Raw genomic sequence first — 56270 nt, 5'->3', positions numbered from 1 at the left:
AGGGATAGATGAAAGTATGGCTAGCAATAAAAAGAAAAATTCCCCTCGTATTAAAGAAGAGCGTGTTTCTGAATAAGTAAGGTAGAACCTAGAACCTTGCTAAAAGCATACAACATAGCTAGAAATAGTAGAGGTTGGGACATAACCCGAAAAAACCATTTTCCTCGAGTAGGAAAATGGTTTTTTCTTGATGTAGCTTAAATTGATTTCCATTGCGGGGACGCGCAGCCTCGGGCACGGCTCGACACGAGCGTCTCTCCCTCGTGCTGTTCCCCCAGGAGTCGCCCCTCCACTCCAATCAATTTATAAAGTGTCAATTTCTTAAATATAGAATCTTCCATCATCTAAAAATTTTCTACTTCTGTACCAGCCTCTATTTTTTTGCTCTCGATTTGATTCAAGGTAGTTTCCTTATTTATTAGCTATAGCCAAAAGCTATAGCGAGGAATAGATTTTATGTGTTACGTTATATTAATTTCCCTATGCTACACTAATCTTACATCAAGGGCAGAGGCTTTTAAAAAACACAAAGGGGAGAAAAATTATGACAAAAACACTTATTAAGGCGCCATTTAGAGCAGATCATGTAGGAAGTTTATTACGACCAGAGAGCATTCATCAGGCAAGAAAGGCTTTTCAAGCAGGCGATATTACGAGACATGAACTATATGCCATTGAAACAGAAGAAATTAAAAAAGTGGTGGATAAGCAAATCGAAGTCGGACTTCAAGCTGTGACAGATGGCGAGTTTCGCCGACGTTTCTGGCATACGGATTTCCTTGAACATCTAAATGGGGTAGAGGGATACGTTCCGGAAAAAGGCTATGCATTCAAAGGGGAAGAAACAGAAAGATACAATGTACGAGTAATCGGCAAAGTTTCATTTAACCAAGATCACCCACATGTTAAAGAATTTATCGAGTTCAAGGAAATTGTTGGGGACCGTGCTGTTGCCAAGCAAACAATTCCAAGTCCAAACCAATTATTTAACGCGGGTATTCGTAATCTTGAGATCTATCCAGACATTGAAGAATATACAAAGGATGTCATCCAAACATACCGCGATGCAATCAAGGCCTTCTATGATGCGGGTTGCCGTTACTTGCAGCTGGATGATGTCTATATTGCGGGTCTGAATGCACCGGATATTCCATTCAATGATAGCGGTTATTCTCGTGAACAATTAATCGACTTGGCTCTTCGTGTTGCCAATGGAGTTCTGGAAGATAAACCGGAAGATTTAATTATCACGACTCACCTTTGCCGTGGGAACTACCGCTCGAAGTGGGCGTTTGAAGGCAGTTATGCTAAAATTGCGCCAACACTATTCGCAAAAGAAAAAGTAGACGGTTTCTTCCTGGAATATGATGATGATCGTTCAGGTGATTTCGGACCACTAGAACATATCCCGAATGGTGGAGCACAAGTAGTACTAGGAGTATTCACTTCAAAACATGGGGAATTAGAAGATAAAGAAAACATCAAAGCGCGTATTGAAGAGGCAACAAAATATGTACCATTAGAGCAACTATGCATCAGTCCGCAATGCGGATTTGCTTCAACTCACCACGGCAATATCCTGACTGAGGAAGAGCAATGGGAGAAGCTGAAGTATATCGTGGATATTTCGAAAGAGATTTGGGGATAAGTTTTTAGCGAATACGGTAAGTTAACATTGAAACGCAATTTCAGATATGAGATTGCGTTTTTTTAATTGTATCCGACCGATTCTATAGAATAGTATTGGAGTATGCGTTTCGAAAAAATGTACATATAGAAAAATTCCGGATTGCATGGTTAAGGTAGTCTAGTTTTGACCAAGAACAGAGGTGATGGAATGTCGATAAAAGGAATTAATCATTTATTATTTTCCGTTTCTAATTTAGCTGTTTCCATTGAGTTTTATAAGAATGTTTTTGAAGCGAAGTTGCTAGTAAAAGGAAGGAAAACGGCCTACTTTGATCTAAATGGCATGTGGCTGGCACTGAATGTAGAAGAAGATATACCGCGGAATGAGATTCACCAATCCTATACACATATCGCTTTTTCGATTGAAGAGGAAAAGTTTGATGAAATGTATGAAAAGCTAGAGAGGCTGAATGTGAACATTTTATCCGGACGCTCCAGAGATGCAAGAGATAAAAAATCAATTTATTTTACAGATCCAGACGGCCATAAATTTGAATTCCATACAGGGACCTTACAAAATCGGTTGGATTACTACAAGCAAGAGAAAACGCATATGGAGTTTTTTTAACAAACAATGGCGCTTAACCACAAGCAAGGTTAAGCGCCAAGTTTAGTTAGCAAAAAAGCTGTTCAAAAATTAAGGCCTTACCACTTTATTCGTCAAGACTTTTAAAGCTTCTTTTACATCTTTTGCAAAGTTTACTGGTTGATCAATCTTCACGAAATGAATGTACATCAACCTTGGATCCTCAAATAACCAGTGATTATGGAACCCTGTTACCAATATATTGTTTTTGCGAAGCTGACTGATGAATGGATTGATTTCTCCTTGCAGAATGACAGTCTCTCCACTGCAAAGTGCGTTTCCATCTGGCGTCAGTGATTCAAAATTGAACATTTGTGGGAGGGTAAGGAAGGATCGGCTTCTTCGATTCATGATTGTCGTTTGAATATTTAAACGGGAATCCATTACCATGCAAACGCCATCTTCAAACGTTTCCATGCCGCCAAGAACTCTGTTGAATTCACTGCAAAGTTCCATAGCATTGCCCGTACTTGCACTCGGACGACTTGGACCTACTACACTTTGATTATTCAGCACTTTATTTGCATTTCGAACCTTGCGAGCAAATTCCAGCGGCTCATCGATGGATTGGTAATGAATATACATAAGCCTCGGTTTTTCAAATATCCAGTGATTATGAAAAGCCGTTACGATAATTCCCTGTTCTCTTAATCTCGAAATATACGGGTTTGCCTCTTCCTCAAGAACTACCGTTTCACCTAGGCATAACGCTCTGCCTCGAGCATCCATACTTTCAAATGACCATGCTTGCGGCACAAACATAAACGATTCTGCTGGGCGACCCAAGACAGTTGGACGAATATTTGTGCGCGAACGTGTAGCAGTACAGACACCATTAATCACAGCAGGAGTGGCATCCAAAATCTTGGCGAACTTCTGGCAAAGTTCACTAGGCTGGATTGCATCATGATGATTCATTGAATTCATATTCATATCATGCATCGGAACATTTCCCTTTCTATACTTATTCCATCTATGATATTCAATGAATTTTATTTTGATGGGGCTTTGGGTTTTTACATAGTAGTACTTTATTTATAACTGGCCCATTTTTGTTTTGTGATGTAATCGACAACTTTAATTTTTTAATACATATATTGAATTCTTTAATTATTCTTTTGATTATAATAAATAATTTTAAAAATAGGTTTAAAGTTTTTCTCAGATGGTTTAAAATGGAAATAACTAAAAAGAAAGGAGAACAATATGGCGTATCCTTTACTCACGAATTGTCCTGTTTGCAGCAAGGCGCTCCAAATAACGAAGCTGCAGTGCAACCATTGCCAGACAACGATAGAAAATGAATTTGAAGTTTCAAAACTGGCGGCTCTTGGGAAGGAACAGCTGCACTTTATTGAAATCTTTCTTAAATGTCGGGGGAATATCAAAGAGGTCGAAAAAGAACTTGGCATTTCCTATCCGACAGTCAGGGGAAAATTGGATGAAATTATCTCTAACCTGGGATACTCCACTCAAAAGAAACCCGAAGTGGATAAGAAGAGAATTGTATCGTTATTGGAAAAAGGCGAGATTACGGCAGAGAAAGCCATTCAATTATTAAAAGAGGGGGAAGTAGAATGAAGGACGAAATTTCTAGAGTCTTAACGCTGGTGGAGGAAGGAAAGATTGATAAGGAAAAAGCAAGTGAATTAATTGCGATCCTGCAAGGTCAAGATCATCCAGGGCAAGTGGCGCTAAAGAAAGACTTCCCTTATGGAAATAAAATCTTAAAGGTTCGGATAGCCTCGGAAAACGGCGATAATGTAAATGTGAACCTACCAATCAACCTCGTCAAGGCCGTTTTAAAGGTAGGAACTAATATTGCTGAAAAAATACCTGATGCCGAAAAATACGTAAAAGATATTAACGTTGACTTGCTGATCGAAGCCATTGAAAATGAATTAGTCGGACAGATTGTTGACATCACTTCGGCCAATGGCGATAAAGTTGCTGTGGTAATCGAGTAGATGTTAAAAGTTATTATACAAGCAAAGGACAAACGATTGCTTATCCCCATTCCTTATCTGTTCTTAAATTTTGCTACTTTTATTATTACATCCAAATGGGTGAATCGTTCCATAAATAAAGCAATCACGAAGGATGGAAGCAAATTCTTCTTACCTGAAATTGAAAGAAGCAATTTGAAGCCATTACTGAAGGAAATTTCGAGGCATAGCGGATTAATCCTTATTGACACAAAGTTGAAGGATGGCACTGGGGTAAAAGTAAAACTTTAAATCAACTACAAATGAGGCGCTTTCTTTTTAAAAAGAATGCGCTTGTTTTCATTTTAAGGCCATATAGGATTGTCGCACCTTTAAAGGAAAAGATCACCTTGCCAAATTTTTAAAGGAATCCTAAAATGATATACTTAAAGTAATCCGAGCTTAACAAAACAGGGGGGCTGCTCATGAATATTTTAATTTTAGGTGGAACTGGACGAGTTGGGAGTCAAATAGTAACTCATGCCCTTCATGATGGACATCATGTTACGGCATTGGTCCGTTCTCCGGAGAAAATCGAATACAATCACGAAAATTTATCGATTATAAAAGGAAATGTCTTAAATAAAGAGGATATCGAACAGGTGATGCAGGGAAATGATGTTGTGATCAGTGCGCTGGGTACAGATGGAGCAACCACTTTAACGGAAAGTATGCTGCTTATTATCGAGGCCATGGAAAATGAAGGGATAAAAAGAATTATCACGATAGGAACTGCCGGAATCTTGCAAAGCAGGATTACTCCGGAGTTATTGCGTTATCAATCAAGTGAATCGAAGCGCAAGTTAACCCGTGCAGCTGAAGAACATCACAAAGCCTACGATATGCTAAAGGCATCGGAGCTTGATTGGACGATTGTCTGTCCTACTTATCTGCCGGATGGAGAAAGGCTAGCTACATATCGAACTGAAGGTAACTTTTTGCCTGAGGGTGGTACTCAAATTTCAGTGCCGGATACAGCCGAATTTGCATATAGCCAAATAAATAGTTGTGATTACTTAAAAATGCGTGTAGGGATCGCTTACTAATAGGATTTTCATTTCAGGGCAGTGCAAGAGTGGAATGGGTGAAGTAGTCAGGGAGGTTGATCTTTATGAAGAGTAATAAGAAAAAGTTCTATATGATACTAGTTTCCAGTTTTCTATTATTTGTAATGCTTGCTGCACTTAACTATAACTCACTTGAAAATGCGAAAAATAGCTGCGTGGAAAATAATAAAACACCTGAAGTTGAACAAGATTTCTTGGCTATTAATTGGACAGTTTCCTGTAAATAAAAGATATAAGCAAAAATTCGGAAAAGGTCGATTTGACGCAAGGATATTGGAACAAAAGGAGGGGCTCCTTTGATTAAAAGTATTGACATTAGTAATGGAAAAAACGCGGAAGCTGTTTTAAACATACAAATACCATCTTATAGGATTGAGGCCGAACTAATTGGCTCATTTGATATCCCTCCATTGAAGGATACTGTTCAAACTTTACAAATTTGCGGTGAAATGTTTTTTGGTTATTACGAAAATGATGAACTATGCGGAGTAATATCCATAAAAGCAGATGGTGTGGAAGTCGATATACATCGATTAATCGTACATCCCGACCATTTTCGAAAAGGAATCGCACAGTCGCTTCTAAATTTCATTGAAAAAGAATACAAGGTTGAAACAATAAAGGTCGCAACAGGTTCCCAAAATACCCCGGCAGTACATCTTTATAAAAAGAACGGATTTCAGAAGCTAAAAGAAATCATCGTAAATGAGCGGCTGTCGTTAACCTTGTTTGAGAAGAAATTATAGTTTCCTTTTTAAGCTTGCCGTAGCAAAATGCAGCGAACAGGGAACGTATCACTACATGCTTCTTAAGATTGAAAATCGATAGGGGAATGTTTCTTGTCGGAAGTAAGCCAATCGTCTGTTTATTGTTTTTTAGAATTTCTTATCTTTTTATCTCTGTAGGCATTGATGCTTGTTTTTAAAGAAGCGAAACTACCGATAGCCGAGTACCCATAGAACCATCCCATAAATAAACCTGCCAAAAAGTTGTGCCTGTGACTAATAAAAATCGATATCAGTAAACCGACCAGTAATGCTACTGTTGGAACCCAAAAGGGCTTAATATGGAGAGATTTCTTTAATAATTGAGTGATGATCATTACTACAGGAACAGCTATTACTGCATCCCAGAAATTTGTATGTATAGTCGGAAAATGTTCCATAGTTACACCTCTATTTTGATTTGTGAATTTTTATCAGGAGATATCTACTTCGGAGATAAATCAAGAGTATTATTCACGCTCTCACATTATTATGCTGGAAAAAAATCTAAGCTGATATCCATCACTAAATCTCTTTTCTTTAATTTATCTGTTGTATATTATCTGTCTGGATGATCATTTTATACTTTTGGGTGATGAATTCAGCAAAACCTTGGGGGAATTTGTATGAACAAAAGGATCTATATTGTGAGACATTGTGAAGCACAGGGGCAAGCTCACGACGCATCACTAACAGAAAAAGGATTTACACAAGCAAAATATTTATCCAACTTTCTATTAACTGCTGAAATTGACCGAATAGTTTCGAGTCCTTTTTTACGTGCTATTCAATCAGTGGAACCTTTAAGTAAGGAAACGAATATAAAAATAGAGCTTGATAACCGTTTGTCGGAACGCATACTCAGTACACAGGATTTACCTGATTGGCTTGAGAAACTTAGAGCCACTTTCGATGATCTGGAATTGAAATTTGAAGGTGGAGAGTCGAGCAAAGAAGCCATGAAACGAATCGTAAATGTTGTGGATGAAGTGTTTAAAAGTGAATCTGAAAACACAATCATTGTTACCCACGGAAATTTAATGTCGCTACTGCTGAAGAATTATGATCACGGTTTTGATTTTGAGCATTGGAAACGTCTTAGTAATCCGGATGTGTTTGTATTAACTTGCAAAAACAATGTGGTGCAAATGGAACGTTTATGGCAAGAGGGGTATTCCTCGTAGTAAAGAATCTCCAACAGATTGCAGGAGATTCTTATGATGATTATTTAAATTTATCCGGAAACTGCTTTACAACTGCCTCGGAAATAGTATCTGCGAATAGGGTGATATGTGTAACACCTTCATCAATTGAAGTAATTCTCGCGTCCCAATCTTTATTCAAGCTTGCAGATAGGTCATTCGCCACCAATTCCAGATGCCTATGGAGCAGATTTTTCAATTCTTCATTCTTTAGATTCGGGTTGGCACCACTGAGAAAAGCTGCTATTTCATCAGCATTTTCATACCATTCTTTGTTTAGTTGATCTACGGAGGCTTCATCTCCGTTTTTAGCCGCATCAACGATTTTTCCCGCCAGAACAATATGCTCCTTAAGCAACTCCGTCAGTTTGTTCCCGGCTTTTTCTCCGTAAACCGGCTTAATGGCATTCCCGATATCCTCCTGATTTTTCAGCAGCCTGGCCAGTACCTGTTCTTGATCCTCGGCATCTGCTGTTGTGGCACTTGTAATATAATTACTTGTCCACAATACATGGTCAAACCAAAGCCTCCTGAAGTCATTTTCGAACTTTACCTCAGCCTGACTAATGGCCGGAACCTGTGGTGAGGCAGAGGCACTGGATGTTCCTATCGCGAAAATTGGGAAAACGAGCAAAATGAGACCCGTCAGCAATAATCTATTCATCGAAATTCCCCTTCCTAAATTGAAATTACTCCTTATTATTGAAATATTGGCTTTTTTCATTCCTCATATGCTTCATTTTTTTCTAAGCACCATCTATCAAGAGTGTTCTTTTTGATAGGCGCCGTGAGTGGAGTAATCAATCTCGAATTGGTTATTTATGTTAAAATATGGGGTGGTTAGAGAAAATGATAGGGAGTGTTTTTTTTGGACTCGAGAATTCTTATACACCTAATAGGAAAGAGGTAAGGGATGAAAAACCAATTGATACGTGTAATCGCCATACTTCTGCTTGGTATGCTGGTATATATAAATACTTACGAAGAAAGTGGGATAGGGTTAGCTGCTTTTTTTGCTTATGTCGAATTACTGATCGTTACTTTCCTTATAGGAATTCCGATCATATTTCTTTTTAACAAAATTAGTTTAGGCAATAAAGTCGGATTACTCATTTTAACCATGATAATTGCAGCAATCATTCCGCAGTTGGGTTTTGGAAAATTAAAATATGTCCTTGAAGATCATCTAATAAATAAGGAGATGGAAATTGTTGAAAATGATTATAGCGTGGAGTTGCAAAGAGATAATGTGTTTTTAACATTTGATAATCATCTTTTAGTTGGAAATATTGACGATTTAATGGGGAATATGGACAAAACGCTGTTGATCTATAATAAATCAGGCAAAGAAATTAATAGAATAAAGGTTACCCAATTGGCAAAAGCAGCGGTTCCTTATCTGCCCCTTACCAATAAACAAAAAGTAACGACCTACTTCGATGGTATGGATACGCAAGAAATCAAATATGACCTTTTCAAGAAAGTAAAAGACAATGACATCCAATTTGCTTTTAGATACGTCACAACGGATGCTCCGGAGGATTACAACCCTGAACCGGATATGCCAAGCGATGCCAGGGACATAAAATACCATTATATGATTACCTATTCACCGGTTTTGGATGAGAGCGGAGAATTCGTTTTTAGTTCGGATACATTCCATCTGGCCAGAAACAACCAATCAATTCTCGTTAGTTACATAGCAGAGGGAATTGAAGCAATTGTTGCTCCAAGTAGTGCGGTGTTAGTAAACGAAATCGATTAGAAAAGTTGTAGAGCCAACAAATAGACTAATTCGATAATAAACTTAATATTTTTATGACTAAAAATAATAACAGTGGGAAATGAATACTTTCCCACTGTATAAAGCGTTATTCATGCAAAGGCTTGTATAAATCAAAACTTCCCTGTAGGCATCTTTAACGGGGTTTGTTTTTGAGTAAGAAGGAAATACTTAAGATGAAAAACCCTTATTTCTAAGTGTTACTGTTGCTGATTTTGTCCCTGCGTCCCAGTTCCCATTCCCAGCATATTAGAGACAACTGGCATCATATTAGTCGATTTGCCGCCATTTCCACTTAACATCTGATAAGCAGCGATTCCAACTCCCACTGAAGCAAAAATCGGTAAAATTTTACTCATGTTTGCCTTCATCTACATCACCTTCTCTTTCAAGTTTTTGTTCACTGCCTTAATATTTTGGCTAAAATGAACTTAAAAATTCAGGTACTTGTTGCCATAGCAATAATCGGTAATGGTTTAATTTTGTTTCTTTATTAGCATTATCCTTAATAGTGTGTTGAGAAAACCGGGACACACTAGTAGGAGCACTTTTTTATGACCGCTCATCTTGTTAAACTGGGTAGTACAATGAAAAATCAGTAGGGGGAATAGGATGTTGAGGATAAACAAAAAATCCGAAAAATTAGTACTTGTCCTCCATGAAATATATGGAATCAACCAACATATGGTGTATGTTTGTGAATTATTGGCAGAACAAGACTTTGATGTCATTTGTCCCGATCTATTAGAACAAGGTAACCCCTATGATTATGCCCAAGAGCAAGAGGCTTACCATAATTTTGTGAAGAGTGTGGGTTTCACAAATGCATTACATAAAGTAAAAACATTATTATTAACTCTGCAAAAGCAATATACAAAAATTTATATCATGGGATTCAGTATAGGGGCAACGGTTGCTTGGTTGTGTAGTCAGGAAGATGGGATTGATGGCATTGTTGGCTACTATGGATCGCGGATTCGGGACTTTGCCGATTTAAAGCCAAAATGCCCAGTATTGCTGTTTTTTCCGAAAGTGGAAAATTCATTTAATGTAGATGAATTAGTTTACAATTTAAATAAACCAAATATAAAAGTTCATACCTGTGAAGGGGAACACGGATTTAGTGATCCATACTCTTCTAAATACAATGAAGAATCAGCTCGGCATACATTTGGAGAAACACTATCATTCCTTAAGTGTAAATAGATTCAAACGAAATGAAGGGGGGATGCTAATTTGAAGGATCTTGCAGGCATTCTATTTTTTCTTGTATTTATACTAACAGGTTGTTCGGAAACAACTTCAATATACGGAGAGCTTACAAAAATCGAAGAAAATATATTCTTTGTTGAATGTTCGGATGCCGTTAGGGAAAATGGGGATTACTCCACGGATGTTGGTTATTTATGCATAGTCCAAATTACAGAGAATACTACTCTGAGAAACCAAAGTAGAGAAAATTTAAGTGTTGAAGACTTCCGCGAAGGCAATACTATCCAGGTAACACTTAAAGAACCCAAAACAATGGAGCCTAGTGAAATTAGTAGAAAAGTAGAAGCTAAACAGATTATTTTATATGAGTAGAAGTTTAAAATGAACATAAAAAACGATTAAAAAAAAGTTAGTTTAAATCCCGTGTGAATAGACGGGGTTTTTTTGTTTTAAGGTTGGACCAGTTTATTAATAAGTAATAGCGGTCTATAAAGTAAACTTATGTCTATTTATAATTATTTAAAAATTTACTTATGGAACTATTGATGTAGAATTGGAAATAAAAGGTAATTCGAATAGGTGAATGCAAGTGTAATTAAACCTTCCTGCTGTAACAAATTGAAGTTGAAATGGGGGAATTTTAGATGGGAATTGATTTTCACAATGCAAAAAACCGCAAGACTTTTTCAACTCGAAAAGCTGATAGTTCGTGGGTGAACGCTATAAAGGATTTGATACAGTTCAACAATATTTCCAAAGCATTGGATATAGGATGTGGTGGAGGAATTTATTCAAAGGCACTATCTGATATGGGAGCAATATCTGTTACTGGCGTCGATTTTTCAGAAGAAATTCTGAAAGCCGCAAGAGAGAACTGTAAGGAATATCAAAACATATCATTTAAACAAGGCGATGCTCTTCATACAGGCTTAAAAAGCAACGATTACAATTTACTTCTTGAAAGAGCCCTAATACATCATATACAAGATTTGCAAAAATGCTTTGAAGAGGCCTATAGACTGTTGGAGGACAAGGGAATTTATATTGTTCAAGACCGTACACCAGAAGATTGCCTATTAAAAGGGAATGATCGGCATATTAGGGGTTATTTTTTTGAGCTGTTCCCGAAATTAATTGAGAAAGAGATCGGTCGCAGATATAACAGCCAATTTGTATTAAAAACACTGTCGGAAGTTGGGTTTAGGGAAATTCAAGAAGTTAAGTTGTGGGAAACAAGAAAAGTGTATGAAAATAAGCAAGAATTACTAAACGACCTGAGTGAGAGAACAGGCAGAAGTATTTTACACGAATTGAACGACTCGGAATTAAACGTATTAATTAACTATATAGATGAAGCAATCTCGACAGAAGCTAACATAGTGGAAAGAGATAGATGGACAATTTGGAAAGCAGTTAAATAAATGGGTGGGGAGAAAGCAGTTATGAATACGACTATTTATATGATAAGACACGCAAAATCGCCATTTGTTATTGGGCAGGAGCGAACAAGAAAACTGTCCCGACAAGGTGAGCTGGATGCAGAAAAAATTACTGATCTTATGAATAATAAGGATATTGATTTAATTGTTTCCAGCCCTTATACAAGAGCGCTGCAAACCATTGAAGGAATTGCGAATAGTAAGGGTTTAGATATAAAGATATTTGAAGAATTGAGGGAAAGACAGTTAAAAGGTGCTTTTAAATTGTCGGAAGAAGAAATACAACAAGCAATAAAAACATCCTATGAAGATATTGATTTTCATTTGGAAGAAGGAGAGTCAATTAAAGATGTGCAAGATCGAGCTATCCCTGTTATCAATGATCTTTTGAACCACTACCAGGGAAAAACGATTCTTATAGGTACTCACGGAAATGTAATGACCAGTATTATGAATCATTTCAATAAGGATTATGGATACGAGTTCTGGAAGAGCACTTCTAAACCCGATATATATAAGTTGGAACTTTTAGGGAAAAAGCTTCTAACAGTACATAGAATTTGGGAATAACTCAATAAACTAGTGCACGCATTTCTTATGGAGATGTGTTTTTTTATTTAAGGTTTAAATAGTCAAATTTTATAAAAAGGCGCTTCTTGCATCGCAGATTACGGCCTTTGAAATCCCAAAGCAAATTACAGCAAGATTTGGAAAGTCCATTTGAACCTATGGTGGTATCCTTTCTTTAACAGTAAAGAATATTACTTTTGCGAATTGGAGGTGTATTAAAAGGCAAAAGGGATCAACAATCTGAATCAATGGGCTGTTTTTTGATTGGTACGTATATGTGATAAGCGGAATCAAGATGGTGAATATCCTCAAAAGCTTGAATAAGCTCGATATCGGAATTCTCCGATTCCTGTTTTGAAATTTTCAAGAACCTAGCAAAGTCAGTAATAAGAACATTTCCTATGTCGAGTAGATCGCCAAAATATTTGAACCTGGCACAAAAGATTTGCGGAACATCCACAGTAAAGTAATAGGGTTTGTCGATTTGGATATCATATGGAACTCCAAACAAAACCTTGAATCGAGTTGAGTTCGGTTGACAGTTTGAATAGACGACATAGCAGGAGCCATTGATATCTTTATCTATATGGTTTAAAAGCATTTTGGAATGAGAGCGAATTTTCGCCTTGTAATCTTCAGTTGCCAAATCAACTTCAAATGCAATCCCGCATAATCGAACAGCTTCGAATTCTTTAAGAGTAAAATCGGAAACAATATCACCATTGATGTTTTTTATCGGTCTCTTAACCACTGATGGAACTGGTGCTAGAGGGAGTGTTTCATTTTTATCCCTAATCATGCTTGGGGCAATACCGTATTGCCGTTTAAATGCGCGGGTGAAGGACGATGGAGTGCCAAAGTTAAGTTGATAGGCAATATCGGTCAAGGATAGGTTTTCGTCTTGAACTAATTTTAGGGATGCATTTAATCTTCTGGATAGTATGTATTGGTTTAAAGAACAATTCATCATTGCAGAAAAAAGTCTATGAAAATAGTATTTTGAAAGGTTGAATCTACTTGCAACAGAATCCAATGTCAGCGATTCCTCTAAATGATCATCAATATAGAGCAATGCCTTTTCAATGACTTCATAATGTTCCATCTTATCACCTTATACCAAGTATTTTCTATAAATTTCCTATAGTTTAACATATGCAGGCTGGAAAGTTTTAATTATTTTGAAGGAGGTTCACACATGAACATCAATCACACAAAAGAGGAAGAGTGGAAAGTTACGGGAACCGGAGTTATCCGTTGGTTAGGCGTATTTGCAATAATGGCTGGGATTCTATACATCCTTATTCAGTTCATCCATCCAGCAGACAACCTATCATCAGTCAACTCAAGCAAATGGGTAATGGTTGCGTGCTTGACCATGGTTATGTCCCTCTTCAGCCTGATGGGGATTACCGGAATATATGCGAAACAAGTGAAAGAAAGCGGTTGGCTTGGTCTAATTGGATTTGCCATCTTTAGTCTGTTTTGGTTAACTTCAATGATTTTCAGTTTCAATGAAGCATTTGTTTTGCCGTTAATCACAAATGATGCTCCTAAATTTGTCGAGGGTATAGTAGGGATCTTTGGTGGAAACAAAAGTGAGGTGAATCTGGGGATTTTCACAGTATTGGCTCCGGTGGCCGGGGTGCTCTATATGCTTGGCGGTCTCTTGCTTGGCGTTTCAACATTTCGTGCAAGAGTGTTGCCACGTTCGGCAGGTGCATTGCTTTCCTTTGGTGCAGTAGTGACGCTCGCGGCTGCAATCATTCCACACCCGTTTGATCGAATACTTGCGGTACCAATGGGAGTAGCATTAATTTGGCTAGGATATATGGTTTGGTCGGACACCGGAAAAATCTCGAAAAGAGCCTCATAACGACATTAGTGGGTTGAGTTTAATGCCGTGCAAAGAAGGTTGACGCATTTCTTTCTCTGATTAGAAATGCGCTTTTTTATACAGGGATCATTTGTGAAATAAATCAATAGAAAGAAGTACTGCACTAAGTTTATAGGCAAAAGAGGAAAGGTTAGATGAAAGAAGGAATCTTCTTTTCTTTAGAGAATAATTTTATAGAAAAAGAGAACTGGGAGATGGAGACTTGAATCAATTGTTTACTATAGATTGCGGAGACATTTTACTGCGGGAGTATAGAGTGGAGGATGCAAATGCGATTTATGAAATTACCTCCCAACCGGAAGTTTATGAATATCTGCCTGATTTTAAATCGACAAGAGAGCAGCGACTTGACTGGGTAACAAATTACGAAATACCATTGAACCAGAAATTTTTAACTGCGGTGCCCAATATAGAGGAACAAACTTACCTGAGGTTAGGAATCGTATTAAAGGAAACAGGTGAATTTATTGGGTTTTGCAATACAGGCATCAAAGAAGAACTACCAGCCCCCAATAGAGAAATTGCTTATGCCATCTCAAAACATTACAGAAATAAAGGGTACACAACAAAGGCGGCCAAGGGGTTGATCAAGTATTTATTCGAGAATACAAATGTCGAACTTTTAAATGCGGTTGCGCTAAAGCGAAATCTAGGTTCGAATAGAGTCATTCAAAAATGCGGTTTCAGGTTTTTAGGTGAGGTGGAAATTGAAGATGAAGCACATTATCACTACACTCTTCATAAGAATGAGTGGCAAAGAATAGAGTGATAAGGTGATGGATAAATGGCTACCTTTCTTTTTTGAACACACTTGAATGCTTACTTCTATTCCTGATTCTGTGGCAACTATCCAAATGGAGAATGCAAAACAATCTATTGGTGATTTAATTAATCAAGCTTCTAGGAACGGTTTCCTAAAAATATCAGTAATACAGTTGTTTGGTCCAAGGACGTAAGTAAAAGGACGATCAAATCATCAGTATATGATGCTAGGAAAGGGTGCATTTCTTTATTTAGGAAGTGTACCTATTTTATTTTTTATGAGTAGCAACACTTTGGAAAAATAAAACAAGTTAACCCGCATTAGGCTAACTTGTTTCGTATATATAAGTTCGATAAGTGCTAATCATTCTGTTTTTGGAAAGTACTTGGCATAACGACTAGATCAACTGTACCTCGAGCACAAAGTGTCTCCTCGGCATAAACCTCGGTAGCAACCTTCCATCGTTTCGGATGAATTTCTTCTACTGTCCCGACTGCTTTTAAGGTAACATGTTGGGGCGTTGGTTTCAGGAATTCTACATTGAGGCTTGCCGTTACGAAGCGGGGCGGCACTGACCCATCACCAATTTCGTTTCCATTTTTCCGGTGCAATGCAAGTGAAGCAGACCCGGTTCCATGGCAATCGATTAAAGAGGCAATGGCGCCGCCATACAAAAATCCTGGAATCCCCATGTATTTTGAATGGGGTTCAAAGAACGTCACAGTCTGTTCTCCTTGCCAACCAGTTCGAATGTGATGACCATCTTTATTCAATCTGCCGCATCCATAACACCAAGCAAAGTCATCTGGATAAATATCCTGAATAGCCTTTTCCACTACGTATTCGTCCATCTTTCTTCCTCCTCACAATTCTATTCTATAGATATATATTATATTTTCTAAGCTAGTATTCTCACATTAGTGATTTAATTTAATATACCATTTTCTTCTAACTGAATGGATGCCGACTCTACTTTTCAATTGGAAGAACCCTTATTCGCTTGTGATTGGTTATGAAGAAAATAATAAATCTAATACAACTTGAACAATTAAGAGTAAAAAGATGATCGGCAGTAAAACCTGAAGCCATTTTCCTTTTAAATAAGGGACGATTTTCAATCCGATATGCGAACCAATGATTGAGCCAGCTGTTACTGGAATGGCAATGCCCCAATCCACAATTCCATAGAAGAAATAAAATAAAAACGCGCTCATGCAGCTTCCAAACATCATAAATCGAGTCATCTCGGCAGCATTTACATAACTGAATTGTTTTTTCAAAAAGTATGTAATGTTCAAAAGCGCGGAACCTGGCCCAAATCCACCATCATAGATCCCGATAAAAAATGGGGCCAACAAGGTGGAGCGTTGTTCTTTGACGGGTTGTTCTTGGTCTTGCTGTTCACTAACCAAACCCGTTTTATTGCTTTTTAGAACAACAATAAACATGGCGATTAGCACAATACAGGCAACGGCATTCATTGTCAGTTCCGATAATCGTGTTGCGAGAAATGCGCCACTTATTCCACCAAGGCTGGCGAAGAACATAAGTGGAAGCATTCTTTTAAGTTGCACTTTCTTTTTTAATACAAGTACAAGGACTGTCGTAAATGAAGATACACCAGTTGCAAATTTATTCACTGCAACCGTGGCATGAATCGGGATACCTACTAATAACAATGACGGGAGTAATACGAAGCCTGCCGCACCAAACATAACACCAATAATTGCGGCAAGCACGCCAATCCCGAATAATACAAGACCATTGATTGATAGCCACTCCAACAGCAAGTTTGCCAAACGTATCCCCCCTACACCTAAAGTACTGCTATACTATTCATAAAACAAATATATATTTTTAGGTGATTCATAAATTCTAGTTATGAATGGGTGAAGAAATGAATTTACATACTTTACGTATTTTTACGAATGTTGCAAAGCTGGGGAGTATTACAGAAGCGGCAAACTTGCTGCATATTAGTCAGCCAGCCGTCACAGCTCAGATTCGAAAACTGGAACGGGAGATTGGGGTTAAATTGATTACAGGCAAGGGAAGAGGGATAGAGCTTACATCTGAAGGTGAATTTCTTTATGAGCAAGGATTACGCTTGTTTCAACTAGAAGAACAGATTGATGAAAAGTTTAAGACATTTTTGGAGAAGAAGGAGAAGGTCAAGATTGCTTCATCGTATATTTCAACGAATTATATTTTACCGCCGATAATCGCTGGTTATAAACTTGAACATCCAGATGTAGATGTGTACGTATCGTTGGGAAATGTGCAGTCGGTTGAGCGCCGTGTCCTAAATTATGAAGTCGATTTTGGTTTTGTTGTACAGAGCAAGATTGGTCATGAAGATTTGCACTTTGAGAAGATAGCAGATCTCCCATTTTGGTTTGTTGTGCATCCAACACATCCCTTAGCGAATAAAGAGGTTTCGATTTTTGAGTTGTGTGAGCATGATTTTATCTATAGGGAAAAAGGCAGCTCAACGCTTGATTTGCTGGAAGCAATTTTCTATACCCATAATTGCCCATTGCCGAAATTTGGATTGCAAATAGAAGGTGTACTCGAATCGATCAAGGTTGTTGAGGCAGGTTATGGGATGGCACTCGCGCCAGCCTGCAGTGTAAAGGAAACATTAGCACAAGGAAGGCTTGCTCGAGTTTTCGTGAAGCAGGCAGAAATCAATCAAAGTCTGTTTATATGTACAAGGAAAGCCGATGAAAATGAGCATCCTTTTATCTACTATTTGAAAAGCAAATTAATCGAGTCATAAGCTTAACGCTGTATGGTTTCGGGAATGGAATACCATTCGACAATCTCCCGCAAAGGAGCATCGTTTTTACTATCATGAATGAATTTTATAAGAATTTTTTATCTGCCCAAGGATTTTAATCAAATTGAAAATTGCCAAGCCAATTATATTTCATGCTATTGTACAATACACATATGACTAAGAAATAAATTTTGCAAATAAACTATCTCATTATAGAGGGTAAATATAAATGATAACGATGAAAAAAATAAAAAGCATACTATTTTTCATACTTGGGATTATCTTTCTGGGCCTTGGGATTATAGGGACGGTGATTCCTCTTTTGCCAGGAGGGCCATTTTACTTGCTCGCTGCGTTTTGCTTTGCCAAAAGTTCCAAACGCATTGAAGCCTGGTTTAAAAGTACCCCTATATATGAAAAATATGTGGAAGCCTTTCTTCAAAAAAGGGGTATGACGAAAAGAGAGAAAATTCGAATCAACCTAATTGCGGATTTCTTTATCGTCCTCTCAATTATTTATGTGGATATTCTTTTTATTAAAATTCTCTTAGCCTTATTAGCATTCTACAAGCATTATTATTTTATTAAAAAGATTAAAACAATAAAGGTTCGTAATTGAAAACTTCCTGGCAGTCTTTAAAGAAAGGAGGGAGCACATGGCGATGCAAATAAAGGAAATCCTTTCAAAGAAAATTCTCACCGAAGCAAAAGGCTATCTGGATGTAGGTTTTACCCATTCCCTAAACCCTTATAGTGGTTGTGCGTTTGCTTGTCGCTATTGTTATGTAAGAGAAATGCCGATCCAGAGATTCAAGGAAATTCCTTGGGGAGAATGGCTGGATATAAAACTAAATGCAGCAGAAAATTACCGCAATGAGATGATAAAACTTCGGAAGAAAAATAAGCCTGTGGTTATTTTTATGTCTTCTGCTACCGATCCTTATCAGCCAATCGAACGTAAAGCGAAAATTGTACGCGGGATATTAGAAGAAATGCTGGAGAACCCGCCTGATTATCTTCAAATACAAACTCGAAGTCCACTGATTACAAGAGACATCGATTTGTTAACAAAGTTAAAAGAAAAATGTAAAGTTCTCGTGTCGATGACCATTGAAACAGACCGGGAAGATATCAAGCGGATTTTTGCTCCCTATGCACCTGGAATCAAGTTAAGGTTAAAAGCGCTAAAGGAAGTTCATGATACAGGCATAACTACACAGGCTTCAATTTCGCCTGTTTTACCATTTACGCCGGATTTCCCTAATGTACTTAACGGAATAGTGGATCATATTTGGATAGACACGTTGACGATCGGGGACGGGTCAAATGGCAAGCGTTCTGAAAGATTAGGAATGCCTACCGTTTTTGAGGAAAATGACCTGTCGAAGTGGTATCGAAAGAATATCCATGCAGCAGTGGAAAAGTATTTTAAAAAGTATTATCCAAGTGAAATGGTACGTGTCTCTAAAGAGGAAGCCTTCCCAAGATAATCTGGAATTTTGTAAGAGAACATTCTATAAATAGGACGCGATTCGGTACTGCAGCAGAATGTCGCGTCCTTTCTTTCGGTTAACAAGCTCTTACTTATACAATAAAATAAGTTAAAATGGAGAGGAAAATCGATGTAATCCCCATCGCGATTAAAGGTTTTAATGCTTTTGTGCGCAAATCTCGAAGATTCACATTCAACCCAAGCCCGACCATCGCTGCCGTTAGTAACCAGGTTGTTAAACTGGAAATGCCATCTAGAATTTCACCTGATACTGGAATAATTGATCCTATAACAAAACTACCCACCAGGCTCATCAAGATGAATCCAATTAAAAACCAGGGGAATTCAATCTTCGCATCAGCGTTTTCTTCCCCAGTCGCCTTCTTCTTCATGATGTACATGAAAAGGAAACAAAGTGGGACAAGTAAAAACACCCGACCTAATTTTGCAAGTAAACCCATAGCGAGAGCTTCCTGGCCACCTGGTGCCGCGGCCAACGCAACATGGGCAATTTCGTGCAAGCTTGTTCCGGTCCAAATGCCATACTCTTCGTCTGATAATGGCAGGAAGGGCCGTAAAATTGTATAAGTTATGGCAAAAACCGTACCAACTAATGCAATAATACCAACGCTTAAAGCTGTATCTTCATCTTTTGACCTCACGATTGGTGCAACAGCAGCAATTGCGGCAGCGCCACAAACTCCTGTCCCTACGCCAAGAAGCAGCGATATATTTTTATCCGCTTTCAATAATTTAGCCAGCCATACTGTAACGATGATAGCAAAGACTAAGACTCCGATATCTCGAGCAAGCAAGCCTAGGCCATCCTGTAAGACTGTACCTATATTAAGCTTGAGTCCATACAAAATAATCGCAAATCGCAGCAGTTTTTTTGAGGAAAAGGCTATGCCTGAACGGAGAATTTCAGGGTAACCAAAGAATTGCCGATACAAGACGGCTATCACAATGGCGGATGCCAGCTGACCAACATGATCAAATCCAGGAGTTTTTGCCAACAAAAAGCCTAAAAGAGCAATAAAAAAAGTAAAGCCAATGCCGCCGATCCATTTCATATAAGATGAGGATTTCTTTTGATGTTGAGTAAATTCCTCATTTTCCTGAGTGAATTCCGTGCTCATCTTATCACCACCTTTATTTCAGACTAATCCTTCTATAGCTATAAGGAAAATTATTATTTGTTATACTTATTATAAGTAAATTAATATAGTAAAAAATGGTCGATAAGGGGGAGAGAGGGAATGGACCAACAATTACGTGTTTTTGTTACGGTAGCAGAGATGGAAAACTTCTCGCGTGCAGCAGAAAAATTACATATGACGCAACCTGCAGTAAGCCAATACATCCAAACATTTGAGCGTACAATGGGAACAAAATTACTGGAGCGCAGCAATAAATATGTGCGCTTAAATAAAGCGGGAGAAATTGTCTATCACCACGCCAAGGAGATATTAGGTATCTATACAAAAATGAATTATTTAATAGATGATTTAACCAATAAAACGAGTGGATCGATTTCAATTGGTGCCAGTTACTCCTATGGGGAATATGTTTTGCCGCATGTGATTAAAAAAATGCATGAGCAATATCCCTTGATTATTCCGACCGTAACAATCGGCAATACGAAAGAAATTGCAAAATTAGTTCGAAAACATCAATTGGATGTAGGAATCATAGAAGGGGAAATCGAAGATAATCATCTATTAATTGAACCTTTTGCAGAGGATGCCATGTATGTTGTAGCTTCACCAAAACATAGATTGTCTAAAAGGAACGGTGATATGAACTTGGCAGAACTCGCAGAGGAAACGTGGATTGTAAGGGAAAACGGGTCAGGCACTAGGGAAATAACCGAAAAAATGTTTGGTTCGTATGGGCTTGTTCCGAAAAAAACTCTGGAGTTTGGAAGCACGCAATTAATTAAAGAGTCAGTCGAAGCAGGCCTTGGGATAAGTCTGCTTTCCTGGTGGGCAATTCGCAAAGAGTGTACAATAGGCACAATGAAAATTATAGATGTTAAACAATTGCCCATGAAAAGGGAATTTTCGGTTGCCTTGCGATCCCCATTCAAAACGAAAGCATTAAACGTATTTTTGGAATTAGTAAAAGAAGACAAGGTAGATCATGAATTATAAACGGTTCTAGCTTGTTAAGAAATAGAAAGCAAAAATAGAAGCCCAGCTAAATTCATAGGCGAAAGTAACTGGGTTTCTAGATTTTAATTAGCTATACATCAATGATGATGATGGTGTCCGGATGCTTCAGCTTTCGCTTTACATAAAATCGTGTTGTCATGCGGATGGGCAGACGTTTCTAATTGAATCGTCATATGGTGGATATTCTGGTGTGCAAGATCATGTTCGATTTTATGGAGCAATTTTTCACTATCGGTAATCGACATTTCACCACTCACAACGGCATGGCAGGAGAGGGCATTTAACCCACTTGTAATCGACCAGACATGCAAGTCATGGACACTTTGTATCCCTTTTGTATTTTTGATTGTTTGGATGACATTGTCCATTTCTATATTTTGAGGCGTTCCTTCCATCAGTACATGAAGTCCCGACTTCGTAATATAGTAGCCGCTGCGTAAGACAAGGGCGGCAACAATGGCGCTTGCAAGTGGATCTGCCCAGCCCCAACCGAAGACAATGATAAGCAGTGCGGCGATTATGGCACCAATCGAACCCAGCATATCGCTGATCACATGCATGTAGGCACCGCGCATATTTAAGTTCTCTTCTACGTCTCCACCACGCATCATAATCCAGGCAACAACAATATTTACAACCAGGCCAATGGAAGAAATGATCAACATCCCTGCAGAAGCGACTTCAGGTGGATTTTGAAAACGCTGAATGGCTTCATAGAAAATGTAAAGCGCAATTAAGATAAGGGTTACCCCGTTAAGAACAGCGGCCAGTATTTCAAATCGTTTATATCCATAGGTTTTACGATAGTTAGCGGCTTTTTCTCCAAGTGTTAAAGCAAGTAATGCAATTCCAAGTGATACAGCATCACTCAGCATATGTCCTGCATCGGACAGCAACGCAAGACTGTTGGTCATAAATCCGCCAACTGCTTCAATAATCATATAGGCTGTAATGAAAATAAAGCTTATCTTCAATGTCTTTTTATTTGCACCATGTGTATGGTCATGTCCATGATCGTGTCCCATCTTAACATCCCCTTATATTAATGATGTGTCGCATGTTCAATAGCCTGCTTCAATAAATTCATGATGTGTTCATCGTCTTCAGAATAAAATAAAGTGGTTCCGGCTCTTCTATATTTAACTAATCTTAAATTCTTCAAGAATCGTAATTGGTGGGAGACACTCGATTGGCTTAAATTTAGGGTCTCGGCAATTTCATTAACGGAATGTTCGCCCGTACATAATAAGTTCAAAATTCGTATTCTGGTTGGGTCGCTTAATGCCTTGAATGTTTGAGAAACGACAAACAACGTCTCTTCATCCAAATGCTGCGTCTCTTCATTGAATGTCACTTTAAATTTTTGTTCTTCACTCAATATGTTCACTCCTTTAGTTTCTATATATGAGCATATGTTCATATATAGAATATGCTAGTTCTCCACAAAATGTCAATTTGAAAATTCTATTTATTTCAGAAATGACCTGTTCTCAATTCGAAAGGTAAAAACTTATGGATTACCTAAAGATAAATATCCACTAATTAAGAAGAAGGGGGTTATTGAATATGTATGCACTCATCCATACTTCGAACAGTCGTAAAGTATCGTTCATTAAGACGATAATTAATGGAGCCCAAAAGTTTTATTGATCCGATTAATGGGAAACTTCTGGGCTCTTTTGTTAATATGTAATCTCTATTTTATTCTTTTTATGAATATCTTCTGTTCCGGCTTCCAATGCAGTCTCGTAATAGAAACACTTGTGCTCAATAAGTTCCAATGTTTTTTTTAGTTCTTCCATTTGTGCCTCTACCGTAGCCTTTCTTTCTATAAACATGTTGTATCTCTGTTGCAAAGTGGAATCTCCGTCTGAACACCAATCAATGAAGTTCTTAATCTCCTTGATCGGCATACCTGTTGATTTCAAGCATTCAATAATTCTTAAAGCATCGATATCGGTTTCTTTAAACATTCGGATTCCGCTGGATGTTCGTTCTATAAATGGCATAAGACCTTCTTTATCGTAATAACGTAATGTGTACACGGTAAGATTCAGTATTTTAGCAACCTCGCTGATAGAATATGTCTTCATTTTTTATCTCCTTTACTAAGCAAATAGAGCTCGAGTTAACTCTATTATAGCGAAGAATTCTATCAGGTTATTTTCTAAGTATCAAAGTGGCACCAAAAATGAAATTAATGCATTGACCTCGAGTTAACTCTAAGTATTAACATTAATAGATAAGAGGAAAAAGTAGGGTAGACAGGAATGAACAAGTATAAAAAACTTCTTCTTTTATACCTGTCCTACTGCACTCTTGTGAAGAATACTATTATTGGAGGTTTTTTTATGATAACTGCTAAAGCACGGGCTGTGGATGGTCCTGATAAACCATTTCGACCAGCTGAGATTCAACGGCGCGATCTGGACTCGCATGATGTACTGATAGAAATTCAATATGCTGGGATCTGTCACTCTGATATTCATACTGCTCACGGAGAATGGGGACCAGTAAATTATCCTCTTGTTCCCGGACATGAGATTGCCGGAGTTGTGACAGCTGTAGGACCTCTTGTTACAAAATATAAAATAGGAGATCGTGTAGGGGTTGGGTGCATGGTGGATTCCTGCGGAGATTGTGAGCATTGTCGTAATGGAGAAGAGCAATACTGCCACAATGGAAAAACTGACACTTACGCAGCTGTCGACAAATACGGAGAGCCTACTCAAGGCGGCTATTCTACCCATATTGTCGTAACAGAAAATTTCGTACTCAGAATTCCGGATAACATGGAGCTTGATGCTGCAGCACCACTACTTTGTGCAGGTATAACAACTTATTCACCATTGAATCATTGGAATGCAGGTCCCGGTAAAAAAGTTGCGGTCGTAGGAATGGGTGGTCTTGGTCATATGGCTGTTCAAATTGCACATGCGATGGGAGCCGAAGTGACGGTATTGTCGCAAACATTGAAGAAAAAAGAGGATGGTCTGGAATTAGGCGCGGATGATTATTATGCTACAAGTGATCTTGAAACCTTCGAGAAACTTGCCGGACGTTTTGACCTTATTATCAACACAGTAAGTGCAAAGATTAACCTGGATGCATATCTAGGACTTCTTGCTGTTGATGGCACTCTGGTAAACGTTGGTGCTCCTGCAGAACCAGTCTCACTAAGTGTGATCAATCTAATCGGTCACCGTCGTTCATATGCTGGTTCCATGATAGGAGGTATTCGTGAGACACAGGAAATGTTGGACTTCTGTGCAAAACATAGCATAACGCCAAAAATCGAGGTAATTTCAGCCGACCAAATTGACGAAGCCTATGAACGAGTATTAGCTTCAGATGTAAAGTACCGATTCGTAATTGACACAAGCACAATGTGAGATCGATAATTAATAGTTTTTCATAGTAACTTGTAGGATGTCCCTAAAAGCATTGCTTTGGGACATCTTTTTTAAAAAGGATAAATAAAAGCAATCTTTATGCAACAGATTCCGAGCCCCGAAAATTATCAACTTATTTCCTCATATGTTAGGTCATCCAGCACTTAGCCTACTACCACAAACAAATAATCTATACATATTTACAATGAAAGAAGGCGTCGAAAGAATTTTCTATTATAAACAATATACTTCTATCTAATGTAAATTATTTGTCTAAAATCCATTGACGTTCAATATTCTGAAAATATACACTATTTATACAGCGAAAGGATTGCACAAGAATTTCGTAAAAGGGGTGGCTGGATTGAAATTACCTACTGTTCAATTTACAAAGGAGCAAGAACTATTCAGACAAGAGGTTCGGACATTCTTGCAAGAAGAGCTGCAAAAGGGGTCTTTTCAAACAAAATGTGATTCCTGGTTAAGTGGAAGCGATCCGGGATTTTCCAAATTGATTGCTGAGCAGGGCTGGATTGGGTTGACTTGGCCAAAAGAATATGGCGGCGCTGAACGAAGTTCGATTGACCGATATATTTTAACGGAGGAATTTTTGGCCATTGGAGCACCGGTTGCAGCGCACTGGTTCGCCGATCGTCAGACAGGGCCTTTGCTAATGAGGTTTGGGACGGAGGTTCAAAAGAATTTCTTCTTACCCAAAATCATAAAAGGGGAATGCTTCTTTGCCATTGGGTTAAGTGAACCTAATAGTGGTTCGGATCTTGCCTCGGTTCGAACGAAAGCTGAAAAAGTGGAAGGTGGCTGGATTGTTAATGGTGCAAAGACATGGACGAGCAACGCCCAAGATGCACATTATATGGTAACACTCGTTCGCACCGAACCCTTAAAGGAAAAGAAACACCAAGGCTTGAGTCAATTAATTATCAACCTGGAATCTGAGGGTGTAACCATTACGCCCATTCATTATCTAACAGGCGAACATCATTTTAATGATGTATTTTTTGATAACGTGTTTGTCCCGGACGAGATGGTCGTTGGCACATTAGGAAACGGGTGGACACAAGGGCTTGCTGAATTGGCATTTGAACGTAGTGGGCCAGAGCGTATTTTAAGTACTTTCCCATTGCTGAATGAAGCAATGGAGGAGCTTAAACGGCAGCAAAATATTGAAGGTTTAGCGCAAGCCTCCAAACTTGTAGCAGAATTATGGAGTTTGCGAAATCTATCAATAGGTGTTGCCAAAGTACTGGAAGAAGGTGGAGAAGTAAGTGTGCCAGCAGCCTTGGTAAAAAGTGTGGGTACGAAATTTGAACAGAAAATTCCTGAAGTTGTTCGATTGTTGCTGGATGTGTATCCACACCTTAAAGCGGATCGTGCACTAGATCGTTTCCTGGCAGAATCCACACTTCATGCACCGGGCTTTACAATTCGCGGGGGAACATCCGAGGTGCTATATGGCATTATCGCGAAGGGAGTGTTGGCAGGATGAGTGAAATGAAGGATATGATTGTCGATGTCGTAGAAAGAATGTTCAAGGAAAAGGTGGAAAAAGAAACGGTCGATTTGTTGGAAGCGGGAAAGTGGGGAGAAGATGTTTGGCAGCTCCTACTGGAAAATGAAATTGAAAAAGTTGCCATAAAAGAAGAACAAGGTGGTGCAGGTGGGGACTATGAGGACCTCTTTCACTTGTATCGGTTAGTTGGGAAATATGCCGTACCGATTCCGTTTATCGAACATACACTGGCCAACCTTATTTTAGAAAATAGTAATATTCAACCTCGTAGCGAGTTATCAACCATTCATATTGCCGCAAAGCCTTTAGATATTATGGAAGGGAAGGCTACCGGCAGCCTAAAGCATGTCCCTTGGGCGAGATACGCTGAAAAGCTCGTGACACTCGGAGCGGAGCAAGGGAAAGAGTCCTTAATTTTAATCGATTTAAAGGACGCAACAATAGAAAACCATACCAACTTAGCAGCAGAGCCAAGAGATCACATCAAATTCACCGATGCCAACATACTAGTAAGTTACCCCCTCACAGAACAGCAGCGTGAATTCTTTGCAAAATTACAGACCGTAGTTACAGTAAGCAAAATGGTGGGCGCAATCGATCGCGCATTTGAGTTAGCGGTGCAGTTCAGTAAAGAACGTGAACAATTTGGTCGTCCAATCCACCGATTCCAATTAGTACAGCAACATCTTGCCATTTTAGCTGGAGAGCAAGCACTTTCAGCTGCGGCACTGGAAAATATCATTGCACTACTCGTAGAAGGTGATGTAAATGATGAAGTAGCCTTTGCCAGGTTAAAACTTGATGATGCCAGCCGCATAGTGGCAACAAGTGCACACCAAGTCCATGCAGCAATCGGGGTCACGCATGAACACCGATTACATCACTATACACGCAGATTGTGGGCATGGCGGGACGAGGATTTCCATGAAAAGTATTGGAAAAAAGAATTGGCTAATAAGTGGATTCATTCAACAAACACCCTTTGGGAAGAGTTAACAAAGAAAAAACATGTTGAACATAGTTAAGGAGGAGTTGTATCAATGGCGGACTTACTATTTGAAGTGAATAACGGGATTGCAACAATTACATTAAATCGGCCGGAGAGTTTTAACGCCTTCAGCGAGGAAATGATTCAACTTTGGACTCAGGCATTGGAAGAAGTGCGGGATAATGATTCAATAAGAGTTGTTCTTGTAAAAGGCAATGGCAAATCGTTTTGTGCTGGCGGTGATGTCAAGGCGATGGTCGCAGGAAAAGGATTTTTTGAAAGTCAGGAGGATATCACATCAACTGGCCTTGCCAGAAAAAATTCTCTGTGGAAGAAAATTCAGCGTATTCCACTTCTTTTGGAGGAAATTGACAAGCCTGTCATTTGCCAAATGCACGGCTATGCAATGGGGGCAGGGCTGGATATGGGGTTAATGTGCGATATTCGGATTGCCGCTGCTTCTGCCAAATTCTCGGAAAGCTATATCAATGTCGGGATTGTACCGGGAGATGGAGGGGCTTATTTTTTACCGAAATTAGTGGGAATCGATCAAGCACTGGATTTGTTGTGGACTGCCCGTGTTTTATCGGCAGAGGAGGCAAAAGAAAAAGGATTGGTAACCTTTGTTGTAGAGGATGATGAGCTAGACTCCTTTGTTCAGGATTATGTCGAGAAACTAAGGAATGGTCCACAGGAGGTTATGCGTATTATTAAGCGTGCAGTTTATCAAAGTCAGACTATGAGTTTACGTTCTTCACTAGATTATATTTCATCTAAAATGGGGATTGTCACTGAACTGCCGGATTATAAAGAAGGTGTGTCGGCCTTGTTAGAAAAGCGCAAAGCAAAATTCAACTAACTGTGCCAGGGATTTATACTAAAAAGTTTACATCGACTAAAAAATTCGATTCTTTTAAACTGCTTGGGAGACAGGCAGTTTTTTATTATGATTTACTTTTTAGATTCACATATAGGTTTATTCAAGTATCCAAAGGGGTATCAAATATACTACTTTAGTATAGGAGGAAACAATATGTATCCATTAGGTAATGAAAACCTGGGAAGGTCTCATATAGTGATAGCCAACGATAAACAGGAGGCACTTGCAATCATCGGAAATTTAAAAGCGGATGGCATACAAAAGGGCGATATTCATGTAGTCGGAAAAGACTTAATTGAATTTGCCAATTTGAAATGGGATGCCGAAATCAATCTGCATCGCATCGGGAATACAGGAGATCGACTGAAATCGTTTTTAACGGGAGAAGATGCCGAAATAGAAGGCTTGAAGCATGCAAAGCTTCCTGAAGAAAATCTCCATCTCTATAAGAAAATTATAGATGGCGGCGGAGTGCTAATCTATACAGATGAATACTTGGACACGACAAAAATTGCAAATCAAATAGTAAGGGATCCTAATATCATAGACGATTCAAATACCTATGATGATGGTACAAGATTTTAATGAATAGAAATAGCACGAGAAGGCGTTCATCGTATAATCAAGATGAATGCTTTTTTTATTTTGCCGTAATGCCGGTCACTTCGCATAAGATTACAATTTATATACTTCCTGCCACTAACTAGTCAACCTCTTTCAATACGATATTGCTTTAAAAGGGTTAGAGCAGTTTGAAGCTGTTTTGTCAAGTAGGGAATTCTAAATAATGTTTATAAACTTTTCACCCGGGTACAAAAGTAATAACCTATTAAAAGGAGGAATTCAAGAATGTATTCAAACAATATGAACGGCAGCTACAACATTGAGGTAGCACATACTACTCAAGAAGCAATGGCGATTATTGACAGATTGAAGAATGATGGGATTCCAAAAGGCCAAATTAACATTGTAGGGAAAGATTTAGTGGAATTTACGAATTTAAAATGGGATGCAGACGTGGATGTACACAATGCTGGTAACTTTGGCGATAAATTTAAAGCATTCTTTACGGGAGAAGATGCCGTGATGGAAGGTTTACGAGATGCTGATTTACCGGAAAGTCAGCTGCTTCATTATAAGCAGGTAGTCGAAAATGGCGGTGTGCTGATTTATACCGATGAATATATAGACACGACGGTGGTAGAACGCGATTTAAATACAGGACTTGATTCATACTCAAATGAGCGTAATCCATTAATTTAAATCGACTGAACAAGAGCAGGACATGGCTCGATTACTTCCAGAACGTTAATGAAGGCGGAAGCGTTTATTAACAGTAGGGCGTTAATCCTAGAGGGGGTTAACGCCTCCTTTTCAATCCAACTGGTTTAGTGAACCTCGCCACGGGTAGTAGTTTAATAGACTATTAAAAGGAGGGATTCAGACTTGTATTCATCAAACTTTAATGATCCAGGCAATCATATTGAGGTGGCCCACACAAGAAATGAGGCAATGGAAATTATCGAACGATTGAAGACTAGTGGAACTCCAATGGGTCAAATTCATTTAGTAGGAAAAGATCTAGACGCGTTTGCCGAACTGAAGTGGGACGCTGATGTTGATCTGCATCGTACAGGAAATGCTGTAGACAAATTTAAATCACTCTTCACGGGTGATGATGCTGTTATGGAAGGTCTTAAAGGAATTGACATACCAGGTTCACAGCTTGAGTATTACAAACAGATTGTAGAAGATGGAGGCGTCCTTATCTATCTGAATGATGATATGGATGATGACTATATAGACACGACACCCGTAGATCGAGAGCTCAATGTAGACTATACGTATTTAGATCGTCGTCACTACTTTTAAATTTACAAAGAAATATAAATATATAGCTCTAAACGAGTGGCATGAATCCAAGATGGATTGATGCCTCTTTTTTTGAGGTTTTCTTATAAAGGAAATTGCATCTCAATAGCTGGCATACTACTCCTTAATTTCTCTTTAAAAGTGAAACTTATATAGTCACCACGCGTATATAAATAAGAATCACAAATGTGGCGACATGTCACCAAGTTTATGTGCTAGAAGGAGAAAAGATTTACTTTGAATCATTGACTGAAAAAGCTATTATTTTTAGTCTATTTTGTTACCATTGCGGATGCGTATTATTCAACTTTATTTATAGAATCCAAATTGCCTCCGCGTATCCAAACTCCCAATGTGGCAGTTGTAGAACCGGATATTTCGATGGTTTATATGCGGTAGCAAGGATTAACAAAAGGCCTCCAAATGGAGGCCTTTTAAACTCTAATTCGTAATTCCCAATCGTCTCGCTTCTCTAAGCCACTGCGGGAATTCATTAAATAAACGATTGTATAGCTCATCATCACCAATTTTATCCAAGTCGTCGAGGGCAAAGAAGTCTGCATTATCTACAACACGCCCAGTTAAATTGTCGAGCCTTTCGAGTACACCATACTTCGCATTGCCAATTCCGACAAACTGCCAAAAGATATTTTCTTTGGAGCTTTCGACTAATAGACTGGAAATTTTCTTCTCTTCATAAATCCCGCCATCACTAAAGAAAATGATATAGGTAGGGAGGTCTTTAGTGGGCTCTTCCACAGTAAATTTTTGAATGACATCTGCCATAACACGCGGTTCATTATTGCCAGCGCCAACTCCGCCAAAGAGACGGGGTTTTGGATAGATGCGTTTGACGTAATCCTCGTAATCACTTTCTCTTACACTCGGTGCTCGCATAAATTTATCGCCGAAAAACCACACATCCAACGCGCCATCGTCATCCATGCATGCAGCGATTGCCAAAACCTTTTCAAAAGCCCGCTGAACCGTCCCTTTACTATATAGCATGGACATTGAACCGGAAGCATCAATAACTACAGCCACTCGAGCCTTCTCTTTAGTTAATTTGTGTTTCTCAAGAGAAACCGCTACTTTTTTCTTCAACAAATCTATTTTCGTCATATTTACATTTGAAGGAGGGGCAGCGGGTGATTCGAGCTGTGCGGAAGGTATTTGTTCAGAAGTATTAGTCTCATCCTCTACGACAACCCCATGTGCTTCTGCAAGAGGCTTGAGGCCACCATTAAACCCTTGGCCAATTCCCCTGAATTTGAACCAATCCTTGTAACGGTAGATTTCAGCCAGAACAAGAGAAGTTTCCTCACTTAGTTGATGTATATTGAATAGGATTTCATCGGTTGCCGATTTTACAGTAATCTTTAAGTCTTGCACCTCTTTTAAAGTCCCTGGTCCATCAAGCGTTAGCGCGAATACGCACTTTTGGATATTGGATGGCTGGAGGGAAGGGAGGGATAGTGAAAATGTCTTGGTTGTTGGTGCCTTGTCATGGAGTGTAATCATGCGGGTTGGATCAGTCGGTTGATTGTAAAAAATCATATAGTCATCGGATGGCACATTTCCATCAGCCTGGACCAAAAAGCAACTTACATCCAAGTCAGCAGGGGAGGACCTCCACTCAATGACGATATCATGAGTAGAATCCTTGGCGATGGGCGTATTTCCCCCTTGTACTAAGGTAACTGTGTTTTTTGTCATCAAAACCCTCCTGGTCAATTTATATATACTAGTCTACTGAACTCTTGAAAGTTTTACAAAAAATTACTTAAGTGAATTTTAGCAGCGATTTATTTATCAACTCTAGCAAAACATTAACATAGTTCTCAACGAAAAAAGCCGTTTCAATTACTTATGAAACGACCTCTTTAAAATAAGTTATGGCGATGATTCCTCGGGTATGAGAATCTTGTACAAAAACAAGTCTCATGTTACTTTCACTAATTCGAACTAAACTTTCAATGCTTTAATAACTCCATCTAATTCATTCGTTAAAGCGTTAAGATGATTTTGAAGCATTAACCGCCTCTAAGCAGCGTACACAGAGTATCTTTGGTGAGACGATCATTCTGGAGAAACCTACACTTGAGGATATTGTGCTATATACACAGAAAGGAAAAGAGCGATATGTTAAATCTCATTCGTAAAGAAATTGTTTTGCAGAAAAGAACATTAATGATTGTCCTGCCGCTGTTATTTGTCTATTTATTCGTAGGCACATCTTCAACTGGGTCGGAGTTCTGTTTTGTATTGCGCTTATTAAGCAAAGTTTTTCAATGGATGAAAAATCTTATATCCAGCTTCTGTTGAATTCTTTACCGCATACCCGAAAGGAAATTGTTGGCTCGAAGTATCTGGGAGCTTTTGTTTTTACTTTCCTTATCCTATCGATTCTTTTTGTAGGCAATTTGGTTATCCACGGAGAAATAACACAGTGGAAACAATTGCTGTTTATCTTTTGCACTGTTGCGGTCTTTATTTCATTTGCCTTTCCATTTTCTTTTCAATTTAAAAACCAGTATTTAATGATTGGTATTGCTGTATTGTTTGTTCTGTATCTAATCATTATCAGCAAATTTATACCCAATTTAAATGATCGATTAAGAGAGGGAATCCAAACGGTCCTATCTTTTGATAACGCTCTGTTGTACCTAAGAGTTGTGCTATCTGTTGTTCTTCTCTACATTTTTTCATGGATGCTTTCCATTCGAATTTATAGTAGAAAGGTATTTTAATAAAAAATGAGAGTGTTTATCTTAACGTTTGATAGATGAGGGTAAAGGGTAACATTATAATAATTTGGTATTATATGGTATCCCGTCTGGTGGTTAGTTATCGGGCAGTGAAGAAACTTTAAACGGAGCAGCATTGAGCATTATGTTACTTTTTGGTATAATAATTTTTTTAAATATTAATTAATAAAGAATTTTTATTGTCCGAGGTGCTTTAAAGTGATACCTTTACAAGAATTGCATATGTATAAGAATTTTGACGAACTTGCTAGCGATGTGCTTGCCTTAGCCAAGGAAATCTTGCCTGACAAACTGATTTATATCAATTCTTTAAATGATAAACAACAAATTATACTCAAACTTTCGGATACCAATACAAGTATTCTCGTGACGGAAGGCATGGTTATTAACCTTAACGAAACCCTTTGTAATCGAATCGATTTTGAAAGAAACGAACCTCTCATCTATGAAGATATAAGTAGAGAAACTTGCTTGAATGGGTTGAAAAGAACGCTCGCGGACGTGAATATCAACGCTTATCTGGGAATCCCTATTTCTCTTTTTGACGGGGAGCGGTTTGGGACCCTATGTGTGGCTCATCATGAGGCCAGTCACTTTGACAAGAAGAGCGTAGAGATGCTCCAAAGAATAGCGCGAATGTTTTCTTATTATCTGGATTTGGAACGTCTCGCTTATAGGGATTCTTTAACGGGACTGTATAACAGGCAGTACCTTTATAAATACTTCGAAGACTTTTCTGTCACAGAAGGCGTATTATTCTTCCTTGATTTGGATGGTTTTAAGAAAGTAAATGATGTCTATGGCCACGAGACTGGGGATTTAGTATTGAAGGAAGTGTCTTTAAGGCTGCAGAAATTTGTAAAAGAACCTAATGATGATGCTTTTGCGGTAAGGCTGGGGGGGGACGAATTCATTATAAATCTTCCTCGGATCTCTTCGACGGAAGAAATTAGCCAAAGAGCCGAACAGCTAATTAACTATCTAAATACATGGGATACTGAATATCAATTATCTGCAAGCATTGGAATTGTACCATATTCTGCTAATGGCGGTGTCCAGTTGAACACCCTTCTTAAAAATGCAGACAACGCCTTGTATCGTGCAAAGGCAGCAGGGAAGAACAATTATAAAATTTTTAATGGGTATTGTTAATAGGTTGAGATATCGCCAATTTGTCTTGGACAAAACAATATTATTCAGTTTTCAGACGCATTCCTCTCATAAGGAAATGCGTCTATTTTCATTTTAAGGAAATAGCGAACGGCTTGTTCTCCTCTATAAAGGTAAGGATAAGGATGTGTACTTCCATATTGTTTCCATCTTGGTCACAATTGTATAGAATAAAGTAAAGCATTTAATTAGTATAATAAAAAGTAAATCCGTAAGAATGGAAGTGGTGTGCTTGAGGATCTTGGTCACTGGTTCAACGGGACAGCTTGGTACTGCCTTGTTAAGTCAATTAAGAGATTGCAATTATCAAGTGAAAATAACTTCGAGAAGAAAGCCTGAAAGTATGGAAGATTTCAATTGGGTTTATAGCGATTTACTGTCCGGAGAAGGCCTGGATGAAGCAGTAAAAGATGTAGATGTGATTATTCACGCTGCAACAAGTCCAACAAAAAAATCTGAAGCCATCGAGCTTACAGGTTTCGGGAATTTTCTAAGTAAAGCTCAGCACATCCAGCATTTTATTTATCCATCCATTGTAGGTATTGAGGATATCCCTTTCAAATACTATAGACTAAAGTACGAAGCGGAAAGATTGCTAAAGAATAGCAACATTCCCTATACCATTGCACGTGCTACTCAGTTTCATAGCTTTGTTGAAAACTTACTACTATCAAAACCACTTTTTAATAGATATGTTATCCCTGGAAAGGTCAAATTTCAAAGCGTGGACGTTGGTGAATATGCAGGATATCTAACAGATTTGGTCAATAAAGGCCCCCAAGGAAAAGCGGGAGATTTTTGTGGTCCGGAAATACTGACATTAAAAGAAATGGCGGAACTGAAAATAAAGATTAACAACGAAAAAAATAATGTATTAAGTATTCCTCTGGCTGGTAAACTCTACAGCTCTTTAATCGAAGGGAAAAATACAAACTCTATGGAAAAAATAGGGGAAATTACTTTTGAGGAATATTTGAGAAGTAAGTTGATTGATTAGTTAAGAATTCCTGAAAGTTAAATTAGATAAATTTACTTTAGTTAAAGTTAAGGGTAGAACTTCAAAATCTATGAGATTTTAATATATTTTCGACGATTGAGTGTGATTCGGATGAGGAATTGCGCTCTTTTTTGTATAGAGATATACGTCATATTATTATTCTAGTTTTAGATCTTGAAAATAAGTGAATAAGTAGAGTAGAAAGATGATGAATGAATATGGCTGAAAGGGGTTATTCGAATGGGAGTTTTATCAATATCACCAACTGAGATGGATCATTGTATTGAGTTATGTATTAAGTGTGCAAGAGCTTGCAGTGAATGTAAAACTGCTTGTTTAAAAGAGCCGGACGTACAAGCTAGGGTCCACTGTATACAAATGATGCAGGACTGTTCAGATATCTGTTTCCAAGCAGTAGCTTTGATGTCCCGCAACAGCACTATGTCTAAGGAAATTTGTGAATTATGTGCTGAAATTTGCGAAGCATGCGCATCACATTGTGAACAATTCCAGGATGATCATTGCCAAGAATGCGCAAAAGTGTGCCGTGAATGTGCGGAAGCTTGCAGAAATATGGCATAATCACTTTAGGGCTCCTCATTAATTGAGGAGTTTTTTTAATAAGAATATTTCTAGGAGTGACCGAAGATGCCGTTGACCTTTGCACATCCAGCAGCCGTTTTACCTTTTTCAAGGAAGAGTAAATACGTGAACTTTTTAGCATTAGTTTTAGGTAGCATGTCCCCAGATTTTGAGTACTTCCTTCGTGGAATGCCTTATGGCGAGATTGGTCATACCTATATTGGTTTTGTAGCTTTTAATCTACCTCTTATCATCATCGTTTATCTAATTTACAAGAAATATATACATAGAACCTTATTTCAGCATCTTCCTTCAATTTGGCAAGATTCTTATTCCCAAAAGCCCGATTCAGCAGGGCTTTTGAAAATCGCGATCTTCTTATATTCTGCTCTATTTGGGATGCTGACTCATGTCGTATGGGACTCATTCACTCATTTGGAAGGGGATATGGTGAGAAGCCTATCGATTCTAACTTATCCTGTTCATATCATGGATTACCAAATTCCGATTTTTAAGTTTCTTCAGCACGGCAGTACGATTATTGGGATTACTTTAATTTTAGGTTATATGTACATTCGCGCAAAAAGAAATCGCAGCAACCATCATGAGATCGTAAGCCCAAAACAAAAATTTATGTTTTGGGGCCATATTGCATTGTTCACTGCACTTTTATTTTGTTTATGGAATTTCATGGATGAAGTATCGATTCAATCGTATGGCATTCTGGTCCTTCGAGTGATCGATTCAGCCTTGATTAGTTTGTTGATTGTGTCGCTCTATTTTGATTATTTGAAGAGAGTCAGGGTGGGAGATTTTTCATAAAAAAAGAAGGGGATTAATCCAAAAAGGGTTAATGCCCTTTTTTGTTAGTGTACGAACCAAGGAGAGGTGAAAGCTTTATGGAGGAATTTGGCCGGAGATGCGTTTGATAAGGGAGATGAAACGCATCTTGAAGGGAATTGGAACGCGGGATGCGTTTAATAAGAGGAATGAAACGTATCTTGAAAGAAATTGGAGGCCGAGATACGTTTGATAAGGATGATGAAACGCGTCTTGAAGGAAATTGGAGGCCGGGATGCGTTTGATAAGGGAGATGAAACGCATCTTGAAGGGAATTGGAGGGCGAGATGCGTTTGATAAGGGAGATGAAACGCATCTTGATGGGAATTGGAGGGCGAGATACGTTTGATAAGGAAGATTAAACGCGTCTTGAAGGGAATTTGAGCGTGGGATGCGTTTGATAAGGAAGATGAAACGCGTCTTGAAGGAAATTTGAACGCGGGATGCGTTTGATAAGGAAGATGAAACGCAGCTTGAAGGGAATTGTAGGGCGAGATACGTTTGATAAGGAAGATGAAACGCATCTTGAAGGGAATTGGAGGTCGAGATACGTTTGATAAGGAAGATGAAACGCGTCTTGAAGGAAATTTGAACGCGGGATGCGTTTGATAAGGAAAATGAAACGCATCTTGGAGGGAATTTGAGCGCGACATGCGTTTGATAAGCGAGATGAAACGCATCTTGAAGGGAGATTCAGCGTGGGATGCGTTTGATAAGGAAGATGAAACGCAGCTTGAAGGGAATTGGAGGGCGAGATACGTTTGATAAGGAAGATGAAACGCATCTTGAAGGGAATTGGAGGTCGAGATACGTTTGATAAGGAAGATGAAACGCGTCTTGAAGGGAATTTAAGCGTGGGATGCGTTTGATAAGCGAGATGAAACGCATCTTGAAGGGAGATTCAGCGTGGGATGCGTTTGATAAGGAAGATGAAACGCGTCTTGAAGGGAATTTGAGCGCGACATGCGTTTGATAAGCGAGATGAAACGCATCTTGAAGGGAGATTCAGCGTGGGATGCGTTTGATAAGGAAGATGAAACGCATCTCGAAGATATATCCACCGTGAGAAACGTTTGATAAGAGGGATGAAACGCGTCTTGAAAGGATATCCAGCGTGAGATACGTTTCATAAGAGGAATGAAACGCATCCTCAAGGGAAATCCAACATGAAATACGTTTCATCAGAAAAACTAAACACATACGAAGAATAGTCGGTATTTGAAGGAATAGAGCTGGATCATATTGAAATAGTAGCTATGGTTGGCCTTGTACTTCTTGAATGGTGTCCAGCTCTAAAAAGGCTGCATTATTATGCAAAGAATCTACGCATAAGGAGATTACGGAAAAATGGATAAAAATATACTTGAAGTAAGCAATGTCAGTAAAGAAATAGGCGGGAAAAAGATTCTCAAAAATATAACCTTCACATGTGAGGACTATACAACGCTTGCAATCAGGGGTTCCAATGGCTCTGGTAAAAGTACCTTGCTGAAGATTTTAGCTGGGATTTATGAGCCCACTAGTGGTGTGGTTAACAGGGGGAATCGGAAAGTTGGCTATGTCACTGAACATTTTCCCGAGAGTCTAAGATTTAAGCTAAAAGAATACTTAATTCTAACTGCTTCTTTTCAAAATATCCCTAAACAGCAAATTGAGGAGGACCTCATAAAATATATCGAAATGTTTAATTTGCAAGCTCATGTTAATACGCCGTTAAAGAAATGTTCAAAAGGGACGAAGCAAAAGGTCGGCATCATCCAGGCACTTATGATGAAACCGGACATTCTTCTTTTAGACGAGCCGCTGACAGGTTTGGATAGCGCAACTCAAAGTGAATTATTTTATCTGCTGGAGAAGCTAAAAAAGCAAGTAACGATCATTTTCACAACGCACGAAGAGAAAATGATTGAAAGTTTGGCAGATGCTATTTTTAGCGTCGAATCGGGGGAGGTTCTACATAATCCCCAATTTAGAACTTTACAGAAGTTAATCAAAGTGAATTTTAAAGATCAATCCATCCTTAGAAAACTAAATCCAGACCAAATTACATATGAAGGAAACACGGCATTCATCACGGTAGACACGACCAAGTCCGATGAATTATTGCTGGCATTATTAAATAACAACTGCTCGATACTCGAAGTGAAGGAAAGGAGGGAAGTATGAGAGGATTCATACACTATCAATCTATTAGCTACATACGTTCTTTGAAAATGATTCCGCCAGCCACTGTTTTTGGTGTATGGATATTTTTACTTTATGCATATAGCAATGTTCCGATTTTAAGCAGTTTCGCAGTATCAAGCATGGCGGTTTATTTAGTAATGACTTGGTTAGCGATGACTGTCTTTTCCATCGAGGAAGAGACGGAAAAAAATATGTTGTTTGTGCAATTGAATAGTAAAACCCGTTATTTGCTGGGGAAATGGGCCATTTGTTTATTTTTCGCCGTTCTTTTTATGGCGCTGGCAATTCTCTATCCGTTAGGGATAGACAGTTTCAGAGGTCCAATTAGACCCATACATATAGGGTTATCCATTTATAGTCATCTCTTTTTAGCCTGGTTTGGCATACTAGTCGGCACGTTTTTCTCCGTTACCTCATTTTCAACCAGAAAATATACATGGCTGTCGGCCCTGCTGGTTGTTACAATCTCGCTTTCATATGAAGGCTTAGTGGAAAAAATATATTTACTAAAATGGATACTGTTCATATTCCCTCCAGTCACACATACGCTTAGTTACTTAAAAGAAGATGAAATAGTCCAACTGGATGGTACTTTTATGCAACTAGCAATCTGGGTAATGGTCTATTCAGTTATAGGTACAGTTATTGTGATGAGGTTATACTTAAGGAAAGAGAGATAGGCAGTTGCTCAGAGTAATCAATTTTTAATGAACGGAATCATATTAACTCTCCTGGGCTATCGATTGCGGAAGTTCGAACATATTGGAGCAATATAAATAGATGTGTTAGACTTATATAATTGCTTGTTACTCAGGAGCTTTTAATCAAAAGCAAAAAAGGGAGGTTGTTTTTTCAACAACTCCCTTTTATATTTTAATTAGTTACCTTGTTGCAGGAAATCCTCGGTTGTAGTTACAGCGCAGTACATACTTCCAAGTGCGCTAACAAACGCATTATGCACCTGTGCAGCTGGAACGACATTACCTTGATAAGCTAAATCTCTAGTTGCACATGCATCTTCAATAAGTGTAGTATCAAAACCTAGATCCACTGCAGCTCTAACTGTTGCATCGATACACATATGCGTCATCATACCGATAACTATTACCTTAGTTACACCTTTTTCTCTTAATTGGCTTTCTAAGTCAGTCTTTAAAAAGCTGTTAGGGAAATTCTTCACGATAAGATTTTCATTTTCTAATGGCAGAACCGTTTCATGTATTTCTGCTCCTTCTGTATCTGGAAGGAAGAAACCTAACTCTGGACTACCTGCGATATGTTGAACATGGAAGATATTATCTTTGTTATTTTGTCTAAACCATTCAAGAACTTTGGCAGCATTTGCAGCCGCTTTGTCAGGGTTGCTTAACTCCATCGCTCCATTTGCAAAATAGTCGTTTTGTATATCCACAATGATTAAAGCTGTACTCATTAATATCCACCTCGTTATAAAATTTTTGTTACAAGTAAGATGATATATGATATCTTAGTTTCTATCGATACTTTGACGAAACACTTTTGAATCAAACCATTTCATGATGAAAGGAATTTATTATGGAACTTGATAACATTGATTTTCAAATCCTTCGAATACTATCCGAAAATTCACGTATTCAGTGGAAAGACTTAGGTGAACAAATTCATATGACAGGACAAGCGGTAGGAAACCGTATAAAGAAACTTGAGGATAGTGGTGTCATTAAAGCTTACTCTCTTATAATTGATGAAATGAAATTGGGACTTTCCTATACTGCGTTTATCATCATATATATGAAAACAGCAAACCATGATTCTTTTAGAAGTTTTATCAATCATCAAAATGAGGTAGTTGAAGCTCACCGAGTATCCGGGGAAGGCTGTTATCATTTAAAAATAAAAGTGAACTCCCAAGAACAATTAAATCTTTTGCTTAATAAAATCCTCGAATATGGAAACTATACTCTATACTTATCCATACAAGAGGTTAAACAACAGAATCCATTGATTGCTACATGACAATAAGTAGCTGCTTATCTATAAGAACAAAAAGAAATAGGGTATAATTCCTCAAATAATGAGGGGTTATACCCTTTTTTGCTTTTTTAATTCTCTTGATTATGTTCACCCCATTGGCACATTTCCTGGATGATCGGCCAAAGTGTCTGTCCTTTTTCGGTAAGGCTATATTCCACTTTTGGAGGGATTTGTGGATATTCCTGACGATGGATCAGGCCATCGCTTTCCATTTCCTTTAATGTTGTACTAAGTGTTTTATATGTTATCTTCCCAATCATGCGTTGCAGTTCATTATATCGAACAACGCCATTTTTTGATAAATAGTAGATAATCAAAAGTTTCCATTTGCCGTTAATGATGGAGAGTGTATAGCCGAAAAAGGTCTCTTGGCTGTCGGCGATATTAACTTTGGATTTTTTCATATTTATACTTTCCTCCAAGATAGTATGCGTCTAAAAAGTGCATACTGTTCGTTAATTTATACCAACTATATAATACATCTATATCGGAGTAAAGTTGTCTAACTGAACACGAAGGTGATGCCTTCTCACTCTATTATGTATCTGAAGGTTATATATATGAGAATAATATTAGGTAAATTATTAGGAGGAAAATAAAGTGTTTGTAGATCAACTATATGAAGATTATATAGAAACATTACTTCACAAAATCGAAGAAGCAGATGCAATTATTATAGGTGGAGCTGCTGGCATGTCCGCAGCTGCGGGATATAACTGGTACCAAACTGACGAAACCTTTCTGAAATATTTTGGGAAGTTTGCTGAAAAATATGAGATCGAAAATATATTTTATGGCTTCTATTACCGTTTTCCAACGAAAGAGGAGCGCTGGGCTTATATTGCTACGTTAATCAGGTTTGTCTATGATTCCAAAATTGGCCAGACCTATCTTGATTTACTTCAACTAATTCAAGAAAAAGATTATTTTATTGTGACAACTAATCAAGATGCACAATTTTCCAAGGCATTTCCCGAAGAGAGAGTTTCGGCGATCCAAGGGGATTGGCGGTATTTTCAATGCAGTGTCCCTTGCCATGATCAGACTTATCTAAATAAAGAGCTGATTGAAGAAATGTATGCAAACATCGAGGGAACAAGAATTCCAACAGAGTTGGTTCCAAGATGTCCTAAGTGTGGGCAGGATATGGAGCCGTGGGTACGTTCACGCGTGTTCCTAGAAGGAAGTTCTTTTAGAAGCGAAATAAGTAAATACCAAGCATATATCATGAGAAATAAATATAGAAAAATTCTATTTCTGGAATTGGGCGTAGGCACTATGACACCGATGTTTATTAAAGAGCCATTTTGGGAGATGACTTATAGTTTGCCGCGAGCTTACTACATTTGCATCAACCCCAACGATGGGGTGGTTCCTGGAGAAATAGAGGAAAAAGGAATTGCAATTAATTATGATATTGCCCGTGTTTTTCAAGATGCTCTAAATATGAAGTTAAATGAGGAGTTGTAGCTGAAAAAGTAACGGGGCAGAACAAGAAATAGGAGGACAAGTACATTATGTTATCACAACAATATCAAGACAATATAGAAACAATACTTCAAAAAATTGAAGAAGCCGACGCGATTGTTGTTGGCGGTGCAGCAGGGATGTCTGCAGCTTCTGGATACAACTGGTATGTGGATGATGAAAATTTTCGAAAGTATTTTAACGCATTTGCCCAAAAGTATGGAATTGACAGTATCTTTGGAGGGTTTTACTACAGATTCCGCACTGAAGAGGAGCGTTGGGCATATCTTGCTACATTGATTAACTTTGTAGCGGAGGTCCCGATCGGGCAGCCCTACAAGGATTTATATGAAATTCTAAAAGATAAAAATTATTATATTTTAACGACAAACCAGGATACACAATTTTTGCAAGTGTTCCCGGAAGAAAAAGTTAGTGCCATCCAAGGCAACTGGACGTATCTACAGTGTAGTGAACCTTGTCACGATGGAATTTATCCATACGCGGAACAAGCAAAAGAATTGTGTACCCACATCGAGGGGACAAAAATCCCATCCAGCATGGTTCCGAAGTGTCCAGAGTGCGGAGGTCCAATGGAATTATGGGTACGTTCCTTTGTATTTTTGGAAGGGGCTAAATTTAGAGACGAGCATAAGAAATATCGTGAATTCCTAGTGGAAAACCAGGAGAAGAAAGTCCTGTTTTTGGAGTTGGGCGTTGGTATGATGACTCCAATGTTCATCAAGGAACCATTCTGGAACATGACTTACAATTGGCCGGATGCATACTACATTACCATCAATCCGAATCCGGAGCACAACTTGCTGCCGGAGGAATTGAAGGATAAGGGCCTCGCAGTCCACAAAGATATTGCCCAAGTATTGCACCATGTTCTAGCCGAACAGCAATCAGGTAGCAAACAAGGTTCGATTTAAAATCGATCAATCTATACGATGCATGGGATTTCCAAGTATTGCGATTATATTTAAAACCTGGTGAGGATGGGGAAGCATATGGAAGAGAAATATTACGAGATATTATCAAAGTTGGAAGAAGCTGACGCAATTGTAATTGGGGCAAGTAATGGCCTTTCCATTTCGGAAGGTATTCATATCTTTGCGGATAATGCGGACTTCCAGGAGAATTTTGGGGATTTCCGTGAAAAGTACGGTATACGCAGCATCATACAGGGATGTTTTTATTCTTTTCCCTCCCAAGAGGAAAAGTGGGCATTCTTCAGCCGAATGTACAGCTACTTTTTATACCAGAAGAAGGAAGTTAGTCCGGTTATGAAGAATCTCTATGAACTAATAAAAGATAAAAATTATTTTGTGCTTACCTCTAATATAGATGATCATTTTAGACAAGCGGGATTTCCCAAGGACCGTCTTTTCGAAATAGAAGGGAATTGCAGCAATCTGCAATGCAGAAGTGGTTGCCATGATTCTATTTATCGGGGCGATGATGTGTTAAGCGAGATGGCCCAAAGCCAGGAAGATGGAAAAGTTCCTGCCTCCCTGATTCCTAAGTGTCCGGAATGCGGCGGTCCAATGCAGGTGCATCTCGAAGTTGACCACAATTTCTTGAGAGGGGAATCTTGGCAAACAAGCTACCAGGCTTATCAAGATTTTATCAATAAAGCGCACGGGAAAAAAATAGTCCTGCTTGAATTGGGAGTAGGTGCAAGAAATCAATTAATCAAGGCTCCGTTTATGAAAATAACAAGTTTTGAGGAAAAGGCAACCTATATTACTTTCAATAGAGGCAGCGAGCTTTATATTCCAGAAGCAATTGCTGATAAATCGATTGGTATTGATGGCAATATTGCCGAAGTCCTGCAACAATTGGCAAAGATGAAATAAGTTGATCGAATTGAATGATGACAAAAGGAGATTTGAATGATGTTTCTAGCAAATGCTCTGAATGAATCTGCCTTCCAACCAATCAAAAAGCCTTATGAACAGTGGTATACATTCATGGAAGAAAAGATAGAGTTTTGGCTTCCGGAGAGTGAATGGCATACGAAAACTCATTGCGCGCGCGTGCTGTTATTAGCCCTCCTTATCGGACATCAAAAAGGACTAAGCAAGGAGGAACAGGATGCATTGGCAATGGCAGCCGCTTTTCATGATTCCAGGCGCCTTGATGATGGAATCGATAAAGGACACGGCAGTCGCGCCGCACACTATTACAAAGAGTATTGCCGTGAGCACCATTTGCCATATGATGAACAGACTTATTACATTACCTATTACCATGACCAGGATGATTCTCTTGGTTTATCAGAGATTAGAAAAGCGCCTAGTTTAGGTGAACGGGCTGTACTGCTGTACCAGATTTTTAAGGATGCAGATGCACTGGATCGATTCCGTCTAGGTCCAGCTGGTTTGGATGTAAAGTATCTTCGGACCGAAGAAGCCCATCAACTTGTTGACTTTACTAAAGATCTCTTGCGTAAAAGCAATGAAACCAATTTGTGAGTATCCACTTTTTGTGATTAAATCCAACCTTATTAAGTTAGTTTAGGAGGGTAGTAATATGAACGAGTATATTGATGATAGTTACGGCCTTCACACGGACTTGTACCAAATTAATATGGCAGAAGCCTATTGGGAAGATAACGTCCATACCAAAAATGCCGTATTTGAACTGTATTTTCGAAAATTGCCATTCGGGAACGGGTATGCAATCTTTGCAGGACTGGAGCGGATCATTGAATATCTTCGAACGTTTCATTTTTCTGAAAGTGATTTGGACTACTTAAAAGACCTTGGGATTCAAGAAGACTATGTTGACTTTTTACGAACTGTGCGTTTCACGGGTACAGTCAGATCGGTGAAAGAAGGGGAAGTTGTATTTGGCAACGAACCGCTTCTTCGTATCGAAGCACCGTTACTTGAAGCGCAACTCATTGAGACGGCCCTGTTAAATATCGTGAACTATCAAACTCTTATTGCAACCAAAGCTTCAAGAATCAAACAGGTAGCGGGTGACCAGCCTGTATCGGAGTTTGGTACAAGACGTGCACATGAATTCGACGCAGCTATTTGGGGCACAAGAGCGGCTTACATTGGTGGATTTTCTAGTACTAGTAATGTGCGGGCAGGAAAACGATTTGGTCTTCCTGTTTCAGGAACACATGCTCATTCCTTTGTACAAGCGTATCGGGATGAATACATTGCTTTTCATAAATATGCCAAACGCCATAAGGATTGCGTCTTTCTGGTGGATACCTATGACACGCTTAAATCAGGTGTTCCAACCGCAATCAAAGTCGCAAAAGAATTGGGAAACAGCATAAATTTTATAGGCATCCGGCTAGATAGTGGAGATTTGGCTTACCTGTCAAAAGAAGCAAGAAAATTATTGGACCAAGCTGGCTTTGTTGACGCTAAAATTTTTGCTTCCAATGATCTTGATGAATATACGATGATGAATTTAAATGCACAGGGTGCAAAAATCGATGCATGGGGTATTGGTACTAAGGCTATCACCGCTTTCGATCAACCTGCCCTGGGTGCTGTGTACAAAATGGTTTCCATTGAAGACGATAAGGGGCAGATGGTCGATACGATTAAAATTTCCTCTAGCCCTGAAAAAGTAACGACTCCAGGATTGAAAAAGGTATATCGTGTTATCAACAACCATACGAAAAAATCAGAGGGAGACTATATTACCTTTGCTAATGAACAACCAGGGACAGAAGCCAAGCTGCACATGTTTCATCCAGTGCATACGTACATAGGAAAATTCGTAACCAATTTCACGCTCAAAGATTTGCACGAAAATATTATAGAACACGGCACACTTGTTTATCAGCTTCCACGGGTTCAAGATATTCAATCCTATGTACAGCAACAGCTGGATCTTTTATGGGAAGAGTACAAACGTTCCTTATATCCTGAAGAGTACCCAGTGGTCTTAAGTCAAACCTGTTGGGATAACAAAATGAAAAACATAGAAGACGCACAAAAACAAAACATGTTGTTGGAAAGCACATATTAGAGATAGGGTGAAACGAAATAATGAAAGCACCAAAAGACACACGTGTAATTGTTGGTATGTCAGGTGGAGTAGATTCCTCCGTTGCTGCCATGCTTTTAAAAGAGCAGGGATATGATGTAATCGGAATATTTATGAAGAACTGGGACGATACGGACGAATTTGGTGTTTGTACGGCTACAGAGGATTATGAGGACGTAATCCGTGTCTGTAATCAACTGGGTATTCCCTATTATTCCGTAAATTTTGAAAAGCAATATTGGGACAAGGTATTCACCTACTTCCTTGAGGAATATAAGTCAGGTAGAACCCCGAATCCGGATGTGATATGCAATAAGGAAATTAAGTTCAAGGCATTTTTGGATTATGCCATGACTCTTGGAGCCGATTTTGTGGCTACAGGACATTACGCACGCGTACTTAGAGCAAACGGAAAAACGTTTATGTTAAGAGGAAAAGATGAAAGTAAGGATCAAACTTATTTTCTCAACCAATTGACAAAAGAGCAGTTAAGTAAGGTGTTATTCCCGTTAGGAGAAATGGAAAAGCCAAGCGTAAGGAAATTAGCCCAAGATGCAGGTTTAGCAACTGCATCCAAAAAAGATTCTACAGGAATTTGTTTCATTGGGGAGCGAAATTTCAAAGAGTTTCTAAGTGGGTACCTGCCAGCCCAAAAGGGAAATATGGAAACCTTCGATGGCAAAGTCGTGGGACAACATGATGGATTAATGTATTATACAATCGGCCAAAGACGAGGATTGGGTATTGGCGGAGACGGCGAACCCTGGTTTGTCATTGGAAAGGATATGGAAAGAAATGTCCTATATGTGGAACAAGGATTCCATCATGGTATGCTCTACTCGGATAGCCTCATTGCTGATCATGTGAACTGGATTTCCAATAGCGCGCTACCCGAAAAGTTTGAATGTACTGCAAAATTCCGCTATCGCCAGCAGGATAATCGAGTAACGGTAGAACGTTTGAATGATTTCAAAGTTAAAGTTACCTTCCACGAACCAATCCGTGCCATAACGCCTGGACAAGCAGTTGTCTTCTATCAAGAAGAAGAATGCCTAGGTGGCGGAACTATCAGCGAAGTATACCGTGACAACATACAATTAACGTATGTAGGATGAAAACAAGTTAACTTAAATTAAGTTCTAAAAGTGCTTTCCTAAAGAGGGAAAGTGCTTTTTTTATTAAAAGTCATTTAAGTGAAGTTGCCGGAAAAAGAGATATGATCTTATTAAAAAACATGATTAAAATGAGTTTGACCGGGTAATCGAATACCATAACAGAACTAGGAGGTAATGGAATGGCAACCAAGGAACTTGCACTGCACGAACAATTGGAAGTACATGAGGTGCTGATTTTTAAAACAGCGTGTGTAACGAAAAGTAAATTATTTGTGAATCTGGTTCAAGATGAGAAGCTAAAAGAAATCATCCAGGAAGACCTAGAACTATCGACAAAAGCAATCAAGGATTTAAGAAAAGTACTTGCGGATGCAAGTGCCTAACTGAATGGAGGAAGATTGATAATGGCTACAAAGAAGACAGATGAAACAAATAACGAACAGCTTGAAACGGCAATGCTTGATGACCTTGCAATCGCAACCGATTTACTTATTTCCGCTAAAGCTGGTGTAAAAAATCTGGCAACAGCCATTACAGAAACGGCTACTCCTTCTGTGAAAAAGCTGTTGCGCCGTGAATTGGATATTGCAATCGACACACATGACAAGATTGCTCAATATATGATTAAAAATGAAATGTACCATGCTTATGATCTTGAAGAACAAATGAAGCATGACCTAGAAAAAGCAGATTTTGTTTTAGATTCAGTTAAAAAATAAAGGTAAAAAAGTTGAGATTTCAATTCCAGTGCTCAGACTGTTGGCAAACTTTAATCACAAGTTTGCTAACAGTTTTTTCATTTTAAAGGAATTACAATTAATTACAAAGAATGTTTCTTTGTAGAGGTAGGGAAGGTTTACCTTTTTATGGTATTATATAAATGAGGTTGCTCGTTAACGGTAGTTTACTTTTCATACTAACGGGGGTGGCGTTGGTCTTGTCAAAATTAAATGCTGAACGAAGTGGATTTAATACACAAAGGACTTGTGGTGTGTGGTTAATTTACATAGGTTTGGTCATTATAATTTCAGCTCTTGTAGGCAGTGATTTGTTAATACAACCATTCATTTTAGGTGTAGGATATTTTATAGGTTTTATAGGAATTCTCGTATTGCCGTATGTCAATCGCAAATTGGCATTTGGAGAAAACACAAAGTTCCAGGACAGAATGGATAATGTATCTGTTGTGGTAAATGTACTTTTATGTACAGCTTGTGGGATGATCATAGGTTTCGAGGATTTAAGATTACTTTGGTTAAGTATCTTTATCGCAGTGGGCATTCACTTTTTTGGCTTTTATTTTTCTCAAGGCAAACTAATGATTATTCTGGGAATATTAACTATTATCAATAGAACTATAGGAATCATGCTCATCAGTGTTCCTTTTATTTTCTTCGCATTGATTGATGGCATTTTAAAATTGCTGATTGGCTTCAAAATGGTAACGATAAAGCGTACCGTCGATGTTATTACTGAAGAATCCTCCTCAAGATACACCTGATTAAGAATAAGGACCAGAGCATGTTTTGGAAACTATCCAAAGTATGCTCTGGTCTTTATGTATAGATGAAAGTTATTTTGGCTCTACTTGCATCATGATTTTCGTTACATAATGCTCGGACTGATTCTGTACGACGGAATCATAAACAAGCTCTTCAAAAACATAATCTCCCAAGGCTAGATTTAAGCGTTCCATTTCTGTAAAAAGACGGGTATAGGTAGTGCCGATTGTATTTTCATCCCCAAGGTGGTAACCAATAAGAAAATCGCCCTTTACAGCTTTAAAATAGGGATGACCTTCTTTGGGAGTTGGTTGCTCGATATATAAATAACTATAATTCGAGTATTCACCCTTCAACACTTGCTCGCGTTCCGTTATACTGCCGATGGGATAACCGGAATCCAGGTACGATACGCTCAATTCCTCGATAAAATCCGAAATGACTTCCACAAATTCTTCATCCGTGATATTTTCAATTTTCCTGCTCAAATATAGTGTGGCTTCCGGTAATTGTTCAAGCGTAATCCGATTAAAAGGAATGTTGGAGGCCTCTTCCATTAAAGCGATTTTAGCCTCGATCATTTTTTCTTTCGCTTCAATCTCTTGGCGCTTTTTTACAATTTCCTCTTTTTGTTGATACATTAATGCCAGAAATTTTTCGGGTGATTTATTCTGCATGTACTGTTGGATATCGCCAAGTGACATACCGAGGTCCTTTAATAAATCAATAACAAAAAATAGCTCTAATTGATGAACAGAATAGAAACGGTACCCGTTTTTATTTTTCATAACCGGTGTTAGAAGCCCAATCTGATCATAATAAAAGAGTGTCTGCTTGTTTACTTTGCAAAGCTTCGCGAATTCACCGGTTGTTAAATATTTGCCATCTTTTTTACTCAATTTTTACAACACCACCCTTGACTATATAGTTACTATATATACTAGGATAGGAGTTGTAAATATTTAATAAACGGAACAAATTAGTGAGTAGTAATTAGTTTGTAAGGAGAATGAAAAAGATGAAGACGCATAAAGTCACCTTGGGATTGCTTTTGATGAATTTATTTATAGCCTTTTTGGGGATTGGTTTAGTAATTCCGGTTTTACCGACGCTGATGAATGATTTAGGGATAAACGGTACAACGGTTGGTTATTTAACAGCTGCCTTTGCTGTTGCGCAGCTAATTGTTTCCCCGTTTGCAGGTAAAGCAGCTGATAAATTTGGCAGAAAAATTATGATTGTTATTGGTTTATTTATTTTTGGACTTTCAGAATTGTTATTTGGGCTCGGCAAAGAAATTGAAGTGTTATTTATTTCCCGTATTTTGGGCGGGATTAGCGCAGGTTTCATTATGCCGGCGGTAACAGCTTTTATTGCCGATATTACCAATTTGGATAATCGCGCCAAGGCACTCGGATATATGTCGGCCGCAATTAGCACAGGATTTATTATTGGACCGGGTATTGGAGGGTTTCTGGCGGAATTTGGTACACGTATACCATTCTTCTTTGCAGGGGGACTTGGACTATTGGCAGGGCTGCTTTCGATTGTTTTATTGAGAGAGCCAGATCGTATCGAAGTCACGCATGAACAGACGGATGATGGCAAAGTTGGCATCAAGCGCATCACTGCACCAAAATATCTGATCGCGTTTATATTAATTTTCATAGCTTCGTTTGGTTTGGCCGCTTTTGAATCCTTCTTTAGTTTATTTGCCGATCACAAATTTGGATTTAAACCATCTGATATAGCAATTGTCATCACGGGTGGTGCAATATTTGGGGCAATTGCTCAAGTAGTCCTTTTTGATAGGCTGACTCGTATTTGGGGAGAAATCAAACTCATCCGATACAGCCTGATATTATCAGCCATATTAGTCTTCTTAATGACAGTAGTTCATTCATATTTCTCTATTTTACTTGTTACATTTATTGTCTTTGTAGGGTTCGATTTATTCAGGCCAGCTGTGACATCCTATCTTTCAAATATCGCCGGCAATGAACAAGGTTTTATTGGTGGGATGAACTCCATGTTTACAAGTCTAGCGAACATTAGTGGACCGATCATAGGTGGTATGTTGTTTGATGTAGATATCAACTATCCTTACTATTTTTCAGCAGTTCTACTAGTATTCGGTATTATTTTAACAATGTTCTGGAAGAAGCCGGGCAATGAACTTTCTACTAAGAAAGTGGAAGCGAGAACAGCAGAACTTTAATAAGCACACAGGGCGTTAATCCGAAAAAAGGATTAACGCTTTTTGGCTTTTAAGGTTTTTTTAAGGTACATCTATGATAATTGAAAGCAAGTTAAGGTTGTGAAAATAAATTTAAATTAAAAATTATTATAGGTGGCCAGGATCAAATGAAAAAAATATCTACAAAGATTATTCTCTTATCATTAATAAACTCAGTATTGGTAGCAGCCATTAATGTAGGAGCATCATTGATTATGCGAAAAAGTGGGAGTGACACATCTACTATTGCTAATCAAGATGCGGTGCAACAAATGCAAACAGGAATCATGATTCCCACACCGGTATTATGGGGACTGATCATCTCTTTAGTAATTGGAGTTGTTTTATCGTACTTTTTAGGGAAATCAATAGAAAAGCCGATTGTTAAAGTGACAGAGTTCGCAGAAAAGACAGCGGATTTAAATCTGACGGATACAGATGATGAATTGGAAGAATTGACTAAGATAAAAGATCAAACAGGCAATATGGCAAGAGCGTTATATGAAACTAGAAAAAAATTAAAGATTATAGCTTCTGAATTACAAATGGTCTCTTCGACTGTTACAGATCAATCTGACAACCTTACTAGAAATACAGGCGAAAATGTGAAAGCGATAACACAGGTAGTATCAACGATAGACCAAATGGCAGTGGGTAACTCAGAGCAAGCCGAGACAATGAGCGGAATTAGTGTAACGCTATCAGATGTGGTTTCGCTAATAGATGAGATTGCCACAAAAACTTCTGAAAGTGCAAAACAAGCTTACCAATCGTTGGCGTCTATTCATGAAGGACAACTAAGTGTTGATATGCAGACGAGGAAAATGGATGATACTCTTCGTGTATCCAGTGAAGTGAATCGCTCTATAAATGAATTAAAAGAAATGATTGATCAAGTTACCGGATTTGTTGGTATCATTACTTCTATTGCTGGCCAAACGAATCTATTAGCCTTAAATGCTTCTATTGAAGCAGCTAGAGCCGGTGAAGCCGGCAAAGGATTTGCCGTGGTAGCAGATGAGATCAGGAAGCTGGCGGAAGAGACTTCTAGTTCAGCGAGTAAAATAACGGCCATTATTGAAAAGACTTCAGCTATGACCGATTTAGCTGTTGCAAAAATTGAACATTCCAATCAATTGGTAGATGAACAACGAGATGGATTGGTGATTACGGAACAAGCGTTTAAAAAGATAAAGAATATGTATGAGGGAATTGTAGACGCATTAAAGCATGCAGCGGCAGCTATGGGAACAGTAAACGGAAATTCTAAAATGGTATCCGGTCAAATTCTGGATTTGACATCACAAGCAGCAGATTTTGCAGCAAGCACAGAAGAAATATCCGCAACAGGACAAGAACAGTTAGCTTCCACCGAAAGCATCGCAAGCTCTGCGAAAGAGTTGGATAGTTTAGCAATCAAGTTAAATGAACAGATTAAAAAATTTAAAATAGGATAGGGCAGCTAACCCAGGCTACTCAAATTTATAATCAATGTCTCATTATTATAGGAGTCGGTTCAATTTTATATGAATCGACTCCTTTCTTGTTTTTGTTTAAAAATCACATTCCATTTCAGTTCTTTTATAGGCAAAATCATAAGTGATTTCTAACAGCGAATCGCTAATATTCACTAACTGGTTTGGATCCACACCGAAGTATCTAATTAGAAATTGCACCATGTTTTGTCGCTCTTTTTCTGTAATCATCTAAACACTCCCTTAATTATGATATATAACAGTATATTTAGTTAATCTCTGATATATAACAGATAGTAGCCCAATTTCAAAAATTTTTTTCTTACTCTTATTGTATAAAAATGTTATTTACGAAACTTTTAGAAAATATTTACGTAGATAAAATATAAACGACAACAAGAGGGGCGATTTAGCATGAAAAAACTACTTTTAGCGGGAGCAGGAATCTTGCTTTTGGCAGGTGGAATTATTTTCTATTCCGAATTTAGAACAGTAAATTTTGTGGATGCATTTCTCACAAACCCTGATGAATTAGCAGATAAAGTACATCGTGTGACGATTTGGGGAGAAGGGGATCATGAATCTTTTGAAGCTTTAGCAATTTTCAACCAAAGTGATGAGGACTTTGATGAAATACTTGCTGCTTTAAGTGAATGGGAAGTAAAAAGAACGTTATTCCAAGATATAGATTATACAAACATGTACAAAATGGATATTGCAAATAATGCCCAACCAATTAACCCAGTCGTACTCAAGATTACACCTGATGGGATGATGAATATTCATGGCAAGGAATACAAGCTTATAAGTGGCAGTTCCATGGAAGAATTGATCGACATAGCGAAATGAAGTCAGGGGGGGAATTAAGTTGAAAAAACTGATTTTACCATTACTGGGGTTGTGGATTTTGGCAGCTCTCTTCATTTTTTATCCCGAATTTAAAACAAGGAATTTTATGGATGCATTTATTACAAGCCCAGAAAACGTAGAGGAAGTGGTGCAAGGTATTAACATTAGGAAGGATGGGGGAATTGTAGCCATTCTGAAGCCGACTGATGAGAAATATGATGAAGTACTTGCTGAATTAAGAAGTTGGGAAGTGAAAAAAGCCATGTTTAAAGACATGGATTATAGTCAGGAAATAGTTGAATTAGATATTATGACAGATGGCAAGCAACTGAATTCATTCCATATGGCAATAACGAATAATGGAATGATCGACATTCGCGGTAAGGAATACGAGCTTGTTGATGGTAGTTCAATAGAAGAAATAATAGAAGTGGTGAAATAATTACTATGAAATATAAGAAGTAACGCTGTTGATTAAGGTATCAACAGCGTAAAATCAATCCAACTAATCTTTATCAATATTATGTGATGTACTGGTATAGGCTAGTGGTGTTCTATGAGCTTTTTTGTGAGCGGCATAAAGTAATGAAGGAGAAGCCCACCGAAACAAACTGTCAATATAGTTCCAATGCCGATTGGTCCTTTAAAAATCATAGCCATAACCAAGAATAACACGTATATAATTGTTCTCGACCAGAAGATGCTTGTTCCCGCTAATTCTTGAATGATTAATGTCAGCCGGTCAACAGGAATAGGGGCAAAATTAGTCTGCAAATAGATGGCAGTTCCGAGTCCTATTACAACTAAGCCGATTCCAAAACAGATTAATTTGCTGTACCATAGATCAGGAGTTATTAAGTTATGCAATAAAAATAGCCACACATCAATACCAATTCCCGTTATTACTGCTGTTAGCAACCCTGAAACTTCGGGTCTTCGTCTTTTTAAAATGGCATTACAACCAATCAATAATGCAGCAATTACTATTTCCCAACTCCCCACAGTAAGCCCCACATTTTTGGCTAATCCTACTAAAAGAGCGTCAAAAGGGGAAGTACCCAGGTTCGATTGTATAGAGAAGGTAATTCCAAGAGTTAATAATAAAATGCCAATCACATAAAAAACATACTTCACTCTTCTCTACCTCTAAATACGAGGCAATTCTTTGCGCATGAGAACATGTGGGATGCCATCTTCCATAAAGATGTCTGAATCAGTATAATACCCAAGATTTTTATAAAAACCTTCTGCATGAGTCTGACCATGCAGCTTAACTTGCGAAGCACCGCGTTCTTGGGCAATTTCTTCCAATGCTTTAATAATGACTTTTCCAAGTCCGAAGTTGCGGTAAGCTTTCAGGATGCAGATTCTTTCCAATTTACCTACACCATCAACAAACCGGACCCTTCCCGTACCAACTGGCTGCTCATTGTAATGAACCAGTATGTGTTCGCAAAGTCCATCCAGATGATCAAATTGATCGTATTCATCCTCTAATGGAACACCTTGTTCCAGGACAAACACATCATTTCTTATCGCAAATGCCGCGTTTAACTCTTCCTGATTCACTATTCTAATTGCATTCATTATTATCAGTCCTTTAATAACATGATTATTTGTTGCATTTACAACAAAGTTGAATTAACTTTAATATATAATAAATTTTGTTGCATTTGCAACATAAATATAAAAACAAGGAGTCCAAGATGAAGGAAATACTTCGTGAAATTGGAATGATTGCAAGGGCACTGGATTCGATAAGTAATATAGAGTTTAAAGAATTGGACCTTACAAAAGGGCAGTATTTGTACCTTGTGCGAATATTTGAAAATCCTGGAATCATTCAGGAAAAGCTAGCGGAAATGATAAAAGTAGATCGAACAACAGCAGCTCGGGCCATCAAAAAACTGGAGAGTAATGGCTTTATTGAAAAGAAAGATGATGAAAGTAACAAAAAAATAAATAGGCTTTTTCCAACAGAAAAAGGGAAAGGAGTTTATCCATTTATTAAAAGAGAACATGATTATTCCAATCTTGTTGCATTAAACGGATTTTCTGAAGAAGAAGCAGAATCCATCTATCATCTTCTTCAAAGAGTGCGAACTAATGTAGAAAAAGATTGGGAATTTGTAAAAAAGGGGAACAAAAGAGATTACTGATGGAGGGGCCAATTAATATGACGATAAAAATAAAAAAGTGTACATTTGAAGACTTGCAAACACTTCAAGAAATAAGCATCGAAACATTCAACGAAACGTTTAAGGACCAGAATTCACCTGAAAACATGAAAACTTATTTGGAAAGAGCATTCAACCTAAAACAATTGGAAGAGGAGTTATCAAATCCATTTTCACAATTCCTATTGCTTTATTTTAATGAGGAAGTTGCCGGTTATTTAAAGGTTAATACTGGCGATGCCCAGTCCGAAAAAATAGGCGATCAATCACTTGAAGTAGAGAGAATTTACATTAAAAGCAAATTTCAAAAGCATGGACTTGGAAAGTATCTGCTCAGTCAAGCGATTGAAATGGCGGTAGCACTCCATAAAAAGGAAGTCTGGCTAGGCGTATGGGAAAAGAATGAGAATGCCATTGCGTTTTATAAGAAAATGGGATTTGTTCAAACAGGGGTCCACTCATTTTATATGGGCGAGGAAGAACAGAGTGACTATATAATGACAAAATCAATTCTTTAACTTCTGTAAATTTTACTAGAATTGCGGTAAAATATGGTTAAAAAAGGAAATGATCTATCTTGAATTGAGCAATACGTTTTATATAAAAATGTATTGCTTTCTTTTTTATAAATGTTGTTGCAGAAAGGAAAAGGAATCTAAAAGGTTAAAAGGAGGTACACAATGGGCTTTAAAGAAGAATTTAAGCGAGAGATGCGTAATATCAAGAATGATGCAGCTAAAGAGGTCGACAAATATTGGTCGATCGATTTTGAAGGGCACAAGGTCGAAATACATAATAAAATGCTGG

70 protein-coding genes (2 of these 70 cut by a window edge) are annotated in these 56270 nt (G+C 38.2%); 52 read left to right on the top strand and 18 right to left on the bottom strand.

All coding sequences use genetic code 11. From position 1 onward, the window contains the following. The 3 genes from QYB95_RS13000 to fosM form a co-directional block, all read left to right on the top strand. Positions 1-76: the 3' end of an MMPL family transporter gene (locus tag QYB95_RS13000; RefSeq protein WP_301138756.1), read on the top strand. The gene continues 2153 nt to the left of window position 1, outside the view; only the last 76 of its 2229 coding nucleotides appear in the window; its start codon lies beyond the left edge, outside the window; it ends in the stop codon at positions 74-76. A gap of 468 nt (positions 77-544) precedes the next feature. Then, entirely contained in the window at positions 545-1648 is a 1104-nt protein-coding gene (locus QYB95_RS12995; RefSeq protein ID WP_301138755.1) for a 5-methyltetrahydropteroyltriglutamate--homocysteine S-methyltransferase, read from the top strand. A gap of 189 nt (positions 1649-1837) precedes the next feature. Beyond that, positions 1838-2257 carry a FosM family fosfomycin resistance protein gene (gene fosM, locus QYB95_RS12990; RefSeq protein WP_301138754.1) on the top strand — a complete coding sequence of 140 codons (420 nt, stop codon included), beginning with the start codon at positions 1838-1840 and terminating at the stop codon, positions 2255-2257. Positions 2258-2326: 69 nt separating this feature from the next. Here the strand turns inward: fosM and QYB95_RS12985 are convergent, their stop codons facing one another. Further along, positions 2327-3217: a DUF1259 domain-containing protein gene (locus tag QYB95_RS12985; protein WP_301138753.1), complete on the bottom strand. Its 891-nt coding sequence runs from the start codon at positions 3215-3217 to the stop codon at positions 2327-2329. A gap of 264 nt (positions 3218-3481) precedes the next feature. Here QYB95_RS12985 and QYB95_RS12980 point away from each other — a divergent pair, with 264 nt between their 5' ends. From QYB95_RS12980 to QYB95_RS12955, 6 genes are all read left to right on the top strand, one after another. Beyond that, the gene (locus QYB95_RS12980) at positions 3482-3856 is read left to right on the top strand and encodes a DUF2089 domain-containing protein (RefSeq protein ID WP_301138752.1); all 375 of its coding nucleotides are present in this window, start codon (positions 3482-3484) and stop codon (positions 3854-3856) included. After that, entirely contained in the window at positions 3853-4242 is a 390-nt protein-coding gene (locus tag QYB95_RS12975; protein ID WP_301138751.1) for an SHOCT-like domain-containing protein, read from the top strand. Before QYB95_RS12980 ends, QYB95_RS12975 begins: the two co-directional genes overlap by 4 nt. Next, entirely contained in the window at positions 4243-4512 is a 270-nt protein-coding gene (locus tag QYB95_RS12970; RefSeq protein WP_301138750.1) for a hypothetical protein, read from the top strand. Between the two features lie 173 nt (positions 4513-4685). Then, entirely contained in the window at positions 4686-5306 is a 621-nt protein-coding gene (locus QYB95_RS12965) for an NAD(P)-dependent oxidoreductase (RefSeq protein ID WP_301138749.1), read from the top strand. Positions 5307-5371: 65 nt separating this feature from the next. Further along, positions 5372-5554 (top strand): hypothetical protein, encoded by a 183-nt coding sequence (locus tag QYB95_RS12960; protein WP_301138748.1) that lies wholly within the window; start codon positions 5372-5374, stop codon positions 5552-5554. A 69-nt stretch (positions 5555-5623) separates the two neighbouring features. Beyond that, positions 5624-6073, top strand: a complete 450-nt coding sequence (locus tag QYB95_RS12955) for a GNAT family N-acetyltransferase (RefSeq protein ID WP_301138747.1) — start codon at positions 5624-5626, stop codon at positions 6071-6073. Positions 6074-6192: 119 nt separating this feature from the next. Here the strand turns inward: QYB95_RS12955 and QYB95_RS12950 are convergent, their stop codons facing one another. Next, on the bottom strand, positions 6193-6492 hold the full coding sequence (locus QYB95_RS12950) for a hypothetical protein (protein ID WP_301138746.1): 300 nt from the start codon (positions 6490-6492) through the stop codon (positions 6193-6195). Between the two features lie 225 nt (positions 6493-6717). On the opposite strand from QYB95_RS12950, the gene QYB95_RS12945 reads away from it, so the two are divergent. Beyond that, entirely contained in the window at positions 6718-7275 is a 558-nt protein-coding gene (locus QYB95_RS12945) for a histidine phosphatase family protein (RefSeq protein WP_301138745.1), read from the top strand. 40 nt (positions 7276-7315) lie between these two features. On the opposite strand, the gene QYB95_RS12940 is transcribed toward QYB95_RS12945, so the two are convergent. After that, positions 7316-7957, bottom strand: coding sequence for a glycosyltransferase (locus QYB95_RS12940; RefSeq protein WP_301138744.1), 642 nt, complete (start codon positions 7955-7957; stop codon positions 7316-7318). 249 nt (positions 7958-8206) lie between these two features. Between QYB95_RS12940 and QYB95_RS12935 the strand changes: the two genes are divergently transcribed. After that, a complete protein-coding gene (locus QYB95_RS12935; protein WP_301138743.1) occupies positions 8207-9058 on the top strand; it encodes a hypothetical protein in 852 nt (283 codons plus the stop codon). A gap of 218 nt (positions 9059-9276) precedes the next feature. On the opposite strand, the gene QYB95_RS12930 is transcribed toward QYB95_RS12935, so the two are convergent. After that, the gene (locus QYB95_RS12930) at positions 9277-9447 is read right to left on the bottom strand and encodes a hypothetical protein (protein ID WP_301138742.1); all 171 of its coding nucleotides are present in this window, start codon (positions 9445-9447) and stop codon (positions 9277-9279) included. A gap of 241 nt (positions 9448-9688) precedes the next feature. On the opposite strand from QYB95_RS12930, the gene QYB95_RS12925 reads away from it, so the two are divergent. From QYB95_RS12925 to QYB95_RS12910, 4 genes are all read left to right on the top strand, one after another. Further along, a complete protein-coding gene (locus QYB95_RS12925; protein ID WP_301138741.1) occupies positions 9689-10282 on the top strand; it encodes a dienelactone hydrolase family protein in 594 nt (197 codons plus the stop codon). A gap of 30 nt (positions 10283-10312) precedes the next feature. Continuing rightward, positions 10313-10660, top strand: a complete 348-nt coding sequence (locus tag QYB95_RS12920; RefSeq protein ID WP_301138740.1) for a hypothetical protein — start codon at positions 10313-10315, stop codon at positions 10658-10660. A gap of 272 nt (positions 10661-10932) precedes the next feature. Continuing rightward, positions 10933-11709 (top strand): class I SAM-dependent methyltransferase, encoded by a 777-nt coding sequence (locus QYB95_RS12915; RefSeq protein ID WP_301138739.1) that lies wholly within the window; start codon positions 10933-10935, stop codon positions 11707-11709. Between the two features lie 21 nt (positions 11710-11730). Beyond that, complete coding sequence (locus tag QYB95_RS12910; RefSeq protein ID WP_301138738.1) at positions 11731-12297, top strand: histidine phosphatase family protein; 567 nt, start codon at positions 11731-11733, stop codon at positions 12295-12297. A gap of 232 nt (positions 12298-12529) precedes the next feature. Here the strand turns inward: QYB95_RS12910 and QYB95_RS12905 are convergent, their stop codons facing one another. After that, positions 12530-13399 (bottom strand): helix-turn-helix domain-containing protein, encoded by an 870-nt coding sequence (locus QYB95_RS12905; RefSeq protein ID WP_301138737.1) that lies wholly within the window; start codon positions 13397-13399, stop codon positions 12530-12532. A gap of 93 nt (positions 13400-13492) precedes the next feature. On the opposite strand from QYB95_RS12905, the gene QYB95_RS12900 reads away from it, so the two are divergent. Further along, on the top strand, positions 13493-14170 hold the full coding sequence (locus QYB95_RS12900; protein ID WP_301138736.1) for a hypothetical protein: 678 nt from the start codon (positions 13493-13495) through the stop codon (positions 14168-14170). Between the two features lie 208 nt (positions 14171-14378). After that, positions 14379-14960: a GNAT family N-acetyltransferase gene (locus QYB95_RS12895; RefSeq protein ID WP_425609205.1), complete on the top strand. Its 582-nt coding sequence runs from the start codon at positions 14379-14381 to the stop codon at positions 14958-14960. A gap of 353 nt (positions 14961-15313) precedes the next feature. Here the strand turns inward: QYB95_RS12895 and QYB95_RS12890 are convergent, their stop codons facing one another. Together QYB95_RS12890 and QYB95_RS12885 are read right to left on the bottom strand one after the other, a co-directional pair. Then, the gene (locus tag QYB95_RS12890) at positions 15314-15805 is read right to left on the bottom strand and encodes a PaaI family thioesterase (RefSeq protein WP_301138734.1); all 492 of its coding nucleotides are present in this window, start codon (positions 15803-15805) and stop codon (positions 15314-15316) included. A gap of 159 nt (positions 15806-15964) precedes the next feature. Continuing rightward, positions 15965-16753, bottom strand: coding sequence for a sulfite exporter TauE/SafE family protein (locus QYB95_RS12885; protein WP_301138733.1), 789 nt, complete (start codon positions 16751-16753; stop codon positions 15965-15967). A gap of 98 nt (positions 16754-16851) precedes the next feature. Here QYB95_RS12885 and QYB95_RS12880 point away from each other — a divergent pair, with 98 nt between their 5' ends. The 3 genes from QYB95_RS12880 to QYB95_RS12870 all read left to right on the top strand — a co-directional run bounded on the left by QYB95_RS12880 (position 16852) and on the right by QYB95_RS12870 (position 19223). Beyond that, complete coding sequence (locus tag QYB95_RS12880) at positions 16852-17733, top strand: LysR family transcriptional regulator (protein ID WP_301138732.1); 882 nt, start codon at positions 16852-16854, stop codon at positions 17731-17733. Between the two features lie 238 nt (positions 17734-17971). Next, positions 17972-18352: a YbaN family protein gene (locus QYB95_RS12875; protein WP_301138731.1), complete on the top strand. Its 381-nt coding sequence runs from the start codon at positions 17972-17974 to the stop codon at positions 18350-18352. Positions 18353-18389: 37 nt separating this feature from the next. Then, positions 18390-19223, top strand: coding sequence for an SPL family radical SAM protein (locus tag QYB95_RS12870; RefSeq protein WP_301138730.1), 834 nt, complete (start codon positions 18390-18392; stop codon positions 19221-19223). Between the two features lie 94 nt (positions 19224-19317). Here QYB95_RS12870 and QYB95_RS12865 read toward each other — a convergent pair whose 3' ends face one another. Continuing rightward, a complete protein-coding gene (locus tag QYB95_RS12865) occupies positions 19318-20364 on the bottom strand; it encodes a YeiH family protein (protein WP_425609204.1) in 1047 nt (348 codons plus the stop codon). Between the two features lie 120 nt (positions 20365-20484). Here QYB95_RS12865 and QYB95_RS12860 point away from each other — a divergent pair, with 120 nt between their 5' ends. Then, positions 20485-21378, top strand: a complete 894-nt coding sequence (locus tag QYB95_RS12860) for a LysR family transcriptional regulator (RefSeq protein WP_301138729.1) — start codon at positions 20485-20487, stop codon at positions 21376-21378. 98 nt (positions 21379-21476) lie between these two features. On the opposite strand, the gene QYB95_RS12855 is transcribed toward QYB95_RS12860, so the two are convergent. From QYB95_RS12855 to QYB95_RS12845, 3 genes are all read right to left on the bottom strand, one after another. Further along, entirely contained in the window at positions 21477-22424 is a 948-nt protein-coding gene (locus tag QYB95_RS12855) for a cation diffusion facilitator family transporter (protein WP_301138728.1), read from the bottom strand. Positions 22425-22441: 17 nt separating this feature from the next. Beyond that, positions 22442-22777 carry an ArsR/SmtB family transcription factor gene (locus tag QYB95_RS12850; RefSeq protein ID WP_301138727.1) on the bottom strand — a complete coding sequence of 112 codons (336 nt, stop codon included), beginning with the start codon at positions 22775-22777 and terminating at the stop codon, positions 22442-22444. A gap of 304 nt (positions 22778-23081) precedes the next feature. Continuing rightward, on the bottom strand, positions 23082-23492 hold the full coding sequence (locus QYB95_RS12845) for a MerR family transcriptional regulator (RefSeq protein ID WP_301138726.1): 411 nt from the start codon (positions 23490-23492) through the stop codon (positions 23082-23084). 258 nt (positions 23493-23750) lie between these two features. Between QYB95_RS12845 and QYB95_RS12840 the strand changes: the two genes are divergently transcribed. From QYB95_RS12840 to QYB95_RS12810, 7 genes are all read left to right on the top strand, one after another. After that, the gene (locus QYB95_RS12840) at positions 23751-24791 is read left to right on the top strand and encodes an NAD(P)-dependent alcohol dehydrogenase (RefSeq protein WP_301138725.1); all 1041 of its coding nucleotides are present in this window, start codon (positions 23751-23753) and stop codon (positions 24789-24791) included. Positions 24792-25155: 364 nt separating this feature from the next. Continuing rightward, positions 25156-26298, top strand: a complete 1143-nt coding sequence (locus tag QYB95_RS12835; RefSeq protein ID WP_301138724.1) for an acyl-CoA dehydrogenase family protein — start codon at positions 25156-25158, stop codon at positions 26296-26298. Beyond that, complete coding sequence (locus QYB95_RS12830) at positions 26295-27347, top strand: acyl-CoA dehydrogenase family protein (protein ID WP_301138723.1); 1053 nt, start codon at positions 26295-26297, stop codon at positions 27345-27347. Before QYB95_RS12835 ends, QYB95_RS12830 begins: the two co-directional genes overlap by 4 nt. 15 nt (positions 27348-27362) lie before the next feature. Continuing rightward, positions 27363-28169, top strand: a complete 807-nt coding sequence (locus tag QYB95_RS12825; protein WP_301138722.1) for an enoyl-CoA hydratase/isomerase family protein — start codon at positions 27363-27365, stop codon at positions 28167-28169. Positions 28170-28343: 174 nt separating this feature from the next. Beyond that, positions 28344-28775, top strand: a complete 432-nt coding sequence (locus QYB95_RS12820) for a general stress protein (RefSeq protein ID WP_301138721.1) — start codon at positions 28344-28346, stop codon at positions 28773-28775. A gap of 264 nt (positions 28776-29039) precedes the next feature. Continuing rightward, positions 29040-29453 carry a YflT domain-containing protein gene (locus tag QYB95_RS12815; protein ID WP_301138720.1) on the top strand — a complete coding sequence of 138 codons (414 nt, stop codon included), beginning with the start codon at positions 29040-29042 and terminating at the stop codon, positions 29451-29453. Positions 29454-29636: 183 nt separating this feature from the next. Further along, positions 29637-30062: a general stress protein gene (locus QYB95_RS12810; RefSeq protein WP_301138719.1), complete on the top strand. Its 426-nt coding sequence runs from the start codon at positions 29637-29639 to the stop codon at positions 30060-30062. A 441-nt stretch (positions 30063-30503) separates the two neighbouring features. Here QYB95_RS12810 and QYB95_RS12805 read toward each other — a convergent pair whose 3' ends face one another. Continuing rightward, positions 30504-31778: a vWA domain-containing protein gene (locus QYB95_RS12805; RefSeq protein WP_301138718.1), complete on the bottom strand. Its 1275-nt coding sequence runs from the start codon at positions 31776-31778 to the stop codon at positions 30504-30506. Positions 31779-32248: 470 nt separating this feature from the next. Here QYB95_RS12805 and QYB95_RS12800 point away from each other — a divergent pair, with 470 nt between their 5' ends. From QYB95_RS12800 to QYB95_RS12770, 7 genes are all read left to right on the top strand, one after another. Then, on the top strand, positions 32249-32812 hold the full coding sequence (locus QYB95_RS12800) for an ABC-2 transporter permease (RefSeq protein ID WP_345783722.1): 564 nt from the start codon (positions 32249-32251) through the stop codon (positions 32810-32812). A gap of 216 nt (positions 32813-33028) precedes the next feature. Beyond that, entirely contained in the window at positions 33029-33982 is a 954-nt protein-coding gene (locus QYB95_RS12795) for a sensor domain-containing diguanylate cyclase (protein WP_345783720.1), read from the top strand. 250 nt (positions 33983-34232) lie between these two features. After that, positions 34233-34997, top strand: coding sequence for an SDR family oxidoreductase (locus tag QYB95_RS12790; RefSeq protein WP_301138717.1), 765 nt, complete (start codon positions 34233-34235; stop codon positions 34995-34997). 240 nt (positions 34998-35237) lie between these two features. Then, positions 35238-35579, top strand: coding sequence for a four-helix bundle copper-binding protein (locus QYB95_RS12785; RefSeq protein WP_301138716.1), 342 nt, complete (start codon positions 35238-35240; stop codon positions 35577-35579). A gap of 66 nt (positions 35580-35645) precedes the next feature. Next, the gene (locus QYB95_RS12780) at positions 35646-36401 is read left to right on the top strand and encodes a DUF4184 family protein (RefSeq protein ID WP_301138715.1); all 756 of its coding nucleotides are present in this window, start codon (positions 35646-35648) and stop codon (positions 36399-36401) included. Between the two features lie 1365 nt (positions 36402-37766). Beyond that, entirely contained in the window at positions 37767-38585 is an 819-nt protein-coding gene (locus tag QYB95_RS12775; protein ID WP_301138714.1) for an ATP-binding cassette domain-containing protein, read from the top strand. Continuing rightward, complete coding sequence (locus QYB95_RS12770; RefSeq protein WP_301138713.1) at positions 38582-39286, top strand: hypothetical protein; 705 nt, start codon at positions 38582-38584, stop codon at positions 39284-39286. The genes QYB95_RS12775 and QYB95_RS12770 overlap by 4 nt, the downstream gene beginning before the upstream one ends. 197 nt (positions 39287-39483) lie before the next feature. Here the strand turns inward: QYB95_RS12770 and QYB95_RS12765 are convergent, their stop codons facing one another. Beyond that, positions 39484-40038, bottom strand: coding sequence for a cysteine hydrolase family protein (locus QYB95_RS12765; RefSeq protein ID WP_301138712.1), 555 nt, complete (start codon positions 40036-40038; stop codon positions 39484-39486). Positions 40039-40160: 122 nt separating this feature from the next. Between QYB95_RS12765 and QYB95_RS12760 the strand changes: the two genes are divergently transcribed. Then, entirely contained in the window at positions 40161-40601 is a 441-nt protein-coding gene (locus tag QYB95_RS12760) for an Lrp/AsnC family transcriptional regulator (RefSeq protein WP_301138711.1), read from the top strand. Between the two features lie 86 nt (positions 40602-40687). Here the strand turns inward: QYB95_RS12760 and QYB95_RS12755 are convergent, their stop codons facing one another. After that, a complete protein-coding gene (locus QYB95_RS12755; RefSeq protein WP_425609203.1) occupies positions 40688-41023 on the bottom strand; it encodes a winged helix-turn-helix transcriptional regulator in 336 nt (111 codons plus the stop codon). A gap of 196 nt (positions 41024-41219) precedes the next feature. On the opposite strand from QYB95_RS12755, the gene QYB95_RS12750 reads away from it, so the two are divergent. The 9 genes from QYB95_RS12750 (at position 41220) to QYB95_RS12710 (ending at position 48725) form a co-directional block, all read left to right on the top strand. Next, a complete protein-coding gene (locus QYB95_RS12750) occupies positions 41220-42089 on the top strand; it encodes an SIR2 family NAD-dependent protein deacylase (RefSeq protein WP_301138710.1) in 870 nt (289 codons plus the stop codon). A 47-nt stretch (positions 42090-42136) separates the two neighbouring features. Beyond that, positions 42137-43021 (top strand): SIR2 family NAD-dependent protein deacylase, encoded by an 885-nt coding sequence (locus QYB95_RS12745; RefSeq protein WP_301138709.1) that lies wholly within the window; start codon positions 42137-42139, stop codon positions 43019-43021. A 78-nt stretch (positions 43022-43099) separates the two neighbouring features. Next, positions 43100-43948, top strand: a complete 849-nt coding sequence (locus tag QYB95_RS12740) for a Sir2 family NAD-dependent protein deacetylase (RefSeq protein WP_301138708.1) — start codon at positions 43100-43102, stop codon at positions 43946-43948. A 36-nt stretch (positions 43949-43984) separates the two neighbouring features. After that, complete coding sequence (locus QYB95_RS12735) at positions 43985-44566, top strand: HD domain-containing protein (protein WP_301138707.1); 582 nt, start codon at positions 43985-43987, stop codon at positions 44564-44566. 58 nt (positions 44567-44624) lie between these two features. Then, positions 44625-46091 carry a nicotinate phosphoribosyltransferase gene (locus tag QYB95_RS12730; protein ID WP_301138706.1) on the top strand — a complete coding sequence of 489 codons (1467 nt, stop codon included), beginning with the start codon at positions 44625-44627 and terminating at the stop codon, positions 46089-46091. Positions 46092-46108: 17 nt separating this feature from the next. After that, the gene (mnmA, locus tag QYB95_RS12725; RefSeq protein WP_301138791.1) at positions 46109-47224 is read left to right on the top strand and encodes a tRNA 2-thiouridine(34) synthase MnmA; all 1116 of its coding nucleotides are present in this window, start codon (positions 46109-46111) and stop codon (positions 47222-47224) included. A 179-nt stretch (positions 47225-47403) separates the two neighbouring features. Then, positions 47404-47607: a spore coat protein gene (locus QYB95_RS12720; RefSeq protein ID WP_301138705.1), complete on the top strand. Its 204-nt coding sequence runs from the start codon at positions 47404-47406 to the stop codon at positions 47605-47607. A 21-nt stretch (positions 47608-47628) separates the two neighbouring features. After that, on the top strand, positions 47629-47943 hold the full coding sequence (locus tag QYB95_RS12715; RefSeq protein WP_301138704.1) for a spore coat protein: 315 nt from the start codon (positions 47629-47631) through the stop codon (positions 47941-47943). 218 nt (positions 47944-48161) lie between these two features. Beyond that, positions 48162-48725 (top strand): DUF6609 family protein, encoded by a 564-nt coding sequence (locus QYB95_RS12710; protein ID WP_301138703.1) that lies wholly within the window; start codon positions 48162-48164, stop codon positions 48723-48725. A 72-nt stretch (positions 48726-48797) separates the two neighbouring features. Here the strand turns inward: QYB95_RS12710 and QYB95_RS12705 are convergent, their stop codons facing one another. Next, positions 48798-49625: a MerR family transcriptional regulator gene (locus tag QYB95_RS12705; RefSeq protein ID WP_301138702.1), complete on the bottom strand. Its 828-nt coding sequence runs from the start codon at positions 49623-49625 to the stop codon at positions 48798-48800. Positions 49626-49744: 119 nt separating this feature from the next. Here QYB95_RS12705 and norA point away from each other — a divergent pair, with 119 nt between their 5' ends. Both norA and QYB95_RS12695 read left to right on the top strand, forming a co-directional pair. Next, on the top strand, positions 49745-50944 hold the full coding sequence (norA, locus tag QYB95_RS12700) for a multidrug efflux MFS transporter NorA (RefSeq protein ID WP_301138701.1): 1200 nt from the start codon (positions 49745-49747) through the stop codon (positions 50942-50944). Positions 50945-51090: 146 nt separating this feature from the next. After that, the gene (locus QYB95_RS12695) at positions 51091-52419 is read left to right on the top strand and encodes a methyl-accepting chemotaxis protein (RefSeq protein ID WP_301138700.1); all 1329 of its coding nucleotides are present in this window, start codon (positions 51091-51093) and stop codon (positions 52417-52419) included. A 96-nt stretch (positions 52420-52515) separates the two neighbouring features. On the opposite strand, the gene QYB95_RS12690 is transcribed toward QYB95_RS12695, so the two are convergent. Beyond that, the gene (locus QYB95_RS12690; RefSeq protein WP_301138699.1) at positions 52516-52668 is read right to left on the bottom strand and encodes a hypothetical protein; all 153 of its coding nucleotides are present in this window, start codon (positions 52666-52668) and stop codon (positions 52516-52518) included. A gap of 183 nt (positions 52669-52851) precedes the next feature. Here QYB95_RS12690 and QYB95_RS12685 point away from each other — a divergent pair, with 183 nt between their 5' ends. Further along, positions 52852-53286, top strand: coding sequence for a hypothetical protein (locus tag QYB95_RS12685; RefSeq protein ID WP_301138698.1), 435 nt, complete (start codon positions 52852-52854; stop codon positions 53284-53286). Between the two features lie 19 nt (positions 53287-53305). Then, a complete protein-coding gene (locus QYB95_RS12680) occupies positions 53306-53728 on the top strand; it encodes a hypothetical protein (RefSeq protein WP_301138697.1) in 423 nt (140 codons plus the stop codon). A gap of 101 nt (positions 53729-53829) precedes the next feature. Here the strand turns inward: QYB95_RS12680 and QYB95_RS12675 are convergent, their stop codons facing one another. Both QYB95_RS12675 and QYB95_RS12670 read right to left on the bottom strand, forming a co-directional pair. After that, entirely contained in the window at positions 53830-54420 is a 591-nt protein-coding gene (locus QYB95_RS12675; RefSeq protein ID WP_301138696.1) for a YczE/YyaS/YitT family protein, read from the bottom strand. A gap of 12 nt (positions 54421-54432) precedes the next feature. Beyond that, a complete protein-coding gene (locus tag QYB95_RS12670) occupies positions 54433-54873 on the bottom strand; it encodes a GNAT family N-acetyltransferase (RefSeq protein ID WP_301138695.1) in 441 nt (146 codons plus the stop codon). Positions 54874-54992: 119 nt separating this feature from the next. Here QYB95_RS12670 and QYB95_RS12665 point away from each other — a divergent pair, with 119 nt between their 5' ends. The 3 genes from QYB95_RS12665 to QYB95_RS12655 all read left to right on the top strand — a co-directional run. Next, the gene (locus tag QYB95_RS12665; protein WP_301138694.1) at positions 54993-55445 is read left to right on the top strand and encodes a MarR family winged helix-turn-helix transcriptional regulator; all 453 of its coding nucleotides are present in this window, start codon (positions 54993-54995) and stop codon (positions 55443-55445) included. 17 nt (positions 55446-55462) lie between these two features. After that, positions 55463-55981 (top strand): spermidine/spermine N(1)-acetyltransferase, encoded by a 519-nt coding sequence (gene paiA / locus QYB95_RS12660; protein WP_301138693.1) that lies wholly within the window; start codon positions 55463-55465, stop codon positions 55979-55981. A 162-nt stretch (positions 55982-56143) separates the two neighbouring features. Beyond that, positions 56144-56270 carry the 5' portion of a hypothetical protein gene (locus QYB95_RS12655; RefSeq protein ID WP_301138692.1) on the top strand. 1337 nt of this gene lie beyond the right edge of the window, so 127 of the gene's 1464 nt are visible here — the first part of the coding sequence; the start codon lies at positions 56144-56146; its stop codon lies off the right edge, out of view.

Origin of the sequence: Ureibacillus aquaedulcis, from assembly GCF_030418165.1 — a bacterium.
Classification (GTDB): Bacteria; Bacillota; Bacilli; order Bacillales_A; family Planococcaceae; genus Ureibacillus; species Ureibacillus aquaedulcis.
Note: the sequence above shows the minus strand (reverse complement) of the source record. Positions and strands in the feature narration are given on the sequence as shown.

What these genes read in the sequence shown, in the direction of transcription:
- QYB95_RS12995 (WP_301138755.1), top strand. Translation starts at nt 545, where the DNA reads ATGACAAAAACACTTATTAAGGCGCCATTTAGAGCAGATCATGTAGGA.
- fosM (WP_301138754.1), top strand. Translation starts at nt 1,838, where the DNA reads ATGTCGATAAAAGGAATTAATCATTTATTATTTTCCGTTTCTAATTTA.
- QYB95_RS12985 (WP_301138753.1), bottom strand. Translation starts at nt 3,217, where the DNA reads ATGCATGATATGAATATGAATTCAATGAATCATCATGATGCAATCCAG.
- QYB95_RS12980 (WP_301138752.1), top strand. Translation starts at nt 3,482, where the DNA reads ATGGCGTATCCTTTACTCACGAATTGTCCTGTTTGCAGCAAGGCGCTC.
- QYB95_RS12975 (WP_301138751.1), top strand. Translation starts at nt 3,853, where the DNA reads ATGAAGGACGAAATTTCTAGAGTCTTAACGCTGGTGGAGGAAGGAAAG.
- QYB95_RS12970 (WP_301138750.1), top strand. Translation starts at nt 4,243, where the DNA reads ATGTTAAAAGTTATTATACAAGCAAAGGACAAACGATTGCTTATCCCC.
- QYB95_RS12965 (WP_301138749.1), top strand. Translation starts at nt 4,686, where the DNA reads ATGAATATTTTAATTTTAGGTGGAACTGGACGAGTTGGGAGTCAAATA.
- QYB95_RS12960 (WP_301138748.1), top strand. Translation starts at nt 5,372, where the DNA reads ATGAAGAGTAATAAGAAAAAGTTCTATATGATACTAGTTTCCAGTTTT.
- QYB95_RS12950 (WP_301138746.1), bottom strand. Translation starts at nt 6,492, where the DNA reads ATGGAACATTTTCCGACTATACATACAAATTTCTGGGATGCAGTAATA.
- QYB95_RS12945 (WP_301138745.1), top strand. Translation starts at nt 6,718, where the DNA reads ATGAACAAAAGGATCTATATTGTGAGACATTGTGAAGCACAGGGGCAA.
- QYB95_RS12940 (WP_301138744.1), bottom strand. Translation starts at nt 7,957, where the DNA reads ATGAATAGATTATTGCTGACGGGTCTCATTTTGCTCGTTTTCCCAATT.
- QYB95_RS12935 (WP_301138743.1), top strand. Translation starts at nt 8,207, where the DNA reads ATGAAAAACCAATTGATACGTGTAATCGCCATACTTCTGCTTGGTATG.
- QYB95_RS12930 (WP_301138742.1), bottom strand. Translation starts at nt 9,447, where the DNA reads ATGAAGGCAAACATGAGTAAAATTTTACCGATTTTTGCTTCAGTGGGA.
- QYB95_RS12925 (WP_301138741.1), top strand. Translation starts at nt 9,689, where the DNA reads ATGTTGAGGATAAACAAAAAATCCGAAAAATTAGTACTTGTCCTCCAT.
- QYB95_RS12915 (WP_301138739.1), top strand. Translation starts at nt 10,933, where the DNA reads ATGGGAATTGATTTTCACAATGCAAAAAACCGCAAGACTTTTTCAACT.
- QYB95_RS12910 (WP_301138738.1), top strand. Translation starts at nt 11,731, where the DNA reads ATGAATACGACTATTTATATGATAAGACACGCAAAATCGCCATTTGTT.
- QYB95_RS12905 (WP_301138737.1), bottom strand. Translation starts at nt 13,399, where the DNA reads ATGGAACATTATGAAGTCATTGAAAAGGCATTGCTCTATATTGATGAT.
- QYB95_RS12900 (WP_301138736.1), top strand. Translation starts at nt 13,493, where the DNA reads ATGAACATCAATCACACAAAAGAGGAAGAGTGGAAAGTTACGGGAACC.
- QYB95_RS12890 (WP_301138734.1), bottom strand. Translation starts at nt 15,805, where the DNA reads ATGGACGAATACGTAGTGGAAAAGGCTATTCAGGATATTTATCCAGAT.
- QYB95_RS12880 (WP_301138732.1), top strand. Translation starts at nt 16,852, where the DNA reads ATGAATTTACATACTTTACGTATTTTTACGAATGTTGCAAAGCTGGGG.
- QYB95_RS12875 (WP_301138731.1), top strand. Translation starts at nt 17,972, where the DNA reads ATGAAAAAAATAAAAAGCATACTATTTTTCATACTTGGGATTATCTTT.
- QYB95_RS12870 (WP_301138730.1), top strand. Translation starts at nt 18,390, where the DNA reads ATGGCGATGCAAATAAAGGAAATCCTTTCAAAGAAAATTCTCACCGAA.
- QYB95_RS12865 (WP_425609204.1), bottom strand. Translation starts at nt 20,364, where the DNA reads ATGAGCACGGAATTCACTCAGGAAAATGAGGAATTTACTCAACATCAA.
- QYB95_RS12860 (WP_301138729.1), top strand. Translation starts at nt 20,485, where the DNA reads ATGGACCAACAATTACGTGTTTTTGTTACGGTAGCAGAGATGGAAAAC.
- QYB95_RS12855 (WP_301138728.1), bottom strand. Translation starts at nt 22,424, where the DNA reads ATGGGACACGATCATGGACATGACCATACACATGGTGCAAATAAAAAG.
- QYB95_RS12845 (WP_301138726.1), bottom strand. Translation starts at nt 23,492, where the DNA reads ATGAAGACATATTCTATCAGCGAGGTTGCTAAAATACTGAATCTTACC.
- QYB95_RS12840 (WP_301138725.1), top strand. Translation starts at nt 23,751, where the DNA reads ATGATAACTGCTAAAGCACGGGCTGTGGATGGTCCTGATAAACCATTT.
- QYB95_RS12830 (WP_301138723.1), top strand. Translation starts at nt 26,295, where the DNA reads ATGAGTGAAATGAAGGATATGATTGTCGATGTCGTAGAAAGAATGTTC.
- QYB95_RS12825 (WP_301138722.1), top strand. Translation starts at nt 27,363, where the DNA reads ATGGCGGACTTACTATTTGAAGTGAATAACGGGATTGCAACAATTACA.
- QYB95_RS12820 (WP_301138721.1), top strand. Translation starts at nt 28,344, where the DNA reads ATGTATCCATTAGGTAATGAAAACCTGGGAAGGTCTCATATAGTGATA.
- QYB95_RS12815 (WP_301138720.1), top strand. Translation starts at nt 29,040, where the DNA reads ATGTATTCAAACAATATGAACGGCAGCTACAACATTGAGGTAGCACAT.
- QYB95_RS12805 (WP_301138718.1), bottom strand. Translation starts at nt 31,778, where the DNA reads ATGACAAAAAACACAGTTACCTTAGTACAAGGGGGAAATACGCCCATC.
- QYB95_RS12785 (WP_301138716.1), top strand. Translation starts at nt 35,238, where the DNA reads ATGGGAGTTTTATCAATATCACCAACTGAGATGGATCATTGTATTGAG.
- QYB95_RS12780 (WP_301138715.1), top strand. Translation starts at nt 35,646, where the DNA reads ATGCCGTTGACCTTTGCACATCCAGCAGCCGTTTTACCTTTTTCAAGG.
- QYB95_RS12775 (WP_301138714.1), top strand. Translation starts at nt 37,767, where the DNA reads ATGGATAAAAATATACTTGAAGTAAGCAATGTCAGTAAAGAAATAGGC.
- QYB95_RS12770 (WP_301138713.1), top strand. Translation starts at nt 38,582, where the DNA reads ATGAGAGGATTCATACACTATCAATCTATTAGCTACATACGTTCTTTG.
- QYB95_RS12765 (WP_301138712.1), bottom strand. Translation starts at nt 40,038, where the DNA reads ATGAGTACAGCTTTAATCATTGTGGATATACAAAACGACTATTTTGCA.
- QYB95_RS12760 (WP_301138711.1), top strand. Translation starts at nt 40,161, where the DNA reads ATGGAACTTGATAACATTGATTTTCAAATCCTTCGAATACTATCCGAA.
- QYB95_RS12755 (WP_425609203.1), bottom strand. Translation starts at nt 41,023, where the DNA reads ATGAAAAAATCCAAAGTTAATATCGCCGACAGCCAAGAGACCTTTTTC.
- QYB95_RS12745 (WP_301138709.1), top strand. Translation starts at nt 42,137, where the DNA reads ATGTTATCACAACAATATCAAGACAATATAGAAACAATACTTCAAAAA.
- QYB95_RS12740 (WP_301138708.1), top strand. Translation starts at nt 43,100, where the DNA reads ATGGAAGAGAAATATTACGAGATATTATCAAAGTTGGAAGAAGCTGAC.
- QYB95_RS12735 (WP_301138707.1), top strand. Translation starts at nt 43,985, where the DNA reads ATGATGTTTCTAGCAAATGCTCTGAATGAATCTGCCTTCCAACCAATC.
- QYB95_RS12730 (WP_301138706.1), top strand. Translation starts at nt 44,625, where the DNA reads ATGAACGAGTATATTGATGATAGTTACGGCCTTCACACGGACTTGTAC.
- QYB95_RS12720 (WP_301138705.1), top strand. Translation starts at nt 47,404, where the DNA reads ATGGCAACCAAGGAACTTGCACTGCACGAACAATTGGAAGTACATGAG.
- QYB95_RS12715 (WP_301138704.1), top strand. Translation starts at nt 47,629, where the DNA reads ATGGCTACAAAGAAGACAGATGAAACAAATAACGAACAGCTTGAAACG.
- norA (WP_301138701.1), top strand. Translation starts at nt 49,745, where the DNA reads ATGAAGACGCATAAAGTCACCTTGGGATTGCTTTTGATGAATTTATTT.
- QYB95_RS12695 (WP_301138700.1), top strand. Translation starts at nt 51,091, where the DNA reads ATGAAAAAAATATCTACAAAGATTATTCTCTTATCATTAATAAACTCA.
- QYB95_RS12690 (WP_301138699.1), bottom strand. Translation starts at nt 52,668, where the DNA reads ATGATTACAGAAAAAGAGCGACAAAACATGGTGCAATTTCTAATTAGA.
- QYB95_RS12685 (WP_301138698.1), top strand. Translation starts at nt 52,852, where the DNA reads ATGAAAAAACTACTTTTAGCGGGAGCAGGAATCTTGCTTTTGGCAGGT.
- QYB95_RS12670 (WP_301138695.1), bottom strand. Translation starts at nt 54,873, where the DNA reads ATGAATGCAATTAGAATAGTGAATCAGGAAGAGTTAAACGCGGCATTT.
- QYB95_RS12665 (WP_301138694.1), top strand. Translation starts at nt 54,993, where the DNA reads ATGAAGGAAATACTTCGTGAAATTGGAATGATTGCAAGGGCACTGGAT.
- paiA (WP_301138693.1), top strand. Translation starts at nt 55,463, where the DNA reads ATGACGATAAAAATAAAAAAGTGTACATTTGAAGACTTGCAAACACTT.